55 protein-coding genes, 1 other RNA gene, 1 pseudogene and 1 riboswitch are annotated in these 57,671 nt (G+C 46.7%); of the genes and pseudogenes, 19 read left to right on the forward strand and 38 right to left on the reverse strand.

The annotated features are described in order from the left end of the window. Positions 1–209 precede the first annotated feature (209 nt). The 12 genes from recR to rpoE all read right to left on the reverse strand — a co-directional run bounded on the left by recR (position 210) and on the right by rpoE (position 12,517). A complete protein-coding gene (gene recR / locus ACQW03_RS10435) occupies positions 210–809 on the reverse strand; it encodes a recombination mediator RecR (RefSeq protein WP_013308227.1) in 600 nt (199 codons plus the stop codon). A 27-nt stretch (positions 810–836) separates the two neighbouring features. Further along, positions 837–1,148, reverse strand: coding sequence for a YbaB/EbfC family nucleoid-associated protein (locus tag ACQW03_RS10440; RefSeq protein WP_220030550.1), 312 nt, complete (start codon positions 1,146–1,148; stop codon positions 837–839). A 43-nt stretch (positions 1,149–1,191) separates the two neighbouring features. Further along, the gene (gene dnaX / locus ACQW03_RS10445; protein WP_104494814.1) at positions 1,192–2,943 is read right to left on the reverse strand and encodes a DNA polymerase III subunit gamma/tau; all 1,752 of its coding nucleotides are present in this window, start codon (positions 2,941–2,943) and stop codon (positions 1,192–1,194) included. 158 nt (positions 2,944–3,101) lie between these two features. After that, positions 3,102–3,368, reverse strand: an RNA gene (ffs, locus tag ACQW03_RS10450) — signal recognition particle sRNA large type. A gap of 110 nt (positions 3,369–3,478) precedes the next feature. Continuing rightward, complete coding sequence (gene rpmE, locus ACQW03_RS10455) at positions 3,479–3,676, reverse strand: 50S ribosomal protein L31 (RefSeq protein ID WP_071639069.1); 198 nt, start codon at positions 3,674–3,676, stop codon at positions 3,479–3,481. 156 nt (positions 3,677–3,832) lie between these two features. Further along, positions 3,833–5,104: a radical SAM protein gene (locus ACQW03_RS10460; protein ID WP_441949611.1), complete on the reverse strand. Its 1,272-nt coding sequence runs from the start codon at positions 5,102–5,104 to the stop codon at positions 3,833–3,835. Between the two features lie 94 nt (positions 5,105–5,198). Then, positions 5,199–6,536: a transcription termination factor Rho gene (gene rho, locus ACQW03_RS10465; protein ID WP_069080583.1), complete on the reverse strand. Its 1,338-nt coding sequence runs from the start codon at positions 6,534–6,536 to the stop codon at positions 5,199–5,201. A 259-nt stretch (positions 6,537–6,795) separates the two neighbouring features. Continuing rightward, positions 6,796–8,049, reverse strand: a complete 1,254-nt coding sequence (locus ACQW03_RS10470) for a UDP-N-acetylglucosamine 1-carboxyvinyltransferase (protein WP_071639068.1) — start codon at positions 8,047–8,049, stop codon at positions 6,796–6,798. Positions 8,050–8,276: 227 nt separating this feature from the next. Beyond that, positions 8,277–9,131 (reverse strand): class II fructose-1,6-bisphosphate aldolase, encoded by an 855-nt coding sequence (gene fba / locus ACQW03_RS10475; protein ID WP_013308219.1) that lies wholly within the window; start codon positions 9,129–9,131, stop codon positions 8,277–8,279. A gap of 247 nt (positions 9,132–9,378) precedes the next feature. Continuing rightward, on the reverse strand, positions 9,379–9,747 hold the full coding sequence (locus ACQW03_RS10480; protein ID WP_013308218.1) for a response regulator: 369 nt from the start codon (positions 9,745–9,747) through the stop codon (positions 9,379–9,381). A gap of 214 nt (positions 9,748–9,961) precedes the next feature. After that, the gene (locus tag ACQW03_RS10485) at positions 9,962–11,563 is read right to left on the reverse strand and encodes a CTP synthase (RefSeq protein WP_071639067.1); all 1,602 of its coding nucleotides are present in this window, start codon (positions 11,561–11,563) and stop codon (positions 9,962–9,964) included. Positions 11,564–11,965: 402 nt separating this feature from the next. Further along, entirely contained in the window at positions 11,966–12,517 is a 552-nt protein-coding gene (gene rpoE, locus ACQW03_RS10490; protein ID WP_013308216.1) for a DNA-directed RNA polymerase subunit delta, read from the reverse strand. Between the two features lie 404 nt (positions 12,518–12,921). On the opposite strand from rpoE, the gene ACQW03_RS10495 reads away from it, so the two are divergent. Further along, positions 12,922–14,082, forward strand: coding sequence for a S8 family peptidase (locus tag ACQW03_RS10495; RefSeq protein WP_025718442.1), 1,161 nt, complete (start codon positions 12,922–12,924; stop codon positions 14,080–14,082). Between the two features lie 9 nt (positions 14,083–14,091). On the opposite strand, the gene ACQW03_RS10500 is transcribed toward ACQW03_RS10495, so the two are convergent. The 4 genes from ACQW03_RS10500 to ACQW03_RS10515 are packed head-to-tail and all read right to left on the reverse strand — an operon-like array spanning position 14,092 to position 19,235. Further along, positions 14,092–15,477, reverse strand: coding sequence for an MBL fold metallo-hydrolase (locus tag ACQW03_RS10500; protein WP_441949616.1), 1,386 nt, complete (start codon positions 15,475–15,477; stop codon positions 14,092–14,094). Continuing rightward, the gene (locus tag ACQW03_RS10505) at positions 15,474–17,144 is read right to left on the reverse strand and encodes an ABC transporter permease (RefSeq protein ID WP_441949618.1); all 1,671 of its coding nucleotides are present in this window, start codon (positions 17,142–17,144) and stop codon (positions 15,474–15,476) included. Before ACQW03_RS10505 ends, ACQW03_RS10500 begins: the two co-directional genes overlap by 4 nt. 4 nt (positions 17,145–17,148) lie before the next feature. Beyond that, the gene (locus tag ACQW03_RS10510; RefSeq protein ID WP_220030547.1) at positions 17,149–18,216 is read right to left on the reverse strand and encodes an ABC transporter substrate-binding protein; all 1,068 of its coding nucleotides are present in this window, start codon (positions 18,214–18,216) and stop codon (positions 17,149–17,151) included. 20 nt (positions 18,217–18,236) lie between these two features. Beyond that, a complete protein-coding gene (locus tag ACQW03_RS10515) occupies positions 18,237–19,235 on the reverse strand; it encodes an ABC transporter ATP-binding protein (protein ID WP_441949621.1) in 999 nt (332 codons plus the stop codon). A 202-nt stretch (positions 19,236–19,437) separates the two neighbouring features. Between ACQW03_RS10515 and ACQW03_RS10520 the strand changes: the two genes are divergently transcribed. Both ACQW03_RS10520 and ACQW03_RS10525 read left to right on the forward strand, forming a co-directional pair. After that, positions 19,438–20,331 carry a LysR family transcriptional regulator gene (locus ACQW03_RS10520; protein WP_071639062.1) on the forward strand — a complete coding sequence of 298 codons (894 nt, stop codon included), beginning with the start codon at positions 19,438–19,440 and terminating at the stop codon, positions 20,329–20,331. 126 nt (positions 20,332–20,457) lie between these two features. Continuing rightward, positions 20,458–21,318: a hypothetical protein gene (locus ACQW03_RS10525; RefSeq protein WP_220030546.1), complete on the forward strand. Its 861-nt coding sequence runs from the start codon at positions 20,458–20,460 to the stop codon at positions 21,316–21,318. Positions 21,319–21,429: 111 nt separating this feature from the next. On the opposite strand, the gene argS is transcribed toward ACQW03_RS10525, so the two are convergent. The 3 genes from argS to ACQW03_RS10540 all read right to left on the reverse strand — a co-directional run bounded on the left by argS (position 21,430) and on the right by ACQW03_RS10540 (position 24,529). Beyond that, complete coding sequence (gene argS, locus ACQW03_RS10530) at positions 21,430–23,109, reverse strand: arginine--tRNA ligase (RefSeq protein ID WP_071639060.1); 1,680 nt, start codon at positions 23,107–23,109, stop codon at positions 21,430–21,432. A gap of 2 nt (positions 23,110–23,111) precedes the next feature. Continuing rightward, positions 23,112–23,546 (reverse strand): DUF1934 domain-containing protein, encoded by a 435-nt coding sequence (locus ACQW03_RS10535; RefSeq protein ID WP_013308207.1) that lies wholly within the window; start codon positions 23,544–23,546, stop codon positions 23,112–23,114. Between the two features lie 92 nt (positions 23,547–23,638). Further along, a complete protein-coding gene (locus ACQW03_RS10540) occupies positions 23,639–24,529 on the reverse strand; it encodes a LysR family transcriptional regulator (protein ID WP_028542580.1) in 891 nt (296 codons plus the stop codon). 154 nt (positions 24,530–24,683) lie between these two features. Here ACQW03_RS10540 and ACQW03_RS10545 point away from each other — a divergent pair, with 154 nt between their 5' ends. Both ACQW03_RS10545 and ACQW03_RS10550 read left to right on the forward strand, forming a co-directional pair. After that, a complete protein-coding gene (locus ACQW03_RS10545) occupies positions 24,684–26,438 on the forward strand; it encodes an ABC transporter ATP-binding protein (protein WP_071559511.1) in 1,755 nt (584 codons plus the stop codon). Further along, positions 26,435–28,174: an ABC transporter ATP-binding protein gene (locus ACQW03_RS10550; RefSeq protein WP_441949625.1), complete on the forward strand. Its 1,740-nt coding sequence runs from the start codon at positions 26,435–26,437 to the stop codon at positions 28,172–28,174. The genes ACQW03_RS10545 and ACQW03_RS10550 overlap by 4 nt, the downstream gene beginning before the upstream one ends. Before the next feature lie 189 nt (positions 28,175–28,363). Here the strand turns inward: ACQW03_RS10550 and ACQW03_RS10555 are convergent, their stop codons facing one another. After that, on the reverse strand, positions 28,364–29,656 hold the full coding sequence (locus ACQW03_RS10555; protein ID WP_071639058.1) for an MFS transporter: 1,293 nt from the start codon (positions 29,654–29,656) through the stop codon (positions 28,364–28,366). A gap of 268 nt (positions 29,657–29,924) precedes the next feature. Beyond that, on the reverse strand, positions 29,925–30,752 hold the full coding sequence (speE, locus tag ACQW03_RS10560) for a polyamine aminopropyltransferase (protein ID WP_053324352.1): 828 nt from the start codon (positions 30,750–30,752) through the stop codon (positions 29,925–29,927). A 282-nt stretch (positions 30,753–31,034) separates the two neighbouring features. Between speE and ACQW03_RS10565 the strand changes: the two genes are divergently transcribed. Then, entirely contained in the window at positions 31,035–33,092 is a 2,058-nt protein-coding gene (locus ACQW03_RS10565) for a transglycosylase domain-containing protein (RefSeq protein ID WP_441952367.1), read from the forward strand. Positions 33,093–33,236: 144 nt separating this feature from the next. On the opposite strand, the gene ACQW03_RS10570 is transcribed toward ACQW03_RS10565, so the two are convergent. Together ACQW03_RS10570 and ACQW03_RS10575 are read right to left on the reverse strand one after the other, a co-directional pair. Next, positions 33,237–33,701 carry a hypothetical protein gene (locus ACQW03_RS10570; RefSeq protein ID WP_028542587.1) on the reverse strand — a complete coding sequence of 155 codons (465 nt, stop codon included), beginning with the start codon at positions 33,699–33,701 and terminating at the stop codon, positions 33,237–33,239. A gap of 135 nt (positions 33,702–33,836) precedes the next feature. Further along, positions 33,837–34,886, reverse strand: coding sequence for a hypothetical protein (locus tag ACQW03_RS10575; protein WP_071639056.1), 1,050 nt, complete (start codon positions 34,884–34,886; stop codon positions 33,837–33,839). Positions 34,887–35,005: 119 nt separating this feature from the next. On the opposite strand from ACQW03_RS10575, the gene ACQW03_RS10580 reads away from it, so the two are divergent. Together ACQW03_RS10580 and ACQW03_RS10585 are read left to right on the forward strand one after the other, a co-directional pair. Further along, positions 35,006–35,398 carry a VOC family protein gene (locus tag ACQW03_RS10580; RefSeq protein ID WP_071639055.1) on the forward strand — a complete coding sequence of 131 codons (393 nt, stop codon included), beginning with the start codon at positions 35,006–35,008 and terminating at the stop codon, positions 35,396–35,398. Positions 35,399–35,516: 118 nt separating this feature from the next. Then, positions 35,517–36,329 (forward strand): pentapeptide repeat-containing protein, encoded by an 813-nt coding sequence (locus ACQW03_RS10585; RefSeq protein WP_220030543.1) that lies wholly within the window; start codon positions 35,517–35,519, stop codon positions 36,327–36,329. Positions 36,330–36,399: 70 nt separating this feature from the next. Here ACQW03_RS10585 and ACQW03_RS10590 read toward each other — a convergent pair whose 3' ends face one another. Both ACQW03_RS10590 and ACQW03_RS10595 read right to left on the reverse strand, forming a co-directional pair. Continuing rightward, positions 36,400–36,765: a YunG family protein gene (locus ACQW03_RS10590; RefSeq protein ID WP_220031419.1), complete on the reverse strand. Its 366-nt coding sequence runs from the start codon at positions 36,763–36,765 to the stop codon at positions 36,400–36,402. Between the two features lie 57 nt (positions 36,766–36,822). Next, positions 36,823–37,368, reverse strand: coding sequence for a histidine phosphatase family protein (locus ACQW03_RS10595; protein WP_076294632.1), 546 nt, complete (start codon positions 37,366–37,368; stop codon positions 36,823–36,825). A gap of 141 nt (positions 37,369–37,509) precedes the next feature. Here ACQW03_RS10595 and ACQW03_RS10600 point away from each other — a divergent pair, with 141 nt between their 5' ends. Then, entirely contained in the window at positions 37,510–38,259 is a 750-nt protein-coding gene (locus ACQW03_RS10600) for an MBL fold metallo-hydrolase (protein WP_071639051.1), read from the forward strand. Between the two features lie 99 nt (positions 38,260–38,358). On the opposite strand, the gene ACQW03_RS10605 is transcribed toward ACQW03_RS10600, so the two are convergent. Further along, entirely contained in the window at positions 38,359–38,865 is a 507-nt protein-coding gene (locus tag ACQW03_RS10605; RefSeq protein WP_025723771.1) for a PTS sugar transporter subunit IIA, read from the reverse strand. Positions 38,866–39,168: 303 nt separating this feature from the next. On the opposite strand from ACQW03_RS10605, the gene ACQW03_RS10610 reads away from it, so the two are divergent. Continuing rightward, on the forward strand, positions 39,169–39,528 hold the full coding sequence (locus ACQW03_RS10610; protein WP_071639050.1) for a winged helix-turn-helix transcriptional regulator: 360 nt from the start codon (positions 39,169–39,171) through the stop codon (positions 39,526–39,528). Positions 39,529–39,538: 10 nt separating this feature from the next. Here the strand turns inward: ACQW03_RS10610 and ACQW03_RS10615 are convergent, their stop codons facing one another. Together ACQW03_RS10615 and ACQW03_RS10620 are read right to left on the reverse strand one after the other, a co-directional pair. Then, positions 39,539–40,090 carry an NAD(P)H-dependent oxidoreductase gene (locus tag ACQW03_RS10615; RefSeq protein ID WP_071639049.1) on the reverse strand — a complete coding sequence of 184 codons (552 nt, stop codon included), beginning with the start codon at positions 40,088–40,090 and terminating at the stop codon, positions 39,539–39,541. 181 nt (positions 40,091–40,271) lie between these two features. Further along, positions 40,272–40,778 (reverse strand): YwhD family protein, encoded by a 507-nt coding sequence (locus tag ACQW03_RS10620; protein ID WP_028542596.1) that lies wholly within the window; start codon positions 40,776–40,778, stop codon positions 40,272–40,274. Between the two features lie 124 nt (positions 40,779–40,902). Here ACQW03_RS10620 and ACQW03_RS10625 point away from each other — a divergent pair, with 124 nt between their 5' ends. The 4 genes from ACQW03_RS10625 to ACQW03_RS10640 all read left to right on the forward strand — a co-directional run bounded on the left by ACQW03_RS10625 (position 40,903) and on the right by ACQW03_RS10640 (position 45,485). Beyond that, positions 40,903–42,915, forward strand: a complete 2,013-nt coding sequence (locus ACQW03_RS10625) for a M1 family metallopeptidase (RefSeq protein ID WP_076294629.1) — start codon at positions 40,903–40,905, stop codon at positions 42,913–42,915. A gap of 11 nt (positions 42,916–42,926) precedes the next feature. Then, entirely contained in the window at positions 42,927–43,754 is an 828-nt protein-coding gene (locus ACQW03_RS10630) for a hypothetical protein (RefSeq protein WP_076294628.1), read from the forward strand. Positions 43,755–44,031: 277 nt separating this feature from the next. Further along, positions 44,032–44,169: riboswitch (cyclic di-AMP (ydaO/yuaA leader) on the forward strand. 5 nt (positions 44,170–44,174) lie between these two features. After that, positions 44,175–44,675 carry a C40 family peptidase gene (locus ACQW03_RS10635; protein ID WP_025723776.1) on the forward strand — a complete coding sequence of 167 codons (501 nt, stop codon included), beginning with the start codon at positions 44,175–44,177 and terminating at the stop codon, positions 44,673–44,675. 303 nt (positions 44,676–44,978) lie between these two features. Next, the gene (locus ACQW03_RS10640) at positions 44,979–45,485 is read left to right on the forward strand and encodes a GNAT family N-acetyltransferase (RefSeq protein ID WP_013308187.1); all 507 of its coding nucleotides are present in this window, start codon (positions 44,979–44,981) and stop codon (positions 45,483–45,485) included. A gap of 78 nt (positions 45,486–45,563) precedes the next feature. On the opposite strand, the gene ACQW03_RS10645 is transcribed toward ACQW03_RS10640, so the two are convergent. Together ACQW03_RS10645 and ACQW03_RS10650 are read right to left on the reverse strand one after the other, a co-directional pair. Beyond that, positions 45,564–45,863: a 4a-hydroxytetrahydrobiopterin dehydratase gene (locus ACQW03_RS10645; protein ID WP_007428083.1), complete on the reverse strand. Its 300-nt coding sequence runs from the start codon at positions 45,861–45,863 to the stop codon at positions 45,564–45,566. Positions 45,864–45,980: 117 nt separating this feature from the next. Continuing rightward, the gene (locus ACQW03_RS10650) at positions 45,981–46,274 is read right to left on the reverse strand and encodes a hypothetical protein (protein WP_071639044.1); all 294 of its coding nucleotides are present in this window, start codon (positions 46,272–46,274) and stop codon (positions 45,981–45,983) included. Between the two features lie 187 nt (positions 46,275–46,461). On the opposite strand from ACQW03_RS10650, the gene motA reads away from it, so the two are divergent. After that, a complete protein-coding gene (gene motA / locus ACQW03_RS10655) occupies positions 46,462–47,256 on the forward strand; it encodes a flagellar motor stator protein MotA (RefSeq protein ID WP_013308185.1) in 795 nt (264 codons plus the stop codon). Then, on the forward strand, positions 47,249–48,076 hold the full coding sequence (motB, locus tag ACQW03_RS10660) for a flagellar motor protein MotB (protein WP_071639043.1): 828 nt from the start codon (positions 47,249–47,251) through the stop codon (positions 48,074–48,076). Before motA ends, motB begins: the two co-directional genes overlap by 8 nt. Before the next feature lie 134 nt (positions 48,077–48,210). On the opposite strand, the gene rluF is transcribed toward motB, so the two are convergent. After that, complete coding sequence (rluF, locus tag ACQW03_RS10665) at positions 48,211–48,912, reverse strand: 23S rRNA pseudouridine(2604) synthase RluF (RefSeq protein ID WP_025723782.1); 702 nt, start codon at positions 48,910–48,912, stop codon at positions 48,211–48,213. A 51-nt stretch (positions 48,913–48,963) separates the two neighbouring features. Beyond that, entirely contained in the window at positions 48,964–51,240 is a 2,277-nt protein-coding gene (locus tag ACQW03_RS10670; protein WP_441949635.1) for a PAS domain S-box protein, read from the reverse strand. Between the two features lie 328 nt (positions 51,241–51,568). Between ACQW03_RS10670 and tadA the strand changes: the two genes are divergently transcribed. Both tadA and ACQW03_RS10680 read left to right on the forward strand, forming a co-directional pair. Next, positions 51,569–52,069 (forward strand): tRNA adenosine(34) deaminase TadA, encoded by a 501-nt coding sequence (tadA, locus tag ACQW03_RS10675; protein WP_076294625.1) that lies wholly within the window; start codon positions 51,569–51,571, stop codon positions 52,067–52,069. Positions 52,070–52,129: 60 nt separating this feature from the next. Beyond that, positions 52,130–52,696 (forward strand): GNAT family N-acetyltransferase, encoded by a 567-nt coding sequence (locus ACQW03_RS10680; protein WP_104494864.1) that lies wholly within the window; start codon positions 52,130–52,132, stop codon positions 52,694–52,696. 115 nt (positions 52,697–52,811) lie between these two features. Here the strand turns inward: ACQW03_RS10680 and ACQW03_RS10685 are convergent, their stop codons facing one another. The 6 genes and pseudogenes from ACQW03_RS10685 to ACQW03_RS10710 form a co-directional block, all read right to left on the reverse strand. Then, a complete protein-coding gene (locus tag ACQW03_RS10685) occupies positions 52,812–53,888 on the reverse strand; it encodes a hypothetical protein (RefSeq protein WP_430182456.1) in 1,077 nt (358 codons plus the stop codon). Positions 53,889–54,086: 198 nt separating this feature from the next. Then, positions 54,087–54,242, reverse strand: coding sequence for a small acid-soluble spore protein P (locus ACQW03_RS10690; RefSeq protein ID WP_025720032.1), 156 nt, complete (start codon positions 54,240–54,242; stop codon positions 54,087–54,089). 72 nt (positions 54,243–54,314) lie between these two features. Further along, a complete protein-coding gene (locus tag ACQW03_RS10695) occupies positions 54,315–54,485 on the reverse strand; it encodes a hypothetical protein (protein ID WP_007428073.1) in 171 nt (56 codons plus the stop codon). 28 nt (positions 54,486–54,513) lie between these two features. Continuing rightward, positions 54,514–54,855: a hypothetical protein gene (locus tag ACQW03_RS10700; RefSeq protein WP_013308177.1), complete on the reverse strand. Its 342-nt coding sequence runs from the start codon at positions 54,853–54,855 to the stop codon at positions 54,514–54,516. A 370-nt stretch (positions 54,856–55,225) separates the two neighbouring features. Continuing rightward, positions 55,226–56,173, reverse strand: a complete 948-nt coding sequence (locus tag ACQW03_RS10705; RefSeq protein WP_441949639.1) for an NAD(P)-dependent oxidoreductase — start codon at positions 56,171–56,173, stop codon at positions 55,226–55,228. A gap of 63 nt (positions 56,174–56,236) precedes the next feature. After that, positions 56,237–56,421, reverse strand: a pseudogene (locus ACQW03_RS10710) (phosphate acyltransferase); the annotation flags it as partial. Positions 56,422–56,797: 376 nt separating this feature from the next. Between ACQW03_RS10710 and ACQW03_RS10715 the strand changes: the two are divergent. Beyond that, complete coding sequence (locus ACQW03_RS10715; RefSeq protein WP_441949641.1) at positions 56,798–57,283, forward strand: LysR family transcriptional regulator substrate-binding protein; 486 nt, start codon at positions 56,798–56,800, stop codon at positions 57,281–57,283. The last annotated feature ends 388 nt before the right edge of the window (positions 57,284–57,671 follow it).

A 57,671-nucleotide genomic window follows, 5' to 3' on the forward strand; every position in this document is an offset into this window, starting at 1 on the left:
CATCCTCCTCACAAGCTGAATTATGTGCACAGTCTGCAAGACTACCTTATTCATACTTATTGAACTAAGGACAAACTTAGAACCAGGAACGATCTATACTGCCATCTATCACCGCAAATAAAAAGGGAGCCGTAGCGGCTCCCCCAAGTGAGTTAAGAATGCCCTAAGGACATTTCAGACTCCCTATTTATAACGTATAAATACACCTATTAATTGAGCTCTCTACGGCCCTCCAACGCTTTGGACAGGGTAACCTCGTCGGCATACTCCAAATCTCCACCCACTGGCAATCCATGAGCAATACGAGTAACCTTGATTTCAAAAGGACGCACTAGGCGAGAAATGTACATGGCCGTGGCCTCTCCTTCAATGTTCGGGTTCGTAGCTAAAATCAGCTCCTTGACGCGTTCATCACTGAGTCTGTTCAGCAATTCCTTGAGTTTGATATCCTCAGGACCAATTCCCTCCATAGGAGATATCGCCCCATGAAGCACATGGTAAAAACCATTAAACTCTTTGGTACGCTCCATAGCCACCAAATCCTTGGAATCCTGAACAACACAAATGACGGAAGTATCCCTTGTCTTATCCTGACAGATCCGACAAGGATCCGTGTCCGTAATGTTGCCGCAGACTGAACAGAAGTGAAGATTGCGTTTTACATTGACCAGCGCTTTGGCAAAGTCAATCACATCATCTTCCTTCATTTTCAGTACGTGAAAAGCCAACCGGGCAGCCGTCTTCGGCCCTACTCCCGGCAGGCGCGTAAAAGCATCAATTAGCTTTGCAATCGGCTCCGGATAATACAATAGCGTGTTTCTCCTTTATGCAGCAGACTAGAACAAGCCCGGAATTTTCATCCCGCCTGTAAATTTACCCATATCATCATTAGCCAGTTCATCTGCTTTGGACAAAGCATCATTGACTGCAGTCAGCACAAGATCTTGCAGCATTTCTACATCATCAGGATCTACAGCTTCTGGTTTGATCGCGATGGACAACACTTTTTTATGTCCATTTACCTCCACCGTCACAACACCGCCGCCAGAAGTCCCTTCGATTACTTTTCCGCCAAGCTCCTCTTGGGCTTTCAGCATTTGTTCCTGCATTTTTTTCACTTGCTTCATCATTTGGTTCATATTGTTCATTTCAATCATCTCCTTTAATGAAGTATACATCTAGAAACTTGATTCAATCTTTAATGACTACTAGGTCTTCCCCGAAAAGTTGAATAGCTTCATCAATCCAGGGCTCCTTGGACTTTCCCGGCGCATCATGCTCCGGCTCCAGTTGCAATTCTTCGGCAGGCTGGTCGGAAACTCCTTCAATCGCAGCATTCCAATCCTTTTGCATCATCGTTACTAAACGATAAGGATGACCCAACTGCTCATGCAATACCTTCTCGATGACCTGCTTATTGGCAGGCTTTTCGGTAGTTTCACGATGAATATTGTTCTTAAATGCAACCAGCACACTGTCCTCTAACACAGAAACCGGCTCACCATCCATAAACCAAGCATGAACCGTAACTTTCGCCTCTTTTACCCCTTGCAAAATCTGGCTCCACTTACGTCCTGCTGCTGCGAATGCTTCGCTCGACTTCTCAGCGATATAGCGATCCAACTGAGAAGGAAGTTTGGCTGGCGCTGAAATCCGCGGAGCAGGGGCACGACCCCCGGAAGCCTGACGACCACCCGACGATGCTTCCTGTCCCGCTCCAACGCCCAATCCACCTTGCAGCGCGCGCTCCAGTTTCTTTTCGAGCTCAGCAAGCTGACGCTTCAACATTACCACATCTTCCTGATCAGCTGCAGCGCCAGAGCGTTGTGCGGTCGGCTGAGCAACAGTTCCTGCTTCCCCCGGAATACTGCACAGCTTCAATAGAGCTACCTCAAACAAGGTTTGTGGCTGTACGGCATATTTCATCTCGCTCTGATAACGATTAAGGGTGTCAATCATCGCAAAGAGTTGCTCCTTGGTGAAAGCATCTGCCACTTCCTTAAATCGCTCTGGATCCAGCACTCGCTCCGTCATTTTGGTCGCCTGAGGCACCATCTTGATCATTAGCAGATCTCGGAAATAGTACAGAAGATTCTCCATGCACTTATCCGCACTTTTACCTTCCTGCATAAAGTTCTCGATCATTTGTAGCACCGTGCCCACGTCTTCTTTCAGCAATGCCAAGGCAAGCTTACCGAATTGCTCGGACGCAATACCTCCCGTCATATCCAGCACCTGCTGATAAGTAACCCGACCATCTGTAAACGAGGATATCTGATCCAAAACGCTAACCGCATCTCGCATCCCGCCATCTGAAAGACGCGCAATGTACTGCAGTGCATCCGAATCAGCCTGTATGTTCTCCTGTTGACATATCAGGTCAAGCCGCTCTGTCTGTTCTTCCAGCGATACCCGCCGGAAGTCAAACCGCTGGCAACGTGAAATAATTGTCGCCGGAATCCGATGTGGTTCAGTCGTAGCCAATATGAACATCACGTGTGGCGGCGGCTCTTCCAGCGTCTTGAGCAGCGCGTTGAACGCTTCCGTCGTCAGCATGTGCACTTCATCAATGATATAAACCTTGTGCCGCACTTCTGTGGGCGCATATTTGACTTTATCGCGCAAATCACGAATCTCTTCAACGCCCCGGTTGGAGGCTGCATCAATCTCCTGTACATCCATGACCGCTCCGGCCGTGATCCGTTTACAGGCTTCGCATTCGTTGCAAGGTTCCGGCGCAGGTCCATGCTCACAGTTGATTGCCTTGGCCAAAATTTTGGCCGCACTCGTCTTACCTGTTCCTCGTGGACCGCTGAACAGGTAAGCATGGGACGTGCGATTTTCGCGGATGGCATTCTGCAATGTCTGGATAATATGCTGTTGTCCTACCATGTCCTTGAAAGCCTGCGGCCGCCAAGCACGGTACAACGCTATATGTTCCAATGCGCGTTACCCTCTTTCCCATTCACTTTCATGACCATTCATGGTCACTTCATTATACTATACTCCCGTCCGAATCTAAACCAGACACCTTCCAATTTATAAAACACAAAAAAACATCTTCGCAATGATTGCAAAGATGTTCTAATTACCAATGTATACCGTGCACCTGTTATTGATCGTTGTGATCCGAGCGGCAATCCTGAACAGCAACTCGAGCTAGGCAACCCTCCGGCACAAGAGTGGACCTGCTTATGGCTGCTTCCTTCCGGACCTGACCAGGTTCACAAGTACTCATTGCGGAGGACCCAGCCGTCAACATTGTGCGCAGGGACCAGCCTCACATCAACAACACCTCTAACAGGAATTCAACCTCGCTATAGCGGATTGCGAGTTACAGGGCACCGCTACCTCCCCATCTAGCACGGTGAAAATAAGTATATCTTAAGGCCGCATAAAAAGCAAATACACATTATTACAAAAAGAGCCCTCTGCAGTTGCAGAAGGCTCTAATAACTTTATAACCTGCGGTGATCCATTAGATACCGTATTTCTTTTTGAAACGATCCACGCGTCCACCAGCATCAATAAATTTCTGCTTGCCTGTGAAGAATGGGTGGCAGGCGGAGCAAATCTCCACACGCAGAGATCCTTTCACAGAACCAGTTTCAAACGAATTTCCGCAAGCACAAGTGACATTAGTTACGTTAAATTTTGGTTGAATAGCTTGTTGCATCGAACTTTCACCTCTTTCCGCCCTGAACGTCCTATCAGTCCAGAGTTGTATGAACACATGTTCACATTATAGCACTTGAATATGAGCGTTTCAACAACTCTTTTCTGCATTCAAAGATGGCGTAGAATAGGTGTGATTCAAGTTACATCAACCATTTTAGGCCTTGGCAAATTTGGGACGTGCCAGCCCTTGTGGGGGTACATGAGTGTAAGAACCGATGACTACATCAGGCAGTTCCTCACGATAAATCTCAAGCATTTGTTTCATGCCAAGAATCTCACCTTGAGCAGGTGGAATCAATTCCAGATAGCTTTCAGGATCAATATTCAAATTACGCATTTGAATCAGCTTGAGCTTAGTACGTTTGGCAAATTCAATCATTGCCTCAATTTCTTCCTCCCGGTCAGTTACACCCGGAAAAATCAAATAGTTAATCGACGTATATACTCCCTGCTCAGAAGCATAACGAAGTGATTTTTCCACATTAGCCAACGTGTAGCCGCGCGGCTTGTAATACGCATTGTAGTGATCGTCCAGTGCACTAATGGTACTAACGCGCATCAGATCAAGACCCGCATCCACGATTCCCCGGATATGATCGCTCAATCCAGCATTCGTATTGATATTGATGTATCCCATATCGGTAATGGAACGCACCTCTTTGATCGAATCAATAATCAGTTTGGCTTGTGTGGAAGGCTCACCTTCGCAACCTTGGCCAAAACTGATGATGGACTCCGGTGTCTTCAAATGTTCCAGCATAACTTCTACAATTTCTTCGACGCGAGGACGGAAGTTCATTCTTGTCTGCGGAGATACGAAACCACTGTCATCCGGCTGTTCAGATATACACCCAAAGCAACCCGCATTACAAGAATAAGATACCGGAACTCCTCCTTCCCAGCGATTCAGGAATGTGTTCGAGGAAGTAAGACATTCGTAGCCCAGCGCACAGTTTGACAAATGTTGGTACAGCCGATTTTCGGGATATTGCTCCGTCATCCGCTGCACACCCAATTTAACTTGATGACGGTCACAGTTTTCCGGATTCCACTTGGATGGACTGTCACTCTGCTCTGCCGTTACATAAAATGTCCCATCTTTCCAGACTACGGCCGAATAACCGAACAAGGGAAGTTTGTACTCCTTATCGGTCTTCACATATCCCGGCAGGCACAAGCGTGTAAAACCTTGCGGCAATAAAGCCCCTACTGCTTGCATATCTCCGGGAAGAGAAACCATTTCCCCTGTTTCAGGGTTCATACCGACCGGGCGAGTGCTGGGCAGGCTTACCAATGTAGCTCCTTCCGGTAACGGAATAAGCTCATCCTCCATGATTTCAACAATCATGTCTGCACTACGGGCAAGCCCATACAAAGAAGCATGATCATATACATTGCCTTTTTCGTCGGCATACACCAAATACATTATGGAGCTCCTTTCGCTCCGTTAAGCCTACGCCATTAACAAAATGAATGTAACGACTGTGTACTTACGGAACAGATAAAATACATGATGGGTTTTAGTTGGTTGTGGCCGGGACTGACGCTGTGGTAGAACGCGCAGTTCTCCGTTGTTGCCCACCAGAACTGCTTTGCGAGCCACTGGAAGAAGGTGCCGTCAAATCAAACGAAGCCAAAAACTCAGCATTAGTTTTGCTATTACGCAGCTTTTTGAGGAAGCCTTCCACAAAATCATGGCTTTCCGTCATATTTTTACGAATGGCCCAGATGGTATCCAATTCTTCCTTATTCAACAACACTTCCTCACGGCGCGTGCCGGAACGACGAATATCAATCGCAGGAAAGATACGACGTTCTGCCAGCTTACGGTCCAAATGCAGCTCCATGTTGCCTGTACCCTTAAACTCCTCATAGATGATATCGTCCATGCGTGATCCTGTGTCAATCAGCGCTGTAGCAAGAATCGTCAAACTACCGCCTTCCTCCACATTCCGAGCCGCACCAAAAAAGCGCTTTGGACGGTGAAATGCCGCCGGATCAATACCCCCGCTCAAAGTACGACCAGAAGGAGGGATAACGAGATTGTACGCACGAGCCAAACGTGTGATGCTATCCAGCAGGATGACAACATCCTTTTTATGTTCTACGAGACGCAATGCACGCTCCAACACGAGTTCTGCCACTTTGATGTGATTTTCAGGAAGTTCGTCAAATGTAGAGGCCACAACTTCACCTTTAACGGAACGCTGCATGTCGGTCACTTCTTCGGGTCGTTCATCAATCAACAAGACAAAAAGCTCGATCTCGGGATTGTTGGTAGAAATGCTATTGGCAATTTCTTTGAGGAGAAGCGTCTTCCCAGCTTTGGGAGGTGCTACAATGAGTCCGCGCTGTCCAAGTCCGACAGGGGCCAGTACATCCATAATTCTCGTAGACAAATGGTTGGGGGAAGTTTCAAGGACTAATTTGGTTTGCGGATACAGTGGAGTCAGTGCAGGAAAATGTAGCCGCTCAGCAGCTTGCTCAGGACTTCTTCCATTGACGGCGTTAACTTGAAGCAATCCAAAATATCGTTCATTCTCTTTTGGCGTTCGGCATTTACCGGAAACAAGATCGCCTGTCCTCAAGTCAAACTTGCGGATTTGTGAAGCAGAGATGTAAATATCTTCGGTACTCGGGAGATAATTGATCGGCCTCAGAAAGCCGTAACCTTCGGGAAGGATTTCCAGAACCCCCTGCATAAACATCAATCCGCTCTTCTCAGCTTGTGCGCGCAGAATGGCGAAAATTAATTCTTTCTTTTTGAGCGTTCCGTAGTACGGGATCTGGTATTGCTTGGCCAGCTTGTACAGGTCGGTCAGCTTCATTTCTTCCAGATCGGAAATTTGCAGATCCATATAATAACCACCTATTCAATTATTAAGTCCATTCATACATCTAAATGATAGACAATGATATCATAAACACCATTAACATAATTTTAACCAAAACAAATAAAGTTATGCAGCCACCTGCCTGGATTATACCGAATTATTCCGGTTTTCCGATAAAAGATTGTTAGGTATGAACCACAATCATTTATCAAGCAGCGGCTGCATAGGTGTTGCCCGTTCTATTGCTTTCGTTCCGGGAGTTCAAAAAAACTGCATGGTTTAATTATTCAGTTTGCCGCCATACATCCGCGCCCAAAAGACGCAGGTTGGAGACAAGGTGATCATAACCACGGTCAATGTACTCGACACCCGTCACCTCGGTTACGCCTTCGCTTACTGTAAGTCCAGCAATGACAAGGGCCGCTCCGGCGCGCAGATCTGCCGCTTTTACTTTAGCTGCATTCAGTTGACCACCCTCTATAATGGCGGACCGACCCTCAACGCGAATTTTAGCCCCCATTCGCACCAGCTCAGGGACGTGTTTAAAACGATTGCTGTACACAAAATCGCTCAATACACTGACACCCTGTGCTTGGGTAAGCAAGCTGGTCATGGGAGATTGTAAATCTGTGGCGAATCCGGGGTATATCAAGGCTTTAACGTCGACATGATCATAGGAAGGTGCACCCAGTACGCGAATACTTTCATCATATTCCTCGATGCCGATGCCCATTTCCTGCATTTTTGCAGTGAGAGCCTCCATATGTTTGGGGATTACGTTGTCAATCAATACATTTCCACGGGTTGCCGCAGCGGCAATCATATATGTGCCTGCTTGTATACGGTCAGGTATGATCGAATGACGGCAGCCATGCAGCTCCGACACACCTTCAATTCGAATCGTTTCCGTACCGGCGCCTTTAATAATGGCCCCCATGGAGTTTAAAAGGGTTGCTACATCTATAATCTCAGGCTCTTTAGCCGCATTTTCGATAATTGTGGCGCCTTTGGCACGTGCTGCCGCCAGCATAATATTAATGGTAGCGCCTACGCTGCTAACATCCAAATAAATTTTGGTTCCGCGCAATTCTTTGGCGTGCAAATGAATAGCGCCATGCTCGTTCGTAACCGTGGCACCCAGCGCTTCAAAACCTTTGATATGCTGATCAATGGGCCGGGGTTCGAAATTGCACCCTCCTGGCAAACCGATGATCGCTTCCTTGAATCTGCCCAGCATGGCTCCCATCATATAATAAGAGGCTCGTAATTTCTTAACAGGCCCATTCGGCATAGGAATGGATTTAATAGAGGAAGGATCTATTTTCATCTGGCTACCTTCCCAGGTAACCGTTGCACCAAGTTCCTCTAGTATTTCGGAATACACCGCCACATCACTCAACAGTGGCAAATTGTCCAAAATGACTTCCGACTCTGCCAGAATGGCTGCGGGAATCAAGGCGATGGCACTGTTTTTGGCACCGCTGATGGAAACTGTACCTTGAAGCGGCCGTCCACCGGTGATCATCAATTTTTCCATAAGCTTGAGGGTCCCCCTACGTGTTTTGCAGTCGGTCAAACAATAATCTCAAATCATAAACTTTTAACTTTTTTAGTGGTGAAAATGGAAAGACACCGGCTAAGCGGTGTGCTTTCCATACCAAACTATTCAACTGTACAGATTTAAATATTTTGTGCAGCAGAACTACAGCTACAACTAAGAAATACATCTAGCCTGTGCAGACGCACGACCAGTTTAATTCATTATTACGCTTTGTTGTTGGAACCGAACTCACGAATTTTACCGATAACGGTTTGTTTAATCGCTTCACGACCTGGAGCGATGAATGTACGTGGGTCATAAGCATCCGGTTTCTCAGCAAGAACTTCACGAACCACTTTCGCAAATACGATTTGGTTCTCAGTGTTTACATTGATTTTGGAAGTTCCCAGGGAGATTGCTTTTTTAATGTCATGTGTTGGGATACCAGTACCACCGTGCAGAACGAGTGGAAGTTTGATTGCATTGCAGATCTCTTCCATTTCTTTGAAGCCGAGGTTTGGCTCGCCTTTGTAAGGTCCGTGTACGGAACCCAGTGCAGGTGCCAGTGTATCGATACCTGTTTCGTTAACGATACGCAGACAGTCGTCCAACTTAGCGTACATTACGTCGCCGACAACATCATCCTCTTGACCGCCAACCATTCCAACTTCAGCTTCAACGGAAACGCCTTTGGAATGAGCATATTCTACCACTTTTTTCGTTGTAGCAATGTTTGTGTCGATTGGGCTGTGGGAATCGTCAATCATAACGGATGTGAAACCAGCGTCGATAGCTTCTTTACATTTTTCAAAGCTGGAACCGTGGTCCAAATGGATCGCAACTGGAACGGTGATTTTCATGTCATGAATAAGACCTTCTACCATTTTAACAACAGTGTAGAATCCGCCCATGTGACGTGCTGCGCCTTCAGAAACGCCCAAGATTACTGGGGATTTTTCTTCTTCAGCAGCGCCCAAAATAGCTTGAGTCCACTCGAGGTTATTAATGTTGTATTGACCTACTGCATATTTTCCTTCGAGTGCTTTGTTCAACATGTCTTTCATAGATACCAATGGCATGGTTACAGTCCTCCTAAAGGTGTTTGGGTTTGTCTATATTTTAGCCGACATCACATACGGGCTTATTATACCACAACCCATGTTAAATACTAAACAAGCTTTTGCATATCAACACATACAAAAATCACGCCCAGGACGCCGTTTTTCCATAGAATTGTATAAGGAGAGGATTTACTTTCAGTATTTCCCATAATCACAAACAAAAAACCCTGTTGTGTTAACAGAGTTCTCAACCATAGCGACTCACCTAGTCACCTCTGAGTTGTTTGTTCACAGCGATCCGCATTTCGTCAATATCAAAGGGCTTGGTAAAATGCATTAGCGCACCTAGCTCCGTCGCCTCTTTAATCATGTCCAGTTCTCCATATGCTGTCATCATAATAACCTTGATATCGGGATTCATGGTTTTTAGATGCTTCAGAATTTCGAGTCCGTCCATACCTGGAATTTTCATATCGAGCAGAACTAGATCAGGCGGTTCCTTCTCAACAATTTCAAGTGCAATTTTCCCGTTCGCCGCCTGAAAGGTCTCATAACCCTCACTTCCGAACACTTCCATCAGTAAAATCCGTATTCCATTCTGGTCATCGACGATTAATACTTTCTTCTTTTCCAATGTTTTAACCTCCTAAGATCTTAAAACGAGGATCATGCAGCTATTGCCATAACAGCGTCCGATGACGTACAATATCCGTCCCATACCTAAAACTATATTCGCTCCTGCAAAAAGAAAATCCTTCTCTTATAGATAATTGTGGAATATTCTTTCATAATCAGGAAGCATGGGATAAAAAAAAGACCTCCCTGAGGAGGTCTTACAAGCCGTAGCATTAAGCTTGAAGCTGCAATGCTGCCTTTACAAATTCACGGAACAAAGGCTGTGGACGATTCGGACGGGAAGTAAATTCTGGATGGAACTGTACCGCCAGGAACCATGGATGCTCAGGAAGCTCCACAATTTCCACCAAGCGTCCATCCGGTGAAGTACCGGAAATACGAAGACCTGCTTTTTCAATAACTTCACGATATTCGTTATTGAATTCGTACCGATGACGGTGTCTTTCGTACACCAGCTCGTCGTTGTAGCAAGCCGAAGCCAGGGAACCTTCCGCCAGTTTGCATGGATACAAACCAAGACGCATCGTACCGCCCAAATCTTCGATGTCTTTTTGGTCAGGAAGCAAGTCAATGACAGGATAATCAGTAGCCGGGTTAATTTCCGAGCTGTTGGCTCCTTCGAGACCAGCCAGGGAACGGGCAACCTCAATGACAGATACCTGCATACCCAGACAAATGCCGAAGAACGGAATTTTTTGCTCCCGCGCATAACGGATGGTACTAATTTTGCCTTCAATTCCGCGATCGCCGAAGCCACCCGGTACGAGAATGCCGCCAATGCCGCCCAGCATGTCAGCTACGTTCTCGTCCGTCACTTCTTCAGCGTTCACCCAACGGATTTTTACGTCTGCATTCGCATCAAATCCAGCGTGGGAAAGTGATTCAACCACACTTAAGTAAGCATCATGTAATGCAACATATTTACCAACAATAGCAATCTCAACCGTTTTATCCAGCTTGCTGATTCGATCAACTAACCCTTCCCATTCGGTCATATCTGGTGCAGGTGTTGTCAGCTTCAGATGGTTAACTACGATTTCGTCCAAGCCTTCTTCGCGCAGGTTCAACGGAACCTCGTAGAGGGTTGAAGCATCGCGGCATTCTACCACTGCATTCGCATCAATATCGCAGAACAATGCAATTTTAGCCTTCATATCGGAGGACAGTTCATGCTCTGTACGGCAAACAATGACATTCGGTTGGATGCCGATGCTGCGCAGTTCTTTTACACTGTGCTGAGTTGGTTTGGTTTTAACCTCACCAGCAGCTTTAATATAAGGAATGAGCGTTACGTGAATGTACATCACATTCTCGCGCCCAACTTCGCTTTTGAGCTGACGAATAGCTTCCAAAAATGGCAAGCTTTCAATATCGCCCACAGTACCGCCGATTTCTGTAATAATGACGTCCGAACCTGCTTCACGGCCTGCACGGTACACGCGTTCCTTGATTTCGTTCGTAATATGAGGGATAACCTGCACCGTACCGCCCAAATATTCTCCGCGACGCTCTTTGCTGATTACGCTGGAATATACCTTGCCTGTTGTGACATTGCTGTTCTTGGACAGATTAATATCAATAAAGCGCTCATAGTGTCCCAAGTCAAGGTCCGTTTCCGCACCATCATCCGTTACAAACACTTCACCGTGCTGGTAAGGACTCATCGTACCCGGATCGACATTCAGGTAAGGATCAAATTTTTGAATCGTTACCTTCAGTCCCCTGTTCTTCAAAAGCCTCCCCAGTGAAGCTGCCGTAATCCCTTTGCCCAAGGAAGACACAACCCCGCCTGTCACAAAAATATACTTTGTCACTGTTCAAAACCCTCCTAGATAAGATGCAAAATTCAGGCGACATTATGATGTTATCGTAACCCGTTTGCACGGATTATCATCCATGAAGAAGGCAGCGGAATCATTTTCCATGTCCGCCGCCCTTAGCCCTCTTTCATGAGTGAAAACACCCCTATAAAAAACAAAAAAGCACTCCCGTAGTACGGGGCACTTTTATACAAAAAGCAAACATATAAGTGAATCAATCATAAGCCCAAGCAATAGTTTACCCCGTGTCCAATCCGCTGTCAAGGAAGTTATCTGTGTTAATTTGTCCATTGAACCAGATTGGAGAGAATCCACCTGAAAGCTTTAAATCAGAAGAGGTTTTCAAGAGAATGGTCATGAAAAAGGGGAGAACTCATCTCCCCTTGTAGCCTGTTCCTAACGAAGCGAATCGTCGTCTTCCGTCGACTCATCGTCATTTTCATCTTCTGAATCTTCCTCATCACTGAGGTCTTCATCGTCTATAACCACGTCTTCATCACTATCATCATCATCTTCTTCTCCGTCGAACAGCTCATCTTCGCCATCCTCGTCTTCGCTATCTGCATCGAAGTCGTCATCAGAGTTGTATGTTTCTTCTTCCTCATGATAGTCATCTTCATCGTCATCGTCTTCGTCGTTAATAATACGAGGACGCTTGGCTCCTGTCAGGGCATCTTCGGATTTATCTACCGGATACCAACGTTTCAAGCCCCACAGATTCGTACCGACACAGGCAAAACGCCCGTCAATGTTGATTTCAGTATATAGCTGAGCAATAACGTCATTAATTTCTTCGTCGGAAAAGCCACGCAATTTGGCGACTTCCTTCATCAGGTCACGGTAATAATACGGAGTATTGGCTGCTTTCAATACCATAAATGCCAAATCCACCATTGGAGTCTCGTGGACTTTCTCCGGGTCAATCTTCAAGTTGAGTGGGGTACTCACCTAGGGACACTTCCTCTCACACGTAATTCACAAGAACATGTTTCAGAGCATACACGATACATGCAATACTAACATATCCATTATCAAAACTAAGTAAAACCTATTTGGAAGCAAATTGCAAGTTAAAGATGGGTATCGTCATAATTTCCAGGAATATCCCTATAAACAAGACGGCATACATAAAAAGACGGGGTCCCCCCCGTCTTCGACTGTACCCGCTCCGGGAGAACCCCCCAAAGTTGTTGCACAAGAGCTTATGCCCTCCATGTATCGTATGTGTCCACGGCCACTTTGACACGACAAGCAGGCCTATTTCCATAAAAAAGGGGCAGGTTTCCCATGCCGCAGCTGACGCTTGCTCATACAATACCTCAGCATGGCTCATCGGAGGGGGACCGTCTCAAATGGACTATCCGGATTTTTTGCAGCGTTTGCATGAGGGTATTTCGGAGCCGTCCGGCAGTGGACGGAACAAACAGATCATCACGTTCGATAAGCCTCACCAATACCGGGAATGCCTGTCCTATCTCAGGAAGCTGAAACCCGAGCTTGCGGGATTACGGCAAGTACAACCGGCCCGACTAATCCGCGCTTTAATCGCTCCGCTTTCAGGGGGAGACAGGCTAGGCAAATATCACAACGGTGTTACCGTTGAAGAAGATACCCGCATGAAGGTCCACGCTGAAACTGCTCATATACCAAAAGTAGAGAAGAACCTTTCCATGCCATGGGGAGTCAAACAGGTACGTGCATACAAGGCTTGGCCTTCCTCGACAGGGAATCGGGTCAGAATCGGTGTGATCGACACAGGAGCAGATTTTCAACATCCTGATCTTCGTCATTCTCTCGCCAGAGGTATTAATTTGCTTAACCGAACCATGCTACCCTATGACGATAACGGCCATGGTACTCATATTGCTGGAACTATCGCGGCGTCTAACTATGATGAAGGTATGGTCGGCGTAGCACCACGGGCTTTAATTCATCCCGTAAAAGCATTTGATCATAATGGAGCCGCCTACGTCTCCGATATCATTCTTGGCATCGACTGGTGTGTATTAAATCGTGTCGATATCATCAATATGAGCTTTGGTATGAAGTCGCGTAGCAAGGCACTACTAGATATGGTGAATAAAGCATATCATAACGGCATCGTGATTGTAGCGTCCTCGGGAAATGAGGGCAAGCGCCGAAGTATTGACTATCCAGCCCGCTATTCCCAGACGATTTCGGTGGGGGCTACTGACAAATACAGACGCATTGCACCTTTCAGCAACCGAGGGCAATTTGTAGACGTGTACGCACCTGGCGAAAAGATTACCTCCTCCTGGATCCATGGCAAGCATCACGAAATGAGCGGTACCTCTATGGCTACTTCCCATGTGACCGGAAGCATTGCACTTCTCCTTTCACTGAGACCGGAACTGGAGCCTGGAGAAATCAAAGCACTGCTTAAGCGTACCGCCACACCGCTACGCCTGCGTAAAAGCGCTGGACGTAGCTCTATCTCCACCAAACTTGGAGAAGTCGATGCCTTCCGATTGATGCAGGAGGGCACAAAGTGAATGATGTTGCTAAACCTCTAGTGTAGCGCCCGGCTCCAGAGAATGAACTTTTCTGGCAGAACCTTCACACCCACTATTTCCTCCTCTTATCAACTCATCTCGTACCAGGTCAGTCTGCAGCTTTGGTGCATGAACGAGTACAACCTGTTTGCTAGGCAGATCCTTTAACATTTGCCGCACATCTGATAATCCCTGATGCACCTTGTAAATCAAATGCCGAGCTACACAGCTGTCATTTTGATCTGCACGTTCCAACAGATGTTTGCCAAAAGAACCATGTGGAGCATACCCGGTCAATATAACACTGTTGCTGATTCTTTCTCCGCTTTCATTACCCTCCCCCATGTTGCGGTTATCCGATAGATACTGATAGTACCAGCGCGCCTGTGGGGAATCCATCATGCCGTCTCTTGTTATGATAATAGCCGTTGGGTTCTGTTCCAGCAGACTCACTCGTTCCGCAGCATCACGAGGCACGAAGACCCTGTCACTGTTTAGCACATGTTTTATTCGCGCTGGAGCTTCCGGACGCAGCCATTCTTTCCAGCGTTTTAACTGTTTCAATCCCTGCCATATGTCGTGCTCTACAATCATTGCCTGTGCAGGGAATTGCTCGCTAGCCCATACGATCATGTCCTGTCCTCTACCAAAGGCAGGCACCGGCAACAACACATGACCACCGGACAATAATATCCGCCCCATCTCGACCCTCAGCCGCTCCAACTTAACAGGCTGCGGGTCTATATCCATGCCATAGGCATTGTCCATAATGGATATGTCCGCTAGGTTGGGCTCTGACTTCCATTCAGGCAGGTCATGCAGCCCCTCCCCAACACCCAAGTCTGGCGCATCGGCAGCAAGAAGCTCAGATTCACGGCTGTAATCTCCAGAAAAAAACAACCGCTTCCCTTCCATTTCTACCGCATACCACACTGCACCAGCCAAATGTCCACTGCGTCCCCACATGATTCTCACACCCGGACAAGCCTCAAGCCATTCTCCTGCTGGCCCTTCATCTTCCAGATAGCGATAAGCAATGGATTGGATATCCTGTACGTCGTATGGCAATTCGGCTCCTCTCGATTCAACATAAGTATGCCAGGAGCGAAAATAGGAGCCTAGCTGCTCAGCGGTGGCCTTGGTCGTCCAGACCTCCCCTTGGTATCCATACTTGTACAGTAAGGGGAGTGCCATGGAATGATCCTCATGTGCATGAGACAGTAATACAGTGGTCAGTCCCTCCGCCCTTTGCGGCGGAAAAACCGGATATTGTCCGGTTCCTTCCTTTTTCACGCCACAATCCAGCATGACGCGATGCTGCTTTCCTTCAAAAACATAGCAGGAGCGGCCATGTTCGCCCGCTCCTCCCCAAATCCTAAGCTTGGTCATGATCATTTCCACTTTCTTTGCGAGTTTAAGCTTTCCATTAAGATCAGCAGCAGTGTGGTCATTCCGACCGATATGACGGCCATCGCCATCCCAAGTGACACCTGTCCCTGCTCAAATTGTGCAAAGATGTAGGTTGCAGACGTCTGAACAGATGGCGGCAAAATCAGCAACGATCCTACCAGCTCGCGTGAAGCAATGGTAAATGTCATCATCCAACCAGCGAGCATTCCCGGTATAATCAGCGGCAGCACAATCCGGCGGAATATGTAAGACGGTCGCCCGCCAAATACCTGTCCCGCCTGAAAAAGGCCAGTGTCCACCTGCGTAAAGGCGCTTTTGACATACTGCACCGTATAAGGAACAAACAAGATAACATACGTCAGAATAACCATGCCGTATGTGTTATACAAAGGGATCGGCATCCATGGTGAGTTCCACCACAAAATCAGGCCGACCACCATAACAATTCCCGGCACCGTATTCGGAAGCAAGCTAAATGCATCAACCGTCCGTTGAATTCTTGTGCGTGAGCCGCCAATGACAAGCGCAAACCAAGTGCCCAGCACCACAGCAAGCGTCGAAGCGCCCAAAGAGAGAAATACGCTGTTCAGGAGCGCCTCCATGCTCTCTGATCCCCAAGACAGCAGTTCCTTGTAAGAGTCGAGCGTCAAATTATCCCAGGCAAGCCCAATTCCCCTCAGCTTCATCGTCGAGGCTGAAAGAATTGAAAAATAAGGAATGCCAATGGATGCAATGAGCAACAATAGAATGAATGCAACACTCAGCCCCGTAGTCAAGCCGGATATACGAAGACGGGACGGACGCGAACCTTTACCACCTACCAGCCTGTACGTAAACTTTCGGTTGATCACCGATTGCGCATACCACATGAGCAGGCAGGCGGTTAACAGCACCGAGGCCATTGACGTCGCTTTGCCAAAATCTATGGGCCAGCTGGAGATATATTTGTGAATTTCCGAAGTCATGACCTCATACCCGATCCGTCGCCCAAAGGTAGCGGGGGTGCCAAACTCGGCAATTGTTTTAACGAAAATGAGTAACGCGCCCATTCCGTAAGCTGAAAGCAGCAGCGGTAAAATGATTCGACGGAATCTGTACAGAAAGCCACCGCCCATTACGGCACCCGCCTCTTCCAGGCTCCCGCCAATCCTTACCAGCGCCCCGCGCAGCAGGAGGTACAGGAATGGGAACAGATGCAGGCTCATGATCATCACCATGCCACCAAGGCTGAAGAAGGACGGCGCTAAAAAATGTAGACCCGGGAACAACTGCTCCAGATATCCGTTTTTTTGCATAAACAGAATCCAGCCCATGGAACCGATATAGGGAGGAGTCATAAACGGAATCAGCAACAGGATATCCAACCAGCGCCAGTGTGCAAGACGAGTGTTGGACATGATCCAGGCTAGCGGAAGTGCAAGTACCGTTGTTCCTGCAATCACACAGATACCAAGCCAAATCGAGCTGAATAGCACTCCTGCAAATTGTGAAGCAGCTAACGTTCGAAAAGGCGCATCCCATTGAAATTTTTCATCAACATATACACTTTGGATAAAGATTTGCAGCAACGGCATCACAATCAGGAAAAGAAGCGCGATCAGAGCCAGCGTCAGACACCACGCTCTGATGTGTTTAACGGATAAGCCTCCCATCGGCTTACTTGAACATTTGCGTGAACTTCTCCGTCACGTCTGATCCGTGCTCACCCATCCACTCCCAATTGGTTTTCAACAATGGAATCTCGTCCAGATTGGCACGCTTGTCGGCTTTGACATCCGTGCGGCCCGGGAGTAAGGAGGCGTCTGCTACTAGTTTCTGCGCCTCGTCCGACAACAGATAATCAATGAATGCTTTCGCATTCTGCTCATGCTGCGTTGACTTGAGAATTGCGGCAGGACGTGGGCTGATGACCGTTCCCTCTGTCGGATAGACAATGTCAATCGGCTCGCCTTTGGCTTTAGCCTTGTATGTCATGTAATCGACCGCAGCGACGACTATACCTTTAGCTCCGGTAATTACGGGGTCCAGCGCTTCCTGATTGGCACCAGCCATAGCAACACCGTTAGCCTTGTACTGCTCGAACAACGTCCAGCCTCCATCGCCCTTGGCACTCAGATAGCCTGTCATAAAATCCAACGCTGAGCCGGACAGGGATGGATCGGGAATATTAACCTGATCCTTGTACTCAGGCTTCGCCAAATCAGCCCATGAAGTTGGTGGTGTTTTTACCAGCTTCGTGTTATACGCAATGCCCAGAGCAGAAGCACTGGTACTGAAGTAGTTGCCCTCCTTATCGGACCAGTCTGGATTTAGCTTGTCTGCGTTCTTGGCTTCCGGGTAAGGCAGCGTAAGTCCTTCCTTTTTCAAGCCTTGTACAGATGGAAGCGATGCTAGTACAACCACGTCCGCTACCGGATTCGTCTTCTCAGCTTCCATGCGGGCCAAAATTTTCCCTGTCGTTCCCTGGAACAACTCTACCTTCACTCCGCTCTGCGCCTCATACCCTGCTACCAGCTTTTTCGCCAGTCCATCCGGGCCTGCGCTGTAGACCACCAGCTTCTGATCGGTGGATGCCGCCTCAGCTTGTCCTGCTGATCCATTAGCTGGCGCCCCATCCTTGGATGGCGTTGCTGTTCCGCAACCCGCCACAGCGAGTCCAAAAGTCAATGTTAATGCGAGCATCGTCCCTTTTTTCCATCCTGTACGAAAAACATGCCTATTCATCTTATATATACCCCTTTTCCCTATGCTTCAAGTTGGTGGATGTGTTGCGGTGATACCCAAATGTGCATTTGTTGACCCATGGGCAAGCGGATGGAATGATATGCAGTCCATTGCTCGCCGTTCTCGGCTAGTATACGAATTTCATAACGATCGCCGACATAGCTGACATGCAGGATCTCTACTGTAAAAACATGCTGATCCGCTTGCTCCTGTTCCCAACGGGCATGTTCAGGACGAAATAGTGTCCGTTCCGACTCCAGCCAGTTGGATTTGCCAATAAACTTCGCCACCTCTGGATGAGCCGGGCAACCGTAGATCACCTCTGGTGTTCCGGTCTGCAAAATATGTCCACTTTTCATAACAACTACTTCATCGGACATTGACATGGCCTCGATCTGATCATGGGTGACATATAGGGCGGTCAGCCCCAGATCGCGCACAAGCGATAGCATCTCAATGCGCATCTCCTCCCGTAGCACCGCATCCAGCGCACTGAGCGGCTCGTCGAACAAAACAAGTCGAGGCCGGATAGCAACCGCTCTTGCAAAGGCAACCCGCTGCTGCTGACCACCGGACAGCTGATGAGGATACCGATCCTCCATCCCTGACAATCTGACCATGTCGAGCGCCTCCAGCACCACTGTCCGCAGTTCCTTGTCTCGAGCGCTGGCGAACCCTTTCCCACGCTTGCCCGCACGCAGGCCGAAGGCCACATTTTCAAACACCGTCATATGCGGCCACAACGCGAAATCCTGAAAGACCATCCCAAAGTGGCGGAGATGGGCGGGAATATCCTTTTTGCGTTCTGCAGAAAAAAGAATTTCCTCTCCCATCGTGATTGTGCCGGTATCCGGTGTCTCCAGACCAGCAATCAAGCGCAAGAGCGTTGTTTTCCCACAGCCGGACGGTCCGAGCAGTGTTGTGAATTTGCCCCGTCGTACTACCAGATTCGTCTCATGCAGCGCTGTTATTTGGCCGAAGGTTTTACTTAATCCGTGAATATATAGATCCTGATTCATCGCATTACCTGCCTGTTCTTCTGACTGACCCCAGTGTAAAACTTGAATTCGCAACCTGTGTTATTGGAAAGTTAAAACAAAATTAATTATTTCAATGAATTGTGTTAACACTCATAGATTTAATCTATATAGAGGGGATTGATGCTGCTCCCCAAAGAAATAGGCATGATTGTTCGATTAACCTGAAAGCGAGGCATTCTAAGTGAATTTAAGTCTTCTAAAGTTACATATTGTAGAGCTGCTGAATAAGCACCATAAAATTACCACGGTCGCCGAGCTTCTTGGCCTAAAGCAACCAACCGTTACTTTTCATATGAAAAATCTGGAGCGTGAATTCGGAGTAAAGCTGTTTGACACACGTATGGGCAAAATCATCCTGACCGATGCTGGAAATGCGTTGCTGCACTATGCCACTAAAATTAATGCACTGGCTGCTGAAGCTGAGCGAGTCGTCCGCGAGTTCGATACGCTCCAGCGGGGAAGTATACGTATTGGCGCAAGCTATGTACCCGCTACCTACCTGCTTCCTGCTGTGCTGCACCGCTTTGCCCGTGAGCATCCGGGCATTCACATCGCCTTGTCCGTGAAAACAGCGCCCGTCATCAAGGACATGCTCGCTCGCCACGAAATTGACCTTGGCATCATTTCGGCAGAGCCGTTTCAATCCCCAACGCTACTCTCCGAATCTTTGGGCGAAGATGAGCTGATGCTCATCTGCTCACCCACTCATCCGCTCGCCAACGAAACCAATTTGACAACCGAGCTTATCGCTTCTTCCTCCTTCGTATTACATGGCAAGGAATCCAGCACACGCCACGTGACCGACAAATGGCTGGAGCGTGGGAGTCGGCGACTTCCTTCCTATCTGGAGTTGGATTCACTGGAAGCCATCAAACAGGCGGTTATGCTGGGAGAACACATCTCCTTTGTCTCTCGCATTGCCGTTCAGTCAGAGGTTGAGCGGGGCTTACTGGTTGTAAGACCTATTCCGGGGCAGTCTGTTGAGCGGTACATCTATATGGTCAGCAACAAAGACCGCCATCGCTCGGCGCTCATTCACAGATTCACCGAATATTTATCATGGAACCAAGATTAAATCTTACCTGTCATATAGAAATTATGTAATTTTTTAACCGGAGTACCCTCTTGCTTTGACATACGACTGACAATACACCAGTAAAGTGTAGCGTGTAACCTATTCGGACGAACAGGAGAGGATGAAATGAAAACAGGCCTTCGTATCACCAAATTGATGTCGGTAGTAACTCTGAGTGCAGTGCTGCTCGTAACAGGATGGAGAGGAGCAGAACCGGTACAAGCTGCCGCCAATGCCACACCAAGCTATGAGGTGAAGCTGCTACTGGATACGGCTCAGGTCCTCAATGCGGATGGCTCATTAAAGAGTGGCATCGTGAACGAGTTTCAAATTAGCGACGATGCACAACGATTGAGCGTCGAGTATTTTGATACAAATTCATTGCAATTGAATGACGAGGGCTGGAACGTGAGATTTCGCAAAAAAGAGGACAAAAAGAATTATGAATTAACCTACAAAAAGCGCTATACGGTCACAAACGGAAATATCGACGCGGCGCTCACCCAAGCGAATAAAGAAGGGTTCAGCGCATCTGATGATAATTATGAGGCTGAGGTGGATTGGGGGTACAGCAAGCAAACATTAAGCTTTTCCAATGATAAGAAAACAAACGCCTCCAAAGGATTGGCTCTGCCTTCCCCAGATCAAGCATTAAAGCAATTGCAGGATAATCTTCCGGGCAAGCTGCAAAACTGGAAAAACAGCAATTGGGGTAAACAAACCTTGGCAAACTCCAGAGTACGCGGTCCTGTACAGGTCAGTAAATACGAGGGTAGCTTTCAGGGATTGGATGCCAACGTTGAAGTATGGCCTATTCGCAGCGCAAACGGATCAGGTACAGAAAATATTATCGAAATCTCCTTCAAAACCTCGGATTACAGTGTTGCCGCCAGCAACCGCACCAAGCTGATGAACCTGCTGCAATCCAAAGGATGGCTGGTTCCCGCCGATTCCCTGAAAACGAATTTGGTACTGGAACGCTACTAAGCTAATCCAACATAAAAAGGAACCGAGGCGCCACCCTGTTGAGGGTGATACGAACGGTTCCTTTTATTATTATTTATATGACTACAAAGTCATGATGTTAAAGTTGCTTGCTTACATACGTTCCGGTGCAGACACGCCCACCAGCTTCAGTACGTTGGCAATGGTCGTGCGCACCGCACCAAACAACGCCAAGCGTGCCTGCGTTTGAGCGGCATCCTCTGTGATGACGCGCTCTGCCTTATAGTAGCTGTGGAACAATGAAGCCAGCTCGTAGACATAGCGAATCATACGGTGTGGTGCAAAGTTTGCAGCCGCCATCGATACTTCTTCCGGCAGCTCGCCGATTTTGCGTAACAGATCGTATTCATGCTCAGCCGTCAGCTTGGACAAGTCAACTTCTGCCAACGGCAGCACAGCAATACCTTGCTCTTCGGCTTGACGATATACGCTGCATGCACGTGCGTGCGCATATTGCACATAGAATACTGGATTCTCATTGGAGGTGGAAATCGCCAAATCCATGTCAAAATCCAGGTGCGAATCCATGCTGCGCATCGTGAAGAAGTAACGGATCGCGTCTACACCCACTTCTTCCATCAGATCTTCCATCGTCACGGCCTTGCCGGTACGTTTGGACATTTTTACTTTTTCCCCATTTTGGAACAAGCTGACCATTTGGGCAATCAGCACTTTAAGCTTATCCGGGTCATTGCCCAGTGCTTCCATTGCTGCCTTCATCCGTGGAATGTAGCCGTGGTGATCCGCTCCCCAAATGTTGATAATCGTGTCATACCCACGAGCATATTTATCGCGATGGTAAGCGATATCCGGAGTCAGGTACGTGTATGTACCGTCATTTTTGATCAAGACGCGGTCCTTATCGTCGCCGTACTTGGTCGTATTCAGCCATGTAGCTCCGTCCTTCTCGTAGATCTCCTCACGGTCACGCAGCTCATTCAGCGCTTTAAGCACTTCACCGTTTTCATACAGCGACGTTTCGCTGAACCAGGAGTCAAAAGGTACACGGAACAGTTCCAGATCGCGCTTGATCTTGTTCAGTTCCTTTTCCAGACCGTAGTCACGGAAATAAGCAGCGCGATCTCCCGGTTCCATAGACAACAGAGAATCTCCCTTTTCGGTCACCAGTTCCTTGGCAAACCCGATGATGTCCTCACCATGGTAACCATCCTCCGGCATCTCCGCAGGCTGTCCCAGCTCCTGCAAATAACGCGCCTCAATAGAGCGGCTCATGTTGTAAATTTGGTTGCCCGCATCATTAATGTAGTATTCACGAGTTACTTTGTATCCGGCAAAATCAAGCACGTTGCAAAGAGCATCCCCTACGGCTGCACCACGTGCATGACCTAAGTGAAGGCTACCTGTCGGATTGGCGCTGACAAACTCGATTTGTACCTTTTTGCCCGCACCTTCCTGTATACGCCCGTAATCTGCCCCCTGCTCCTGCACTTGTCCAATAACAGCATAAAGGTAGCTCTTGTTCAGGCGGAAGTTAATAAAGCCCGGTCCAGCGATTTCTGCACTTTCAATAGAAGCAGAAGCTAAATCCATATTCGCGATCAAATCTTCAGCGATTTGCCGTGGATTCTTCTTCGCAATGCGGGTGAGCTGCATCGCGGCGTTGGTAGCCAAATCACCGTGTGACTTGTCCTTTGGCACCTCCAGCGTAATGGTCGGCAGCTCTTCGCGGCTCACGATTCCGGTAGCCAGCACCGCCGCCTCGATTGCTGAAGTCACCTTTTGATTAATAAGTTCCAGTGGATTGCTTGTCATGATTATTGCTCCTCCTGTATATGCAAACTGATGGCAAAATGCCCCGAGAAATCCTCAAATACGTACAGATCATAGGTCCAGCTCACATGCCCGGTGAATCCATCCATCCGAATATCGAGCTTCTGCGTATGCGCAGACATGTTCAGGTTTAAATAAGGCGAGCGGTAAAATCCAGGCAACCTGCGTCCCAGCGCAAACGACTGCTCTGATTGTACCTCACCGTGACGAATCAGCTTTAGCTCATCCGGTCCGATTTTGACTGTGTTCCGTGTCGTACCGCCCTCAGGACTTTCTTGCGGCTCATCGTACCTTATATATAGATGCTTCCCACGCACGATCGCTTCTCCGGGAAGTTCCTGTACCACATCTTCTCCGTCATGATGACTATGAAGACGGATTCGGACCTTTGCATTATGTGGCATGTATTCAAACTCCATTCTATTGCTATCCTACTGTACTACTATATCCAGTTCCCGATTGCAATTCAAATGAGTTTTTACAAAAAGATGCTTTCATCCAAAAAATTTAGCTACCTTAAGTCAGCTTCATCGGATGCTTGGCTAAAACTTTCAATGAATCGAGAGGCTAGAGAAGACATGTATTTATCCTTCAGCCAGACAGCCGCCACACGCGTATGCAATTCTTCACACATAATTTCCTTAACGATTAACTGATTATTGCTTCCGAGTGACAACGCAGAGCGCGAAATCATACCGATCCCTAGTCCTTCATTAGCCCAGTGAAGCGTGGTGCGAGCATCATCGTTTTTGCAAAAGAAATTTGGCTCAAAGCCATGCTTCATACAGGTATCGTGGATCAATTGTTCAAAGCGGCGATATACGATGAGCGGCCTATTTTTCAAATCAGACAACGGGATGGTCTTCTGTTCGGGGTTCCAGTCATGTTCTTCTGTCATCACTGCTATCATCGGCTCGGAGGAAGCATATCTGCACCCTAAATCGGTGGTATTAAAAGGGGTTCTGACGATACCGACCTCTACAATTCCTTTGTTCAAAAGATCGAGAATCATGAAGGTATTTCCCTCATGAATTTCGAATTTTACACCCGCATAGGTTTTATGAAATTCGGAAAGCCTGTCTTTCATCAGGGCTGCGCCGGAAGAGGAGACCGTTCCAATGGTGAGCGTACCCTTCATCCCCAAGGCAAAATCGTTTATTTCTCTTGTTGTGGCATCTGTCAGCTCCAAGATCTGCTTGGCCCTGTTCTGTAAAATGATGCCGGCCTCCGTCAATTGGATGCTTCGTGAGCCTCGATGCACGAGCTTTACACCAAGCTCTTCCTCTAGCTGCATGAGCTGCTGACTTAAAGGAGGCTGCGCGATTTGCAGCTTTTTGGCTGCTGCGGTAATCTGTCCGGCCTCTGCGATCGCCAAAAAATACTTGAGATGTCTCAATTCCATCTTTATGGACCTCCGGTACTAGATATATGTAAAACCTATACCTCTAATATATATTAAATATTATTCATATGGTTGGGGATATGCCATAATCAAATTCAGTTATGCTATTGCGGCATGAGGCTATATACATTATTTAGGTTAGGTGATGGTTTATTTGCTGAAATTTGCTGTTTTTTTGAAACCCTATAAAAAGGAAACGATTCTTGGGCCTCTGTTTAAATTGATTGAGGCCATCTTGGAACTATTGCTACCTACTATGGTTGCTTTAATGATCAATCATGGCGTAGGTAAAGGAGACACCCATTATGTTTGGCAGATGGGTCTTTTGATGTTACTCATGACTATACTGGGCTTTGGCAGTTCATTAGTGTGTCAGTTTTACGCAGCTCGTGCCTCTCAAGGATTCGGAACTACGCTGCGCAATACGATGTTTAAGCATATTTCATCGTTTTCTTATGCTGACCTCGATAAGTTCGGTACGCCCTCGCTCATTAACCGGATTACGAATGATGTTAATCAGCTCCAAACGGCTGTAGCGATGCTGATTCGTCTGGTCATTCGTGCTCCTTTTATTTGTATCGGGGCTATTATCATGTCAATGATTCTGGATTTCCGCCTGGCTTTGGTGCTGTTGGCGGCTACACCAGTTCTGGCTTTGATCCTATATGTGGTCATTACGAAGGCTTCACCACTGTATCGTCGGTATCAGAAAAAATTGGATAAAATCGCCCTGGTGCTAAGCGAAAATCTTACAGGCGTACGGGTCATACGCGCATTTGCCAAAAGAGGAGCTGAACGAGTTAAATTTAACACTGCTTCAGATGACCTGACTCAGACCGCTATTCGTGTCGGACGTATTTCTGCTTTGCTAAGCCCTGCCACCTTACTGGTGGTAAACGGAGCAATTATTGCAATCCTGTGGATCGGCGGTATCCATATCCAATATGGATCTCTTACACAAGGGGAGATTATTGCCTTTATTAATTACATTACGCAAATTTTACTGGCTCTGATTGTGGTGACCAATTTAATTATTTTGTTCACCAAGGCTGCTACTTCAGCAGCGCGGATTCAGGAGGTCCTAGACACGCAAGCTTCGATTTCCGACACTGCTGCTACTTCTACACCTATAGACAGGGAGGGAACAACTGAGCATGGCGCTGTACCAGCTATCTCTTTTGATCATGTCTCCTTTGGATACAATACGACAGGGCAACTGGCACTTAGCGATGTAGTGGTAAACATCTATCCCGGTGAAACGGTCGGCATCATCGGAGGAACAGGTTCGGGGAAATCCACCTTTGTGAATCTCATTCCCCGCTTCTACGATGTAGTAGAAGGTCGTATAGAGGTTGATGGCATTGACGTACGGCAGTATAAGCTGGAGCAATTGCGGCAGAAAATCGGTATTGTTCCTCAGAAGGCGCTGCTGTTCACTGGAACTATAGCGGATAATATCCGTTGGGGGCATGAACACGCCACCGATGAGGAAGTCGCTCAAGCCGCAGCAATCGCGCAAGCAGATGAGTTCATATCCAACTTGCCGGAGAAATTCGATGCTCCGATCACCCGAGGAGGGCTTAATCTGTCGGGAGGACAAAAGCAGCGACTTACCATTGCCAGAGCTATTGTCGGCAATCCGCAAATTCTCATTTTGGATGACTCCTCAAGCGCACTTGATTTTGCTACCGATGCCGCCCTCCGTAAATCGCTACGGGAAAATAGCACCAGCATGACCGTCCTGCTGGTCTCGCAACGAGTAAGCAGCGTACAGCATGCTGATAAAATAATTGTGTTTGATGAGGGGCGGATTGTCGGTATCGGCACACATGAACAGTTGATGAGCAGCTCAGATGTGTATCAGGAAATTAATCATTCCCAGCTCTCAACACAGGAGGTAGACCAATGAGTGGCAAGGAAACCTGGAGAAGATTGTTAACCTATGTAGGTCGATATAAAAAAACAACATTTTGGGTCATCGTCAGTGCGTTTCTCAGCGTGCTTGCCAGTCTGATCGGACCCTACATGATTGGTCAAGCTATCGACCATATGGTGAATAAGGGAGCAGTGGATTTTAAAGGTATTGCACAGATTTTAGCTGGATTAGGCATTGTATATGTTGTAGGCAGTCTATTTAGCTGGCTGCTCACGTATTTGACGAACCGGATTGCTTTTCAGACCGTAAATGATATGCGGCGGGAGTTATTTGATCATTTTAATATCCTTCCGTTAAGCTTTCATGACACTCATCCGCAAGGAGACAGCATCAGCCGTTTTGTGAACGATATGGATGCTGTATCGGATGGATTGCTGCAAGGCTTTTCCACACTGATTACCGGGATCATTACGATTATAGGCTCCATTGTACTCATGCTGTATATCAGTCCGATAATGACGTTGGTCGTATTGGTGTCTGCCCCGATCACATACGGTGTGGCACGGTTCATTACTACAAGGTCACAGCGTATGTTCCGCGAACAGGCCAAAATTTTAGGAAGCCTGAATGGTTACGTGGAAGAAATGATTGGCGGACAACGGGTAGTTACCGCTTTTCATTATGAAAACCGCTCGCTTGAGGAATTTTCCGCCAAAAACGAACAATTGTATCAAGCCGGGGTGAAATCGCAGTTTTACGGATCATTGTCCAACCCCTCCACCCGATTGGTAAACAACATGACTTTTTCAGTCACCGCCATGATTGGCTGTATCTCCATTATTTTGGGTGGGATCTCGGTAGGCGGATTGTCGAGCTTTCTGATTTATACTAATTTGTTCGCCAAGCCCTTTAATGAAATTACGGGTGTGCTGACCCAGTTCCAGGCAGCTACGGCTTCTGCTCAGCGCATATTTGCGATTTTAGACTCACCGCCTGAGCAGCCGGAAAAATCGAACGCCGTACAGCTGGAGCGCAGCAAAGGCACGATTCTTTTTGATCATGTCAAATTCTCCTATAACCCGGAACGTACGCTCATTACGAACTTTAGTCTGGAGGTTAAGCCAGGCACTCGTGTGGCCATTGTCGGGCAGACCGGAGCTGGTAAAACCACACTCGTCAATCTGCTCATGCGGTTTTACGATGTGGACAGCGGCTCGATATCCATCGACGGGGTGAATATCAACGACATGAGCCGGGACAGCCTGCGGACTAACTTCGGTATGGTGCTTCAAGATACATGGCTGTTCAGCGGGACCATTCGGGATAATATCGCTTACGGAAAGCCGGAGGCCACGGACGAAGAAGTCATCGCGGCTGCAACAGCTGCCAATGCGCATAGCTTCATCAAACGACTGCCTCATGGCTACGATACGGTCATCAGCGGGTCAGGCGACAGCCTGTCGCAAGGCCAAAAACAGCTGCTCACTATCGCGAGAGTGATCCTCGTCGATCCACCTATGCTGATCCTGGATGAAGCGACCAGCAGCATAGACACCCTGACAGAAGCGCGTATCCAAAAAGCATTTATGAAAATGATTGCCGGACGCACCAGCTTTGTGATCGCCCACAGACTATCGACCATCCGTGAAGCGGATTTGATTTTATACATGAAAAACGGCGATGTCGTCGAAAGCGGTACCCATGAGGGACTGCTTGCCAGCGGCGGACATTATGCCTCGCTCTATAACAGTCAGTTCACTACAGCCTAACACTGCGGGTTGAGGGGAAAAGTCGGTTGCTCTTATGCAATCGGCTTTTTTTGTAGTGACACAGGAAGAAACAAAGAACGCGCATCTCCAGCAAAAGGCCGCCGGATCTTCTCTCGGCAGCCTTTTGGATTATATCTTGCTTATGTAATTCATCGAATGAAACATTCCCTGCCTAGACGAAAACAAAACTCAAATGCCAGCGCCCGTAGCGGTTGGATGGTCCATTTGCTCACTTTCCTGAAAATCCCTGCGATACAACCAGCCGATCAAGATAGCAATGGTCGTCATAATCGCAGCCAACAAATACACCTGCACCATACCAAAACGGTCTGCATACCAGCCCATGAATAACAAGGACAGGCCGAAAGCGAGATTGGTAAGCACATCAATTCCCGCCATCACTTTGGGCAGCTGGGCTGCCGGTGCACTGGTTTGCAGCAAGGTGCGGCGAATAATCCCTGCCATTTGAACAGGTAAGCCTGATACAGCAAAAAGAATAAGTGCAGCAACGGGGATTGTATTCAGCGCAAATACAATTGTAATCAGTACATATACCAGCAACGCTCCGAGCATGTACAAAAAGCTGTTCTTTTGCAATCGCTTGACCAAGCCAACGACAATCAATCCACCCAAAATCGTGCCCGAGAAAAAGGACGCATTCATAAAGCCCCACCAGCTTGCATCCCGATGCAGCACTTGGCTGACGTACGCCAAAATAAATACGCCGAGCCAAGAGACACCCCCAATACTATCCACACTATCGACGATCATCAGAGAACGTATACGACGGTTGTGCCAAATGATTTTCCAGCCTTCCCCAAGCTCTTTCCAATGGGAGCCTTTTTCCTTTCCCTTTGCAGGTTCTACTAGATTTGTCGAGGAATCCGAAGCTTCAAGACTTAATTCCTTCTGATCCAGTGGATCACGGACGAAGGACGTGACAGTTACAGCTACGAGATAACAACAGGATGCGATCACAAGCGTATTCAGGGAACCCAGCCAAGCCACAATAATTCCGCTCAACGCCCAGCCTGCACACTTGACCACCTGATCACTGACCGCTACCATGCCGTTGGCCCGCATTAGCCCTTCACCCGTAGCCAAACGAGGTACAAGCGCATTACGCGCAGGATTGGTCCAGCCATCCAGAAAAGACATACCAAACACCATCACAAAAATAAATAGAAACGACCTCTGCTCAGGTACGATCCACAAATAAAGCAGCAACAGCGTAAAAATGACAAACTGCCCAAACTGGGAAAATAGCAACACGCGCGTCAGCCGAAATCGGCCAAGGACGATCGGTGCAACGAGCCCACTAAGCACTTGGGCAGACAATCGGAACAACGGGATTAAAATAGTCGTCATTAAGGAATTACTTGAACTGAACACCAATACCACTACACTCAGCATGTAGATGATATCTGCTACGTTGGAGATCGTCTGAGACCCCCACAGGTAATAAAAAGAGCGTCTGATCAAAAAAGTTTCCCCCTCTTTGGTACATCGCCGATTTATGTATTTCACAACCAAACCGTCCCTGTTGACATTACAAATCTGTTAAATGTCTGGTTTTTTGTATATTCTACGCACACCCTTAAATTTCCTTCTTTTATCTTAAAAGGAAATCCGGTGTCCAGTATGCTTTCATAGCCTTTTTCAAATCTTATCCAACACAAAAAAGCGCCTATAGCGCTCTTTCCCACCCAGAAACAGGCAATAAAGACCACTAAGGCGCTTCTTAAAATGTTTATTTCGTTAAATCTTCCACGAATTTAGGTAGTACAAACGCCGCTTTGTGTAGACGCGGACTGTAATATCGGGTGTCCATCTCTGGAATTCGGGTCTCGTCTACTTCGAGCGGATCATACTTCTTACTACCCAACGTGAATGTCCAAAGACCACTCGGATAGGTCGGAATGTTCGCACCATACACACGCACAATCGGGAAAATTTCCTTCACATCTTTGTTGACCTTCTGAATCAGGTCTGCCTTGAACCAAGGATTATCCGTTTGTGCAACGAAAATGCCGTCTTCCTTCAACGCTTCGAAAATACCTTGGTAAAACCCGCGCTCAAACAGCGGGGCTGCCGGACCTACCGGCTCCGTCGAATCGACCATAATGACGTCGTATTCATTTTTGTGTTCAATAATGTGCATGTATCCGTCATTGACCAGCACTTCTACATTAGGCTCGTCCAGCTTTCCTGCGATTTCAGGCAAATATTTTTTGGAATATTCAATCACCTTACCGTCGATTTCAACCAATACAGCCTTTTCCACTTCAGGGTGCTTGATGACCTCACGAATAACGCCGCCATCGCCACCGCCCACAACCAAAACTTTTTTCGGATTCGGATGTGTATTCAAGGCCGGATGTGCTACCATTTCGTGATACACAAATTCATCCTTAACCGTTGTCATCACCATGCCATCCAGAACAAGCATATTGCCGAATTCCTCAGTCTCGATCATAGCCAGATCCTGAAAATCTGTTTTCTCAGAGACGTAGGTTTGTTTGATTTTTGCTGTAATGCCGAAAGAGGGAGTCTGCTTCTCCGTAAACCACAAGTCCATCATTCCAACCTTCTTTCTGATCAAAGTATGTGTCCGGCAATCCGGTAGCATAAACGTTGACTTTCCTTATATCAGCAACACGCAAACGCCGAGTTTGCTATATTTATTGTACCAAACGCATTGGAATTTCACACTTTTTGCATTATAAGTGATACCTGAATGGACTGCAAAAGCAATTTGGAGATTTAATCTTGTTTAAAATAGACACGTGTGTGTATCTGATGAATAGACGCTTTCGGATTGACTATACTGAGAACATCAACTATGGAAGGAGGTGGCATGATGACCGATACAACTGGGCGATCCCCCAAGCGTAAACCGCTTTGGCTTCGATGCTTTCAAGGACTGATGTCTCTCACTATTCTGACGGTCATCACCGCCTGCATCCTGCTCGCCTATTTGTACACGACCAGCCTTCCGCTCGCGGATACGGATCGGAATTCACGTCTGCTAGATAGTCAGGGACAAGTCATCGCCACTTTCTCTGCCGGAGGCAAAGAATCCATTCCGGTCCAGCTTGATCACATTTCACCCGATTTGATTGCAGCTACCCTGGCTGTGGAAGATCGGAAGTTTTACGATCATTTTGGCTTTGATTTCAAAGGTCTGGGCCGGGCGGTAATCGTTAATCTGACCCGCTGGGATATGTCGCAAGGGGCCAGCACGCTGACTCAGCAGCTTGCACGCAATCTGTACTTATCTCATGAGAAAACATGGACGCGCAAGGCCAAGGAGGCCATCTATACCGCACAGCTTGAAATGAAGTACACCAAGAATGAGCTGCTGCAAATGTATTTGAACGAAATTTACTATGGTCACGGCGCCTATGGCATTGAAGCGGCTTCGCAAATGTATTTCGGTAAATCTGCAAAGGATCTGGATTTGGCCGAAAGCGCCCTGTTAGCAGGTATTCCGAAAGGACCGACCTACTATTCACCGTATAATCATATGAAAAACGCAAAGGATCGGCAGAAAATTGTACTGGACTCCATGGCGCTCACCGGCAAAATTACTCCGGCCGAAGCCACCAAGGCCTATGAGGAAATGCTGGCCCTGCGGCCCGAGAGCCAGCGCCGGACAGTGGAAGCCGCTCCCTGGTTCCGCGATTACGTCCGCCAGCTGGCGACTCATCAGCTTGGGATTAGCGAAGGGGTGCTTGAGCATGGTGGCCTGAGCATTTATACCACGCTGGACATGCACATGCAGCAAGCAGCCGAGGCGGCTGTAAACGAAGGCATGAAGAGCAGCAACGGACTGGAAACCGCGTTAATCTCCATGGACCCGCGCAACGGACATGTCAAGGCCATGGTCGGCGGAACGAACTATGTCGGGAATCAATATAATCATGCGCTGGCCACAACCCGGCAGCCAGGCTCCGCTTTCAAGCCGATTATGTATCTGAGCGCGTTGGATTCTGGCGAATTGACGAGTACGTCCAAGTTCGAAAGCCGACCGACGTTGTTCCACTACGATAACAATCGCAAGACCTATAAGCCCAAAAATTTTGGAGACAAATATTTGGGTGAAATAGATCTTCGGCGCGCAATTGCGGCGTCCGATAATATCTATGCCGTTAGCACCATTTTGAAGGTGGGAACGGATAAGGTCATGGACCTCGCCAGCAAAATGGGCATTACAAGCGAGCTCAAGCCCGTACCTTCGCTGGCGCTGGGCGTGTCGCCCGTCAGCCCGTTCGAGATGGCCTCGGCCTTCTCGGTCATCGGCAGCGGCGGGCAAAAGGTGGCTCCGGTGGCAGTGCTGCGCATCACCGATGCGGCCGGGCGGTCGTTGTACGAAGCGCCCCAAGCCGCGCCCGTGCAGGTGGTGAAGCCCGCCTCCGCCTACGTCCTCACTCGCCTCATGGAAGGCGTGTTCGAAGAAGGCGGCACTGGCAACCGGGTCGCGAAGCTGATCAAGCGCCCGGTTGCCGGCAAGAGCGGCACGACCAACACCGATGCGTGGATGGTCGGCTTTACCCCTGAGCTGTCCACCGCTGTCTGGGTCGGCTATGACAAGGGCAAGGCCATCAGCACACAGGATGCCCGACGGGCGGCTCCGATTTTTGCGCAATATACGGAGAAAGCGCTGGAGAATGTGCCGCCCAAAATCTTCCCTATCCCTGACGGCGTAGTCAGCGCTTATATTGATCCGGCCAGCGGCAAGCTGGCTGCACCGGACAGCCCGGACAAGCGGCTGGAGGTATTCGTCAGCGGCACGGAGCCAAAGGAGACGCTGTCGGGGCAAGATAATCCACCAGCAGCAACGCCAACTGACCAAGCGGAGCGACAAGCCGAAAAGAAATCGTGGTGGGGCAATTTTAAGCGTTGGTGGATGGATTAATAGCAAAAAAAAGACTGGGAGAACGCGACGAGCGCTCTCTCAGTCTTTTTTTCGCTTCACTTACCTCATTTACCCATTTACCTCTCTTGCCAGTGCCATCAGCCATCATCCCGTTAAGCCCCGCTCTTCCCTAAAGCTGCGCTATTACCAATAACAGCTAAACGACTCAATACGGTTAGTGTCTACACCATAATAAAACCAAAAACGACCACTCCACCGAAAACCCGCTACGGATGTCCTGCCTACAAAGACAGGGTACATCCAGAAACGCTCTCCGTTCGTCAGCCATACAAACGTGTTGCGGAACAAACAACCGAAAATGGCTCCAGGGTCAACCGCATACGCCGAAACCAGCGGCTTCGGTGGCGTAAATTGCGGTGGTGGGGAAGTTGGTGCTTGAGTTTGCTGCCCACCTTGCGGACCGAATGGCCCCTGCGGCGGCGGTGAGAACGGCTGTGGCGAAAATGGCCCTGGGCCTGGTGGCGGACCTATCGGAGATGGGAAGGAATCCTGCATATCAGGAAATTGTGGAATCGAAGGACCTGACGGCGTGAATGGACCCGGAGTACCCGGTTGCGTTCCGAAAGGAACTTGTGGCAGTAAAGACATGTGTTTCACTCCTTGTGTTCTAGGCTGATGTATCCTATGCGGGACATCAGCCCGTGGACTGGGCGAATCCCCATATCGCCGCCAAACTCCGCTATTTCGTGCTTTTACATCAAAAATTCTTATTTCCTGATACGATTAACTCCCTTTCTGAACATGCTCCAGCTCAATTTCATGCACCATTTTAATCTCGACTCGTTTCCTTAGCTCATAATACCGTTCCAGCAATCGGTGCTCAACCCCCAACTGTTCATTCATCCAGCCTATAATAGAGTCATCGTGATGTTCGTTAGACCAGCTAAACAAATCGCTATATAGCTGACCAAATGATTCCTCATTGCTGCGAGCGAACCGGATCGGGCGGGCTGTATAGCTTAGCTTGAGTTCCAACATCTCATATAGCACGTCCAAACGGTATTCCAATACCTGTACATCTTCTTTGGATGCATCGTAGCTTTTTATATCCTGAACGAGCTCCCTAAAGGTTAGCCCTACATGCTGCATAGCAAAATAAGACCACACACAACTACCTGTAGCCGTTCCATGAGCCTCCCAAAACGGATTCCACAGGATAGAGCGAATCGTATCCTTCTGCCCTTCTCCAAACAATGCTATTCCAGCAATAATTCCTGCATTACAATCTACGGAAGCATGTTGCTCTCCCCAATGTACCAATCGCGGAATCATATCTTCAGCAGTGCATTTGAAGCTTAACAGAGGTAAGAATTCATTAAACAAATTCTGATCCAGCGCTTTTTCCAATTCAGCCGCCAGTTGTCCACGATACGGTTCGCATGGAAGCTGTACCAGTCCCAAACAGGCATCCACAGACACAGCTCCATACGGTCCGTTCACCAAAGCGACGAGATCAGCAGCAGCCTCCACATAACCCAAATAACCTAGAGCATACAGCACACCGTCAGGTATATGTTCTGGGGATGCCTGATTTTGAACGTAACGCTCGTACATATCCTGCGCCAAAGTAACATCCCCGCATCTCATGATCGGCTGGAGGAGTAACCCCCTGATATAATGATGGGGATCTTCTACAAAAAGCCTGTATAACTCCCACGCATCCTCCATGGTCCCATATCGGGCAACCACATCCGTATAGGCGGAAATGATGCTGGCGTCCAGCTTCTTGCCTGAGCCGAACATATCAATAAGTCTTGCTGTCGCGTCCATCATCCTGTCTTTCTCCTTTCACGTGTGTGCGTCTTCTTGAAGCACTTCTCTAATGCTGAATATTCCTATTAAAAAAGAGGAAAGATGTTATCATCTACGATCCAGTCTAGGGAGTTGATCTCATGCAAGATTCCAGTCCAAAAATTACAACATTTTTCATGTTCTCTGGTCAAGCAGAAGAAGCCATGCAATTTTATACCTCTGTGTTTAAGCCTTCGGGTATCATGAGCGTTTTTCATCAGGAGGATGGGAGCGTGTTACATGCCGTATTCAACCTCAAAGGGCAGACTTTTATGGCTATAGACTATAACCATCAGGACAAACATCCTTTTACCCCAGCTCTATCGCTATTCGTCACTTGTGATTCGGAAGAAGAAATTCATCGTGTGTTTGGTCAGCTATCTCAGGAAGGTCAAGTTTTAATGCCCCTTGAAGCCTCACCCGTAAGCCAACAATTTGGGTGGGTTGAAGATAAATACGGAGTCTCATGGCAATTGAACCTGGCAAAAGACTAAATTTCTTCTCTAAACGATCCAGCAGACTCTAGAAGTCTATGGAAAAACAATAGACCATGCTCCATCTTTTTTTGGTAATATTATGTTTAATAGGTGCCAGTAAAAGGATGTGTGTTTATTGTATAGTGCAGATTGTGAGAAATGTTTTGGTTTATGCTGTGTAGCTTTACCTTATGCAAAATCTGCTGATTTTGCTTTTAATAAGGATGGAGGAACCCCTTGTCAAAACCTAAATGCGGATTATCGTTGTGATATTCATAAGAACCTAAGAAATAAAGGCTTGCGAGGCTGTACGGTATATGATTGCTTTGGAGCAGGTCAAAAAGTTTCCCAAGTTACATACAACGGAAAAAGCTGGCGAGACGATCCGGCAATAGCTGAGGAAATGTTCAATATATTTCCCATCATGCAACAGCTTCATGAAATGCTTTATTACCTAAAAGAAGCCCTTAACTTAAAAGAAACTCATCCCATCTATACAGACTTACAAAAAGCCATGGCGAAAACCGAGCAGCTTACGAATCAAGATCCAAAATCACTCATAGATCTTCATGTACCAACCCATAGGGCGTTAGTCAATGATTTACTTTTACAGACAAGTGAGTTAGTACGAGAAAAAGTTAAGAAAAACATAGAGCACAATAAATATAGTAAAAAAATCAGGAGTAGAGACCTTATCGGGGCCAATTTGAGAGGCGCTAATCTTAGAGGTACCAACCTGAGAGGAGTTTTACTGATTGCTGCTGATCTGCGAGAAGCTGATCTAAGAATGACCGACCTTATCGGTGCGGATTTTAGAGACGCTGATTTAAGTGGAGCTAATCTGGAAGGAAGTATTTTTCTTACACAAGCGCAATTAAATTCGGCTAAGGGCAATTGTAAAACCAAACTGCCCCCTTCTCTAAGTATTCCCGGCCATTGGCTGCATTAGTTTTTTTCTAAAGAAACATTGCTTACCTACATGAAAAAGAAATAGACCGCCCCCCCACAAAGGTAACGGTCTATTGTTGGACCCTAATGCCTTCGTTCAGAAATCCCCCTAACCTCCTACTTAAGGCTGCATACTGCTCTGCATTGGTGTCCGAAAATGCTTCTTCCCGGTTGGACCGTACATCCTGATACTGAGGAAGGCTTGAAAATTGCGACCTCGTAAAATCTATAATGTCCTCACCAATGCGGTTGTAATAATGCCAGCCACTATCCAGCCAAGTCCTCAAAATATCGCCGCCAAGCCTGTCCTGAACGACAAGCGCTGTGACACCACATTGTCCAGCCGCAGGATTATTTACTGTCCATTTAGAGCTAGACTCCAAAGACCAAGCTTGAAACAACGCCTTTTCTAATTCTAAAAAACGGTTTGCATTCAACATGCGCCTCCCCTTTCAATTCCATTCTGCACTTATGGTGAACGTGCTTTATTTATTTCAACCCGTATTCCACACTCTGTGAATCTTGGCTTCTGCTTTCTTCAGTTCTAGCAAATATATGTCGGGATTCGAAAGTTTTTTCCACTCCTCAAAACCAAACTGCGGATCGTAATGTCGAATGAGAAGAGATAATAAAGCTCCATGAGTTACAATGATAACCGTTTTCTCCGCCCGCTCTATAAGCTCCTGGACAAGCTGGATTCCTCGATCTGCTGCTTCACGAGATGATTCTCCTCCCTCCAGCTTCAAGTCCTCGTCCAAATACGTCTGCTCCAGCACGTCCAGCCAATGATCCAGATGCTCACAGCTAAGTACACGTTCCTGAAGACGTGGATCAGTATATACCTGCAACTGTCTACGCTCAGCCAAGGGCTGAATGGTTCGCACAGCCCGTTTCCATGGGCTGGACACTATATATTCCACACCTACATTCTCCATAAAATCAGCCAACTGCTCAGCTTGTCGGGTACCTTCATCGGTGAGTCGGGCATCTGGTTCCTGTCCGGTTGCTTGGGCATGTCTGACAAAGTAAATTTTCTTCACATCATCGCTCCTAACCGTCACACAAATGTAGTATTCCTCATATTTACAAATAATTATTTTTATGTTATAATATAGGTTTACATATTTAGATTTCATGATACGATTCCTTTGTATTACATCAACTCTTATGGGAGGGATTCGATGCAATTAGACAAGGGAATACACATACTTCAGGTTTCTGCTAACATCATGGGAAGTATAGAGAGTATTTACCCTACCTTAATGTGGGACGAAGATAACATGATTTTAGTCGATACGGCTTACCCCGGGCAACTCTCACTTTTACATGAGGCTATTCTAGGCACCGGATTAGCAATCCATAAACTTACCTCCATATTAATAACACACCAGGATCTTGATCATATCGGCAGTTTAGCAGATATAATCCGGGCTTCCTCATCCCCAGTTCAAGTATTAGCCAGTTCTATCGAAAAGCCTTATATACAGGGAGAACAACAGCTTATAAAGCTGACTCCAGAAGCAATAGATCAAGCTGTAAGCGCCATGCCCGAATCCGTTCCGGTAGAGTGGAGACACGCATTCCGGCGTACACTTGAAAATCCCCCAAAGGCTATTGTAAACTCCACCATCGTTGCCGGAGAGGAATTACCCTTCTGTGGGGGGATCGTAGTTATAGATACTGCTGGACATACACCAGGACACCTAAGTTTCTATCATAAATTCAGTCAAACCCTGATTGCAGGAGATGCTCTACGCTTGGTAAGCGGCAAATTATTGGCTCCAGACCCGCAATACTGCTGTAATTTCAATATGGCCAAAGAATCTCTTAAAAACCTGCTGCCATATGATATTAAAAAAGTGATTTGCTTTCATGGAGGGCTGTACGAAGGCAATTGTAATCAGCGGATATCTGAAATATGTGAATCCTAGCTTTTGATCACATGGTCATACCCGATCCTTGACCGGTCAGTGAATCATCTAAAGAAAAGACTAACCAGGAATTCCTGGTTAGTCTTTTCTGAATGAGAACTAGGCTTTTAAGTGAACTCTTAATACGGGTACTTCTGAAGAGGCAGATGTTCCTTCCAAGATTTCCACATGACTGATCATCTCTTGCCCGTCTGGAACGATTACCGGAGTAATTACAGGCAATCCACCCTGTTGAATCGCGTCTAGATCAAATTCCATCAGTAATTGCCCTGCTTTAATGTTATCTCCTGTTTGAACGTGAGGATTAAACCCTTGTCCTTTGAGGGAAACTGTATTAATCCCGACATGTATCAAAATTTGTACACCGGATTCATGCTCAATGATCAGAGCATGCTTACTTTTCTCCATCACGTGGACGACTTTACCCGTAAAAGGAGCAGTCACTTTACCTTCAGTTGGATGAATAGCGATTCCTTCCCCCATAGCCTTCGTTGAAAACGCAGGATCTGGAACCTCTTCAAGGGAAACCACTTTTCCTTTGATTGGTGCTACCATGTCGAATTCTTCAATACGAGGAGCCGCCTTCTTTTTCAACCATTTAAACATAACGATGCCACCTTATTTAGAGAGTACATTCATAAACAGTGAATAGGGCTTAACTACACCTTTTAAGGAACCGGTTCCACAAAAGAATAAAAAGAAGAGTGGAAGCGATTTCTATCTGAATTATAGTGAATGCCTTTCCAGAATGTCAAGATGCTCCTCTCCGTTTCTAAAATCACTCCAATTAAAGATACAGAAACATTTTATAGCGAGCATACTTTACATCCTTTCACTAAAATTGGATAATGATCAGTTGTAAAGTATGCACATTCATATTATATACTTACCTAAAGGAGAGTGTAATTTATGAGTGAACCCTGTGTTCCGTCTGGCGTGGTCCTAAAAGACACTGGCTTTGGATATACGTTGTCCTTAATAAGCGGTAAATATAAAATGATCATTATATATTGGCTTTTTGAAAATAAGGTTATGCGACATAACGAGCTGAAGCGAAGTATCGGTACCATTTCCTTCAAAACACTAAGCATCATGTTAAAAGAGCTAGAGGCAGATGGCCTTATCATACGCAAGGAATTCCCCCAAATACCTCCAAAAGTTGAATATTCATTATCTGAACGCGGTCTTTCTCTCATTCCATTGTTAAATATGATGTGCGAGTGGGGAGAGGAAAATGGTTTGCCAGCTCTGGAGGACGGACGGCAATAGGCAATTCCTATTACAGGCTGTCAATAAAATTCAAATAATCTCGTGCGCTTTTCTCCAATTCGCTTTCGGACGTACCCATCTCATTTTCGCCAGACTCTTTTTCTGTACCATAAAACGCAAAGAACGAACGGTAATTTGCATTGCAATATAGGAAGGTTGTTTCAAAAGGAGATAATAGCTGCTCAAGTGTATAGCGATATCTTCCTTCTTCACTATAATCTTCTTTTTTACTTCCGGCAGATACTGCTAAAGCAACCTTACGATTCTTTAATTTGTCACCTCCATTTGAACCATGAGCCCAGCCATAAGCAAAAACATCGTCAAGCCATTTTTTTAGGAGAGGCGGACTGTTAAACCAATAAACAGGAAACTGTAAAATAAGATTGCTATGTGATTCAATGAAGTGCTGCTCTTTTTCCACATCAATGTTCCCGTCAGGGTAAACCTTATGCAATTCGTGGATAGTATACTTTTCTGGATATTTTTTGAGCTCTTCTACCCATCGCCTATTTATGACAGATGCCTCGATGCTTGGATGTGTAACGATAACAAGAGTTTTCAAAGAATTGTCCTCCTTAAGTATTATTTATTTTTGAGTATAAAGTGAGCGCTACAAATATGTAAGTATGCACTTTCAGGACAACTACTTACTAAAAGGTTAGTGTCAAACTCAGATAAATAAAAAAAGCAGCCCACAGATGTGGCTGCTTTTTTACAATATTATTGCTGCGTTAACGCTGGGCCTATCCTTCCAGCGCCTGCTTCAATTCCTCAGGCGAAGCGTCCCACCATTCCTCGTTATGCGAAATTAGCAGGCTTTTAAGCGCTGCTCTATCTTCGCTACCGAGATCATCCAGCATGAAACGACGCTTGAGCGCGTAATCCATACGGTTGACGTGATCGGCGAGGATTTTCCAGCCGCGTTTGGCTTCGTCGTCAATCAGCATCTCGCAGGCAGTGGCACCGCCGTACATGCGTCCTTCGGGCGTACGATCCACGGCTACCCATACGAGCCATACCTGGCGTCCGTTCGGTACATCCTCTTTATTCGTAGAGAACTTGATACCACGTTCTACTTTACTTTTGGCATGCATGGCACCGATATCAATTTTTGCCTCTCCTCGGTCAATAATGACCGGGGACATGCTGTTCAGGTCGATTGAGCCTGCGCCGAAACCCTTATGTTTACTCTTGCCACTGACAATGTTCAGTGCAATCTGTTTTTTGCCGTCCGGCTGATTTTCACTCATGCGTCACTAGACCTCCATTTTCCGTCTTCACACTCATTCTACACTATAAATATTTTAACTAATAATCTCCTGAAAGCAAACATATACATGCTGTAGATGCTTGTCAACGGGAGGTATCCATTGTATGACCCCAGCACGCACTAAAATCGTTTTATTGTCTACACTAGCCCTCGGTCTCCTCGCAGGGACGTTATGGTTTGCCTGGCAGCCCCAATCGCAATCCGACCCGCAGTCCATAGGCCAACCACTATACGGCTCCCTGTCTGAGTCTGCGCTTGTCCCAAATATGGGCAAGCCTCTAGGGGCAAACATCCTGCCTGACCTGCCCAAGAACCCTCCACAGCCCGCTACAGAAATCCTCAGCAAACGGGTGGTAGAGTACCACATTGATGTGTCTCTGGAAAAAGGACAGGTTTTGCGAGGCACTGAGACCCTGACCTGGAAGCACCCGGGCAAGAAAACCGTGAATGATCTGTATCTTCATCTATACCCGAATGCCTTCTCTTCCATGGAGACCACCTTTATGAAGGAATCCGGTGGAAAGCTGCGTGGAGACACCATGCCCAAAGACGGCTTTGGCTCTATGACGCTGACTGAACTAAAAACAGAAGACGGTTTATCTCTCATGCACCGCATCCAATATGTGCAGCCAGATGACGGTAACGCAGGCGACCGTTCGCTCATGAAGGTGCGTCTACCCAAGCCGGTACGAGGTGGCGAAGAAATCACTTTATATATGAAGTTTGAGGTAAAACTGCCCGCCATCTTCGCTCGTATGGGTGCGACAGATGATTTTGTAATGGCAGGACAGTGGTTCCCGAAGCTCAGCGTCTACGAGACTGCAGGGCAGCGTGGACGCGCCGAAGAGGGCTGGAACCTCCACCAGTATCATGGTAACTCCGAGTTTTATGCCGATTTTGGAATTTACAGCGTACGGATTCGGGTGCCTGAAACTCATATCGTAGCAGCGACCGGATTTCCCACCCGTGGTGCCGTCAGACAGAACGGCCAAAAAATATATCAATTTTATGCCGATGATGTACACGATTTTGCCTGGTCCGCTTCACCCAACTTTGTAACCGTAGAAGAACCCTTTTCTTCTGCTGAAGTCCCTGGTGTCAAAATCAAGCTCTACCTTGACCCGTCGCACAAGGAGCTCAAAGGGCGCTATATGAGCGCCGCGAAGGCCGCCCTTTCGTACTACAGCAAATGGTACGGGCCTTATCCATATTCCACCCTATCCATCGTCGTTCCACCCAAATCAGGCAATGGAGCCGGCGGTATGGAGTATCCGACACTCATCACAGCCGCTGCTGCGGGTAATCTGAATCCTGGCTATAGTCTGGAACGAACATTAGTTCATGAGATTGGACATCAATATTTCTACGGAATGGTAGCCAATAACGAATTTGAGGAGCCGTGGCTGGATGAAGGCTTCACCTCCTATGCAGAGGAGCGGCTTATGGAGCAAGAATATGGGCTTAGCCCCAACTTGCCATTACAATCGGGACAGGTAGCCTCCCCACAGCCGCTCAACCGCGAGTCATGGAAGTACGGCTCGGCTACTGAGTACGCGCAAAATGCCTACTCTCGAGGCAAGCTGGTACTACGGGGCATTGAACGTCAGGTGGGTATGAAAAAAATGGATCGGATTATGCGGACCTACGTCCAGACGTACCGATTTAAGCATCCGTCCTCCCAGGATTTTCAACGTATCGTGGAGAGAGTCACCGGACGCTCATGGAGCCACTATTTTGAACAGTATGTATATGACGGCCAGATGGCGGACTTTTCGGTGGATCATATCACGAACCACAAGCTGGAGAATGGATATGAAGCCGTCGTGACGGTCAGCAAAAAAGGGGCGGATTATCCCAAGATCCCTGTCCAATTTACCTTCAAGGATGGTACTACGATATTCAAGGCTTGGGACGGCGCGGGCAAAAGCACAACTTTTCGGATCAAAAGTACTTCTCCCGTTTCCTATGTAACCCTTGATCCTTTATATACCATTGCACTGGAGAACAAGCATATTAACAATAGCCTAAAGGCCGAATTGGACGAAAAGCAACAAACCCGTTGGAATGTAAGTGTAACCAAGCTGTTAGAAACACTGCTTGGAAGTCTGTCATGGTGAGGTGTCTATAGATGCGGACTGTTATAAAAGAGGGCTGGGCGCTGGTGCGCATACGATTCTATATCGTTATCATTTTATTTCTATATCGACTACTGTGGGGGGTGTTTCTCTATCGGTTGGTGCAGTCTGCCGTTATCCCGCTACTGCTCCGTTATCCTGATCAGGGTCAAAACGAGCTGGGACAGACCTTGTTTTGGATGGAGAGCCAGATTGCTCTGATGGACAGCCGGGAAGTACATGTGTATTTGTGGATACTACTAGGGGCGACTGTACTACGTATACTGATCACTCCCTTCATTAGAGCCGGAATATATCAAAGCCTGCATACCGATGCTACTGAACCGCAAAGCCTGTCCTTTTTCAAGGGTATGAAGCGCCATGGCATGTCGTCGCTGTTGTATTACACCATCGAGTTGGGACTGCTGCTGCTTCCCTCCTTTTGGGTAGTACCGAGACTCTACCCTATTGTAGCAGGAACGCTTCAATCTCCCTCTTACCTGCTGCATTTGTTGCCCTATGCCATGGGGTGGATGGCTTACGGATGGTTCATTCGGCAGTGCATCCTGTATATGCAACTGGGGACTGTCGGTGGTCACGCCATACTATCGTCCCTGCTCGCCTTCTTTCGCCAGCTCCTCCCAGCTGTCGGTGTATCCCTTTTGCTCGGTGCTTGTGTGCTGCTGGTCTTCGGTCTATTTGGCACCGTGGCGATGATTTGGACTGGCATGCTGGCGCTCATTCTCCAGCAATCGTATCATTTTGTTACTAGTCTGGTCAGGCTGTGGCATATCAGTTCGCAGTACAGACTATGGCATACCGATATCTCCAGTAGAAGTTAAGCCCTGCCTTTATGTTTTTTACTTCATTTCCGTCTGTCGAAAAATCTCGATTCATATCCGCGCAAACGACACATAACTGAATACTGTTAACAAGATCTGTTCCTTGGACATTAGGAGCAGATTTTTTTTTGTAACTTTTTGCAATGAAACATTTGCCAAAGCCAGCCGTCTTTGTTACAATAATCGCAGTGAACTGATAGTAACAACTTTGTAATCTTTATTGTAACCTTTATCTCAAAAATAACGTTATTGTGAATACTGCTCTCCAAGGTGCACATCTTAAGTTAAGCCTAATTCCTGGCACCTAGGAAGCGGGGGAACCAGTTTGGGTGAATTGATCTCGCAACAGAGTGGTCATAGGGGAACCTTCTACCGAATCCTTAAGCTAACCTCGCAGGCATTGGAAGGGGTATATTTTTTTTGAAGAAGAAGCTAACGATCGCAGCTATGGGTCTTGCCATTGCCTTTACATCTTTTACATTCGGTGGCGGCAGTGCATATGCAGACTCCAAGATGGACCAGGTCATTCAAGATGCCAAAGGAACGAGCTACAGAAGCGGAGGCACTACACTCGAGGGATTCGATTGCTCCGGCTTCACAATGTATGTATTCAACAAACTGGGAATTAAACTTCCGCATCAATCTGGATCACAATTCAAAATGGGATCTTCTGTATCCCGCGATGAAATGAGACCTGGAGACCTGGTGTTCTTCAACACCACAGGAAGAGGCATTTCCCATGTAGGTATCTTCGTAGGTGAAGGGAAATTTGCCCACTCCTCGACTTCACGTGGTGTAGTAGTTAGCTCACTGAACGAAAATTATTACGCTAACCGCTATGTCGGTGCAAAAAGAATTATGAGCACAGACGCTTACCATTCTGTAGCTTCAGAAATTCCTGATGACGACAACGTAGAATAACTAACGCACAGCAAGCTAACCCTAGCCGCAATTTGATTCTGGCCGGAATCGAATTGCGGTTTTTTATGTCCACAACATCAGCAATTATTATCATTACTGACGAACTGAAGCCTCAAAAGGTTTCAATTTTAGCGAACATCGTCGGTTTTACCGTCAGCGCTGGGGGAGCATATGAGCAGTAAATCCTTCTTATTGAATGTATACCCGACTTGAGTATGAAATAAACACGCTTGCCATTCCCCTGCAACTTGTCTACAATCTGTTGTTAATGATTGAAGTACTTGTAAAAGGAGGATGGAACACATGCCGGCCTCAATATCTAACTATCGGATCGTACCGATGGACGAGCATCAAGCGGCTGCAATCTGTGAGTGGCGCTATGATCCACCTTATAATATATACGGATGGCTCCCCTGGGAACAAATGAAGGCGCTTGAAGTCGAATTTGGAAGTCCCACGCTTCGCCAAGAGCAATATGTTGCTGTACTGGATGAAGAGAATAAGCTGACGGGATTTGCCCAATATTTCCCTATGATCGGTGTGACCCGGCTAGGTCTTGGAATGCATCCTGAAAGATGCGGACATGGCAAAGGCGCTGATTTTGTCCGTGCCATTGCAGAGGAAGCCCAACGACGCAACCCGAAGAATGAAATTGATCTAGAGGTACTTACTTGGAATCATCGCGCTATCCGGGCTTACAAGGCGGCTGGATTTGAGCTTACAGATACCTATGAACGCCAGACTCCCGATGGCAAAAAACCGTTTTATTGTATGGTATATCGTCCCGAGCACCAAACCCAGGTTCTATGATAAAAGCGCCTTCGGCATACAACCGCGATGTTGTATAGCGAAGGCGCTTTTATCATCATACGACCGATCATTACAAGCTCAATGACTGCTGCGCATTTTTTCAAAAGCTTCATTATATTGTTGGGCTTCCTTAATATCCACGGCCATAATACCGCCGTCGTCCCAAGAGGTCAAACGCAGAGTCACGGTCTTGTAATCAATCGTAATAAATGGATGATGATTGAATGCTTCAGATATAGCGGCAACTTCATCCACGAATGCAATCCCTTTCATAAAACTGGAAAAATTATATTTCCGAACGATCCAACGTCCTTCCTCCAGTTCCCAGCCCTCCAGTTTCTCCAGATGTGCTTCAATCTCTTCTTGTGTAAAAGGCATGTTACGAACTCCTCCCCGTTTATACGGAAGCCTTTCGACCGCTTAAATACGGCCAAAACTACGATATATTGGTGTACATATTACCACGGCCCCGTTGATAAATCCATAAGACGGACCTCAAATCAAAGGTACTGACGTCAGCTCCTCGTCTCCAATGAGTACATAGATACGATGGTGCTCCGGCTCATAGATCACAACGCCACTGCCTACAGTGATTATGGGCTCTGTACCCAGTGCATAGAATAAGTCTTCTGCCAAAGCTTCATTGACTTCCTGGCGTCCCGCCGGGTCCAGCCTGTCCCAATCTTCTACTTCCATCTCGAAAAATTCGTAGCTGTCTGGGATGCGTCCCACAGCCTCTGTCAAATCGTTCAAAATTTGTTCATACTCACGCCCATGCTTTACTCCCATGCCATTTCCTCCAATGGTTCCGCCATTCAATACATAATCACCTTATTATACCGGAAATTCGCACTTAACAAAAAAGAGAGTTTTGTCGATAAATACTATAATCCGTCTTGTAATGACGCGCTTGGGGCAAGGACGACCCCGGCGGCATGAAAGGATTCAAAATCTATTCTCATGGATGAGGTGTATCATGCAAATTTCAACCATTATCGGACTTGTGCTCGGGATTATGTCACTGGTCGTCGGGATGATCTTAAAAGGCGCTCCGGTCGTCAATCTGGTCAATAATCCCGCTGCTTACATGATTATTTTCGTCGGAACGGCAGCGAGTATATTTATGGCCTTCCCGATGGCAGAAATCAAACGGATTCCGAAGCTGTTCAAGGTTATTTTCACCGAACAAAAACTGTTAGACCGCAAAGAACTCATCGGTACGTTTACCGAGTGGGCATCCATTACCCGTCGTGAAGGTCTGCTCGCCTTGGAATCTAAGGTAGAGGAAATCGACGATCCCTTTATGCGTGGCGGCATGCGAATGATTATTGACGGAAATGATCAGGAATTCGTACGGGACGTTCTGATGGAGGATATCAATGCTACCGAAGATCGACATCGCTCTGGCGCGCTGATCTTCTCTCAAGCTGGTATGTACGCTCCAACGCTCGGGGTACTCGGTGCGGTTGTAGGTCTGATCGCCGCTCTGGCCGACCTTAGTGACATGGAAAAGCTCTCTCATGCCATTGCAGCAGCCTTCATTGCGACGTTGCTCGGTATTTTTACAGGTTATGTCCTGTGGCATCCGATGTCCAACAAGCTCAAACGGTTATCCAAAAAAGAAGTAGAGCTTAAATTAATGATGGTCGAAGGTCTGCTTTCCATTCAATCGGGGATATCTACGATTGCCATCAGTCAGAAACTGACGATCTTCCTGACTCCGACCGAACGGGCTACGATGACCCAGAAGGATGGCGATTCCAGTGAGTAAAAAGAGACATGAACCGCATGAAGAGCATGCTGACGAAAGCTGGCTGTTGCCATATTCCGACTTAATGACCCTTCTGTTGGCTCTTTTCATTGTCTTATTCGGTATGAGCTCGCTCGACGCCAAAAAATTTGAAACTATGGCTCAATCCATGAGTGCAGCTTTTAATGGCGGCACTGGCGTGCTGGATCACTCGGCCGCGAATCCGTCGTCACAATCCATGGATATGGGCAAAAATAAAGAACAAGTATCACAACCCTTAAAATCGAAAGCTACTTCTACCTCTGAACTGCAAAAACAGTTGGCCCAGCGGGAAGAAGAAGATTTAAAAAAGCTTAAAAAACAGATGGATCAATACATTCAAAATAACGGCCTGACCCCGTTGCTGAATACCAAGCTGAACCAATCACAGCTGATGATCACTATTAGTGATAATGCCCTATTTTCATCCGGGCAGGCCGAAGTAAAGCCGGAAGCAAGAAAGCTGGCCAAGTCTATTTCTAGTATGCTTCAGCAGTTCCCTGGCTATGATGTTATCGTATCGGGTCACACGGATAATGTACCGATCTCCAACAGCCAGTTCCCGTCCAACTTTGATTTGAGCGCCAAGCGCTCTCTGAATTTCTTGCGTATCTTGTTGCTCAATCCAGATCTCGATCCAACCAAGTTTGTATCCATCGGTTATGGCGAGTATCGTCCATTGGCAAGCAATCAAGATGGTCAAGGACGCTCCAAAAACCGTCGTGTTGAAATATCTGTTCTCCGCAAATACCAGAACGGGACACAAGTCATCAGTCCTACCTCAAGCTCGAGTGAAGGTTGATTATGTATATGTTATATGAACAAAGGCACCGCCGCATTTTTATGCAGCTGGTGCCTCTTTGTTTATGCTTCCTGTACTCTGGCCTGTCAGATACGACGATCATACGCTGTAGGCTATATGAAGCCCCTCTGGCATTAGCTAAGCGTATAATCGAGCATCTGTCCAAGCTCCAGCTTCTCAGCCTCTGTGAGATCACGCCAGGCACCTTTCTGAAGGGACCCCAACCGAATATTCATGATTCGCAGGCGTTGCAGTTTTTTTACTTCATAACCGAAGGCAGCACACATACGCCGGATCTGACGATTTTTTCCTTCAGTCAGGATAATACGGAATACATACTCAGATACACGCGTCACCTCACAAGGTAGCGTTCGCTGACCGAGTATTTTCACCCCGCTGGACATACCCTGCACAAAAGATGGTATGACAGGGCGATCCACCGTTACGATATATTCTTTCTCATGCTTGCCTTCTGCCCGTAAAATCTTATTCACAATGTCTCCATCATTGGTAAGTAAAATGAGACCTTCCGAATCCTTATCCAGGCGTCCAATCGGGAATATCCGCTGCGGGTGCCCCACAAAATCAACAACATTGCCTCTAATGTGGCTCTCCGTTGTACTTGTGATGCCCACCGGCTTGTTCAATGCAATATAGACGTGATCGGACTTCTCGCGCAGTGGCTTGCCGTTCACGCGAACATCATCGCCTTCTTCCGCTTGACTACCCAGCACAGCCACTTCGCCGTTAATCGTCACGCGGCCGCTCTCTACCAGCTTGTCTGCCTCCCGGCGCGAGCAAAAGCCGGTTTCGCTGATAAACTTGTTAATGCGCAACCTGTGTACCCTCCATTTCTACTAACACACTTCCTCCTGCGCCCCAGCCCGTTACTCCGGCTTGGCAATCGGAAGCTGCACCAGGGCTGTCGTTCCCTCTCCCTCTGTGCTTTCAATATCCAGTGTGCCTTTATGACTCTGTATAATACGCTGACTGACCATAAGTCCTAGTCCTGTCCCTGTTTCTTTGTTTGTGAAAAAAGGTTCTCCTAGCTTGGACAGCATTTCTGCAGGAATACCCGTTCCCTGGTCCCGTATGAAGATTTTAACGCTTTCTCCCTCCAAGAACAAATGAATCGTGATGATACCACCTTTACTCATAGCCTCCATGCTATTTTTAAGTAAATTAATGAATACCTGTTTTAACTGATTTTCTTCGGCGTATACCAGGGCAGGCTCGTCCGTGACCTGAAGATTGAATACAATGCCCAGCAGATGCGCTTGACTATCTAGTAAAGAAATCACGTCGCTCACAATATAGCGAACATCTTTTTTCTGAAAATGCACTGCCTGTGGCTTCGCCAGTATTAAAAACTCGCTAACGATCAAATTAATGCGATCCAGCTCAGACATCATAATATCGTTGTGTTTCATATTCAACACTTGGTTTTGCTGCTGTAGTTGGAGAAAGCCACGTAGCGTGGTTAGCGGATTACGAATCTCATGCGCTACGCCTGCCGCTAGTTGTCCGACGGTTGTCAGTTTCTCTGATCTGCGCAACAGCTCCTCCATCCGGTTGCGACCCGTGATATCACGCGACACGCAGATGAATCCCAAAATCTGGCCTTCTTCATCTAGAATAGGCGACGTACTCATACTAATCTCTACCGTGCTTCCATCCTTACGCATTCTAAGGGACTCACTTGATACGATGCTCTCTCCCTGAAGCAGGCTCTTCTTCTGAAATTCATACTCCTCCTGTTGCTGCGGAGGTACAAACTCCAGCTTACGACCAACCAATTCTTTCTTGGTCCAGCCGTACAAAGCTTCGAAGGCATGATTGACCCGAACGACACGATCCTCCTCGTCAGTCACATGAATCGCATCTGCTGTCTGATTAATAACCGATTCCAGATGCTCCTTTACAGAACGGTTCTCTTCATACATCTGTTCGAGTCTTCTCGTATACATCCCCAAATTGTAGGCCATCGCATTGATGCGCTCACCCAACTGTGCAAGCTCATGACCACCCTTGATTTCTAGCCGTGTATCAAAATGACCATCAGCCATCTCGTTCACTTTCCCCAGAATCGACTGGATTGGGCGAACAAACAGACTTGCCAGCACATAGCTTCCAATGATTACAACCTCTAAAAGGACAATGGAGATGGCAATTAAACTTATCAATTGCTTGGAAATAACAGAAGTAATCGTATCATAATTCATAACAATACGGATAACATAGGCTTCACGGTTAGCCGGGTAAAAAGGTATGTAACTGACGAGAACCCGTTCGCCTTTGATATAGCAGTCTTGTACAATACTCTCCCCAGAGAGAATAGCTCTGGACACGGCCAAACGATCTTCCTGCACTCTTGTTAGTTGATACGTGCCAAATTGGATCGGTTTATTGTACATGTAATAGTATTTCGAATCGTTCCCGTTCTTGTCCATCGAAGCGCCACCAAAGGTTGCAGGGTTAATTCCTGTAATCTCCATGATACGATAATCCACTTGTTGGGTTTGCTTTACGATCTCATCGGGGCTCAGGATGGTTATGAAATCTTGCACTGAAGTATCCTGAAAGGAAATTCGAATTAAGTAGTTACGTTTTTGGTCATAATAAAATCCCCATTTATTAATATGTGAGGAGCCTGAACCGATATAGTCAAATGATCCGGTCCAAAAATGATCCAGTTTCTGGCCTTGCGCCATTGCAGCCTGTCCGTGCTCATATAATTGGTCAACTGCATTTTTCCAATACCCTGTCATTGGATCAGATGGCGTTACTTCTTTTGGATTCGAGGATTTAACAATCTTATACCCCTGTCCGTCTCGAATCATCAAAGAAATATTAGTATCTCTGTGGAGTGAGGCTACCTTTTGAAGCTGTTCCTGCTGAATATTTCGGATGTCAGGACCTAGCTGATTGGCAGCCAATGTGGCAGAAAGCCACAGATTATATCCGAGCTGTTTGTCAACGGCCTCCCAGCTATGTTGGGTTTGTTCGATAGCTCCTCCGATAATTTTAGCGGTCAGAACCATTTTAGTTTCACTGTCACTTCTTAGATTTTCGTGGGTCGTGTAATAATTGAGTGCGATGTTTAACAACAGGATAAACAGGACGGACCCCGACAAAATGATCGTTATTCTGATTTTTATCGACACACTGATTTCTCACCTCTTGCCGTATGCTGGCGATTACTGGCAATTGCTAACTCAATGATACCGTAATAGCGCCTCTGATACCAGCATTTACATTTACCGGATATACATAAATACACACCTTGTGTACAGTATTGTCAATAGACGAGGGTTTGCCTACAATATAAGAAGATAATCATCCACAGGTAGTCCACAAATACACAGATTTTATTATAAACTGTGGATAAATCTGTGGACAAGTGCCGTGTTATCCACAATTTTATTCACATCATGTTAACAACGGAATATTTGTTCGTTGGATAATTCCGCGTTTGAAAGGAGCATTTTCCCAGTGACCACTATGGATCACGCCTATTGGATGAAAGAAGCCATTCAGGAAGCGTACAAGGCAGAAGCGTTGGGTGAAGTCCCCATCGGAGCTGTCATCGTAAAAGATAATGAAATCATCGGTCGCGGCTACAATTTGCGCGAGACGGGTGCTGACCCAACCGCACATGCAGAGATGGTTGCCATTCGTCAGGCCAGTGAGCATTTGGGTGCTTGGCGCCTGCTGGATTGCAGGCTGTATGTCACCCTAGAGCCGTGCCCAATGTGCGCCGGAGCCATTGTTCAATCACGAGTCCCCCATCTGATATACGGCACCACAGATCCCAAGGCAGGCTGTGCAGGCACGCTGATGAATTTATTACAGGAGCCTCGGTTCAATCATTGCACAGAGGTAACCAGTGGTATACTTCAGGAGGAATGTGCCTCGTTGCTAACGAGCTTTTTTCGGCATCTTCGGCAAAAAAGAGCGGCCGCCAAATTGTCTCCTCCCCCATCTTCATCCTGAGGGGGAAAATTCCAAAACACTTCATCTCATTGCTAATTCCCCATGGAAGGAGATCACCCCATGCCTATGAGCTTGTTTAATACGCCTCAAGGTATCTTTTTACGACCATTTAGCTTGGCGGATAGCGAAGCCCTTCTCACCCTTAGGCACCGAAATAGGGATTCCCATGCGCCTTATGAGCCGCTTTACGAGGATTCATTTTTCACATTAGAGAAACAGCAAGAATACATCCGTGAGAAATTGCGGCAAGCCGAAGAAGATCGAGGTTACGTGTTCGGTATCTTTCTCTTAAAGGAAGAACGACTCATCGGTTATATCTCCATTTCCAATCTAGTACGTGGAGTTGGACAATTCGCTGATATCGGCTACATGATGGATCATCATGAACAGGGTAAAGGGCATATGACCGCTGCCTTAAAGTTGATCATACAATATGCCTTTCGTGCCTTATCTCTACATCGTCTCCAAGCAGGTACTCTTTTGCATAATGATCGCTCACAACATGTATTAAAAAAGTGCGGCTTCCAGCCAGAGGGCATTGCTCGCAAGCTTGTACAAATTCAGGGCACATGGCAGGATCACCAGATGTTTGGACTTTTAGCTGAGGATGACGTGTGGCAGAGCTAAATGACTGCACAGGGACAACACTAACAGTAAACAAAAAACCGCCCGGCTTATGCCGAGCGGTTTTTTTACATCAAATTCGAAAAAAATGATGTTTTGAAATCATGTCATCCCATACTTAAGGAGCAACAGTTTGCATTTTTTGTTGCAGTTGTTCCATAGTCAGGACTTGATCACCTGTTGGAATACCCACTTTAAATGCTGCTTTAGCATTGATTTTGCTATATTGCGTGTAGCCTGTTACGGACAATTTTACATTGTCTTTTGTAGCCGGATCATTCATCTCTACATTCGCATTCAGGTCTTGATACACAGGAATGTCATCCTTGTTCAAAGCTGTGTTAATGTCAAATTGTTTCACCGTCAAATAGTTTTTCAACTCATCCAGCTTTTTGCTAACTTCGCTGGTGTTCGATTGCAGTTCTTTCTTCGCTTCAGCCAGCTCTTCCTTCTTCACTTGAAGCATGCCAGCATATTCATCCTTAGACATCACATCAAGGACTTTAGGAAGCGCCTTAGTGATAAATGTATTGGTCGCTTGCTTCACATTGTCGTTCGTTATTTTGAACTGAACTACTTGTTTAGCTTCAACGCCTTGTGGCAATTTAGCGTCTTTAGGATCAATATCAAAGAAGTACGTAGCTTGATCATACTCGTTCATAATCGCAGCAATCACTTCATTCGCAAATTTCTGCGATTTTTCCTGATCCATGGCTGCAGGGTTAAATTCTTGTCCTGATTGTTTAGCCAGTTCTTGTGGATCAATGATCAGGAATTTACCTACAACATCCTGTGGAAGCGGGTAAAATGGAATATTAGGAATTTTAACGTACAGTTTATCTTTAGTCATTACCATTGGAATCGTGAAGCTGGTGGAAAGATCACCTTTCAAATGAATGCCGAGCGTCATTTCAGATTGGAAAGGTTCCTTTTGGTACACACCGTCCAACGTAATATCAGCATTTTTCAGCATGCTAGTTACCATTGCACTTTGCTCACTTGGAACAGAAGCGGATGTAATGGTCAGTTCCTTAATCGTGAATTGACTTTTGGATTCATAAGAATTCAATTTCATTGCGTTAGCTGTACCGTTCGTAACAGCTTCCTTCGGTTCTAACTTCTTGCTACAACCTACCAGGGCTACCGTCAAAAGCAACACCATAGTGAGTACCAAGACGGATAACTTTTTACTCATTGTGTAGATTCTCTCCTCTCGTATTTAACCCCTTTTTTTATGCTAACAAAAAAAATACACACCCTCTATTTTAACTCATATTCTCAAACGGCGAAACACTTATTGGAAAATTTTCTTACAATAAGCACAAAGACACCCTGGCTCTCTAACCAGGGTGCTTACACTATGCAATATATTTTAGGAGAAAGGTCTGTCTGCTTATGAGCCTTCTCTATTATGGTGATCCACGTGATTCCGCTGTTTCACCTTCTTGGAACCAGATAACGGCTCCTGTTGATGACTACGCTCACGCTTTTCGTTACTTCCACCAGAATCCTGTGCTTCGGGAACAGGAATGGCTTTAGGCTTGCTCATTTATGCATCCTCCATTCTCAGTCTATATTTTTGGTACGTCAACGAATCCGTTTATTACCATTAAAAATAGGACTATAGATGGTGTAGATCTTCCGTTTTATCGTGATTTAGTGAATCCTGATGACGGCGATCATTACGATCCTGCTGCACTTGCTGTGCCTGATGACTATTAACTGGACGTTGCTCCAAATCATCAACAATGTTAGACAGGTTTTTATCCAGTCCGTTTTTGGCTTTTGTCATGTAGCCTTCCTCCTCATTCCTTCATGACCTACGAATGCGTCAACGACTGTAATGTTTGGGCACATTGGTGAATATGCCGAGTATAATCGGACACTAACTGCTGAATGATATCTGTTCGTTCATCCACAGACTGTCCGTCTCGCTCTACATCGACTAAGCTAACCTGTACTTCCCGGGAGTCTACATAAGTACATGCAAAATCAAAGGAGTACATTTGTCGGCCTTCAACCTCGATGTGGATTCGTATAGCCCGGTTGTTGGCTTCATCTGCCTGTACCTGTGATTTGTCTCCTGAATTCAAAAGAATCGGCAGTTGTTCCTGCCAGGCCTCTACCAGCTTTTGCTGATCTACTGTCATTTCTCGATTCATGCCAGCACCTCCACATCTGATAACGTGTGAAAAAAACGAGCTTTTTATACAACAAAAAAGCCACTCTCCACGATTCCTAATCATTAGCTTATAAAGGCCAATGTATCAGCTATCGTATTTGAATGGCTTGGTTTATTTAGAGTATGGCGGAGAGGATGGGATTCGAACCCATGCGAGCTTGCAATCTAACGGTTTTTAAGACCGTTACTACCTATGAAAAGCCGCCGAGCCTTGGTATGACTGGGTTTGTGAAGTCTAATGCAAGAACTGCTACAACTGCTGGCCAACGCTGCCGTGTCCCCCTTGCCATTATCTGGAGGAAACCAGGTGCACGGAGCTGCCCCGATAGCTCATTTTTATTGCACCAAAACTATAATAACTGATTGAGCTTGCTTTCAGGCTCTTCACCATTTTCTACACGTCTTATATTGTTTATAAAGAAATCATATCTTTTTTTATGAAATTTTCGACCATCAGGCATTCCTGCTGTATGGGGAGTAAGTATCACATTACCCAGATTCCGGAGCTCACTGTCAATAGGAAGCGGTTCAGATTCAAACACATCCAGGCATGCGCCTGAAATATCCCCGTTTTTTAATGCATCAATCAAGTCTCTTTCGTTGACAATCCCGCCGCGGGCTGTATTGATAAAAAGAGCGGTTTTCTTCATTTTCTTGAATGCCGCTTTGTTGATCAGTTGTTTGGTTTGCTGATTCAAGGGTACATGTATACTGACTATATCCGATGTGCTTACAAGAGTATTGAAATCCGTCATTTTCACAAAACCGTCAGATTGTACAAGAGCATTTCTCGCATAAGCCAGCACATTCATATCAAAAACCCTGCAAAATGCAGCTACTTTTTTTCCGATAGCGCCCAAACCGATAATCCCAATCGTTTTGCCTTTTAATTCACTCCCTGTATAGTCCAATTGATTTTCATCCATCCTGTTTTTCATGAAAGTATCAAGAAACGGTATGTTTTTATAATAAGACAATATCAGTGCCATTACGTGCTCGGCCACTGCCTGTGCATTCACTCCTGCAGCATTGGCCACCCAAATGCCGAGCTGTGTACAGGCAGGGACATCTACATTATCAAATCCTGCACCCGTCTGTACCAATTTTAATTTTTTTGCGATAGAAAGCAGGCTGTGATCCACTTTAATATGTTCAGGGATGATTACCTGGCAATCTTCAATATGATGCAGCATTTCTTTTCCGGGCGGGACAATTACAACATTCCATTCTTGAGGAAAATACCTTACAATATTTGATTTCGAGGTCTCGCTAAAATAGCCAACTATGAGAATCTTCATTGCTAAACCACCTTTCATTACCTATATCAATCTTCGAAGAAAACCCGTTTGATGATCTTCATTTTATCCTTTTGAAGAAGAAGTGATTATTTCCATATTATAGACTTCATCGGCAGTACAACCTCTTGAAAGGTCATTGATCGGTGCATTTAGCACTACAGGATCGGACCATATGCCTCAAAGTTTCCAAGACGCTGCGCTACCTTACAACCAATATTACCGGCATGAATACCTGGGAATATGAAAACGTACTATAATAAAGCAACTTTTAGAGCAATGGAAAAGACTTTTGCTGTTCTTGCCGTTTCAACAGCAATCTAATTACAGTGAAAAACATTTGACCCCTCGTCTTTATTAACGATAATTTTAAACATAAAGAATATTGTTGTAAAACTCAAATATTTTGTGAACTATTAATCATTTCTATATATTGAGGAGGTATTCTATGTATTTTCCTGGGATTGAAGCGTTTTTAGCTATCGGTTAAAGACATTGGAATAGGAAATGGGTGGCCTTTTGGTTGAGCGAAGAAAAGGGGCACCTAAAATCCTTCTGCCCCCAAAAGGGGAAAACTTTTTTAGCATTGCGGAAAGATGGGATGCTCTCTGGAGGGAAACACAAATCTTGCAGGCTAGCGGTTCGCAGTTAAGTCTGGCAATAAGCGCTGCCGAAAGTATAAGTCACTTTGTTTTGCCTCCTGTATATAGAATGCTTAATCAACATACCCCGTCCATCCGACTGCAAATTCGTACGCAGCATACTCAGGAAGCTTTTGATAGTATTGAGCGGCGCGAGATGGATGTGGCGTTTGTGGTGCGAGAAATCGTGTCGCCTAGTGTCACTGTTAAACCGTTTTTTACTGTAGAAATGATGCTGTTGCGCCTGGCTGTGTCGGGGCGGCAGGCCGGAGATACTGTTGAAATGGAAGAATTGGCGGCGCAAGACGAAGTCTTCATAAATTGGAATAGAGAGTTTCAATTCAGACATGACCAGTGGTGGGACCCTCTTTGCCCGTCCCGTGTTCATCTGGACACAGCGGGACTCATCACTACTTTTTTGAAGGACGCCAGACAATGGACGATAGTTCCCGCTTCGATTGCGCACATATGATGCGGATGGGGGATTTTGTTCTGGTAGCCCTCCAAGGTACGTTCTGCCGCTCCTGCCGCTTGCCGCGCGGTGTAATAACGTTTGAACAGCCCCTCCAGTGTCAGAATCTCAGGCGATACGCTCGCTCTCTCATCCTGCGCCACCCGAGACGTTTCCAAAACCGATGGACTCAGACGGTCGAGAAACCGCTGGGGAATGTCCAAACTATTCTTCCGCTGCCCGCGTTTACGCGGTTTGCCCCCGTGTTTGTATTAATCCTATACCTCCGTCAGATGTTTATCCAACGGTCACGAACACAAAAAAACGCACCACACCGCTATCCAACGGTAAAGTGCGTTTCAGTCATACTTGCTACAAATCCATATGCAGCAAGGAAATTATTAAACTG

The organism is Paenibacillus sp. DRB1-1 (genome assembly GCF_052119485.1).
Taxonomy (GTDB): Bacteria; Bacillota; Bacilli; order Paenibacillales; family Paenibacillaceae; genus Paenibacillus; species Paenibacillus polymyxa_B.

Excerpts from the sequence above, each read along its gene's own strand:
- ACQW03_RS10470 (WP_071639068.1), bottom strand. The coding sequence starts at position 8,049 with ATGGAAAAATTGATGATCACCGGTGGACGGCCGCTTCAAGGTACAGTT.
- ACQW03_RS10580 (WP_071639055.1), top strand. The coding sequence starts at position 35,006 with ATGCAAGATTCCAGTCCAAAAATTACAACATTTTTCATGTTCTCTGGT.
- rpmE (WP_071639069.1), bottom strand. The coding sequence starts at position 3,676 with ATGCAACAAGCTATTCAACCAAAATTTAACGTAACTAATGTCACTTGT.
- ACQW03_RS10645 (WP_007428083.1), bottom strand. The coding sequence starts at position 45,863 with ATGCCTTTTACACAAGAAGAGATTGAAGCACATCTGGAGAAACTGGAG.
- ACQW03_RS10650 (WP_071639044.1), bottom strand. The coding sequence starts at position 46,274 with ATGGGAGTAAAGCATGGGCGTGAGTATGAACAAATTTTGAACGATTTG.
- ACQW03_RS10680 (WP_104494864.1), top strand. The coding sequence starts at position 52,130 with ATGCCTATGAGCTTGTTTAATACGCCTCAAGGTATCTTTTTACGACCA.
- ACQW03_RS10640 (WP_013308187.1), top strand. The coding sequence starts at position 44,979 with ATGCCGGCCTCAATATCTAACTATCGGATCGTACCGATGGACGAGCAT.
- ACQW03_RS10620 (WP_028542596.1), bottom strand. The coding sequence starts at position 40,778 with ATGAGTGAAAATCAGCCGGACGGCAAAAAACAGATTGCACTGAACATT.
- ACQW03_RS10550 (WP_441949625.1), top strand. The coding sequence starts at position 26,435 with ATGAGTGGCAAGGAAACCTGGAGAAGATTGTTAACCTATGTAGGTCGA.
- ACQW03_RS10500 (WP_441949616.1), bottom strand. The coding sequence starts at position 15,477 with ATGATCATGACCAAGCTTAGGATTTGGGGAGGAGCGGGCGAACATGGC.
- ACQW03_RS10565 (WP_441952367.1), top strand. The coding sequence starts at position 31,035 with ATGACCGATACAACTGGGCGATCCCCCAAGCGTAAACCGCTTTGGCTT.
- ACQW03_RS10630 (WP_076294628.1), top strand. The coding sequence starts at position 42,927 with ATGCGGACTGTTATAAAAGAGGGCTGGGCGCTGGTGCGCATACGATTC.
- ACQW03_RS10495 (WP_025718442.1), top strand. The coding sequence starts at position 12,922 with ATGGACTATCCGGATTTTTTGCAGCGTTTGCATGAGGGTATTTCGGAG.
- speE (WP_053324352.1), bottom strand. The coding sequence starts at position 30,752 with ATGGACTTGTGGTTTACGGAGAAGCAGACTCCCTCTTTCGGCATTACA.
- ACQW03_RS10525 (WP_220030546.1), top strand. The coding sequence starts at position 20,458 with ATGAAAACAGGCCTTCGTATCACCAAATTGATGTCGGTAGTAACTCTG.
- ACQW03_RS10605 (WP_025723771.1), bottom strand. The coding sequence starts at position 38,865 with ATGTTTAAATGGTTGAAAAAGAAGGCGGCTCCTCGTATTGAAGAATTC.
- ACQW03_RS10510 (WP_220030547.1), bottom strand. The coding sequence starts at position 18,216 with ATGAATAGGCATGTTTTTCGTACAGGATGGAAAAAAGGGACGATGCTC.
- ACQW03_RS10540 (WP_028542580.1), bottom strand. The coding sequence starts at position 24,529 with ATGGAATTGAGACATCTCAAGTATTTTTTGGCGATCGCAGAGGCCGGA.
- ACQW03_RS10695 (WP_007428073.1), bottom strand. The coding sequence starts at position 54,485 with ATGACAAAAGCCAAAAACGGACTGGATAAAAACCTGTCTAACATTGTT.
- ACQW03_RS10705 (WP_441949639.1), bottom strand. The coding sequence starts at position 56,173 with ATGAAGATTCTCATAGTTGGCTATTTTAGCGAGACCTCGAAATCAAAT.
- argS (WP_071639060.1), bottom strand. The coding sequence starts at position 23,109 with ATGACAAGCAATCCACTGGAACTTATTAATCAAAAGGTGACTTCAGCA.
- ACQW03_RS10610 (WP_071639050.1), top strand. The coding sequence starts at position 39,169 with ATGAGTGAACCCTGTGTTCCGTCTGGCGTGGTCCTAAAAGACACTGGC.
- ACQW03_RS10440 (WP_220030550.1), bottom strand. The coding sequence starts at position 1,148 with ATGAACAATATGAACCAAATGATGAAGCAAGTGAAAAAAATGCAGGAA.
- rho (WP_069080583.1), bottom strand. The coding sequence starts at position 6,536 with ATGGATCTGCAAATTTCCGATCTGGAAGAAATGAAGCTGACCGACCTG.
- ACQW03_RS10600 (WP_071639051.1), top strand. The coding sequence starts at position 37,510 with ATGCAATTAGACAAGGGAATACACATACTTCAGGTTTCTGCTAACATC.
- motA (WP_013308185.1), top strand. The coding sequence starts at position 46,462 with ATGCAAATTTCAACCATTATCGGACTTGTGCTCGGGATTATGTCACTG.
- ACQW03_RS10625 (WP_076294629.1), top strand. The coding sequence starts at position 40,903 with ATGACCCCAGCACGCACTAAAATCGTTTTATTGTCTACACTAGCCCTC.
- ACQW03_RS10570 (WP_028542587.1), bottom strand. The coding sequence starts at position 33,701 with ATGTCTTTACTGCCACAAGTTCCTTTCGGAACGCAACCGGGTACTCCG.
- ACQW03_RS10575 (WP_071639056.1), bottom strand. The coding sequence starts at position 34,886 with ATGATGGACGCGACAGCAAGACTTATTGATATGTTCGGCTCAGGCAAG.
- ACQW03_RS10515 (WP_441949621.1), bottom strand. The coding sequence starts at position 19,235 with ATGAATCAGGATCTATATATTCACGGATTAAGTAAAACCTTCGGCCAA.
- ACQW03_RS10535 (WP_013308207.1), bottom strand. The coding sequence starts at position 23,546 with ATGGAGTTTGAATACATGCCACATAATGCAAAGGTCCGAATCCGTCTT.
- ACQW03_RS10460 (WP_441949611.1), bottom strand. The coding sequence starts at position 5,104 with ATGTATTTGGTGTATGCCGACGAAAAAGGCAATGTATATGATCATGCT.
- ACQW03_RS10505 (WP_441949618.1), bottom strand. The coding sequence starts at position 17,144 with ATGGGAGGCTTATCCGTTAAACACATCAGAGCGTGGTGTCTGACGCTG.
- ACQW03_RS10690 (WP_025720032.1), bottom strand. The coding sequence starts at position 54,242 with ATGAGCAAGCCTAAAGCCATTCCTGTTCCCGAAGCACAGGATTCTGGT.
- ACQW03_RS10700 (WP_013308177.1), bottom strand. The coding sequence starts at position 54,855 with ATGAATCGAGAAATGACAGTAGATCAGCAAAAGCTGGTAGAGGCCTGG.
- ACQW03_RS10685 (WP_430182456.1), bottom strand. The coding sequence starts at position 53,888 with ATGAGTAAAAAGTTATCCGTCTTGGTACTCACTATGGTGTTGCTTTTG.
- fba (WP_013308219.1), bottom strand. The coding sequence starts at position 9,131 with ATGCCATTGGTATCTATGAAAGACATGTTGAACAAAGCACTCGAAGGA.